General features: G+C 68.3%; 51 protein-coding genes, 1 tRNA gene and 1 riboswitch (1 of these 53 cut by a window edge). Of the genes, 23 read left to right on the forward strand and 29 right to left on the reverse strand.

Annotation, left to right across the window (positions count from 1 at the left end; all coding sequences use genetic code 11):
• Positions 1–164, reverse strand: the 5' portion of a protein-coding gene (locus tag JMT67_RS10445; protein WP_201463421.1) for a hypothetical protein. Its footprint begins 202 nt before the window's first position; only the first 164 of its 366 coding nucleotides appear in the window; the start codon lies at positions 162–164; the stop codon falls past the left edge of the window.
• A gap of 135 nt (positions 165–299) precedes the next feature.
• On the opposite strand from JMT67_RS10445, the gene JMT67_RS10450 reads away from it, so the two are divergent.
• The gene (locus tag JMT67_RS10450; RefSeq protein ID WP_183216521.1) at positions 300–1,238 is read left to right on the forward strand and encodes a DMT family transporter; all 939 of its coding nucleotides are present in this window, start codon (positions 300–302) and stop codon (positions 1,236–1,238) included.
• A 210-nt stretch (positions 1,239–1,448) separates the two neighbouring features.
• Positions 1,449–2,492, forward strand: a complete 1,044-nt coding sequence (locus tag JMT67_RS10455) for an aspartate-semialdehyde dehydrogenase (protein WP_201463422.1) — start codon at positions 1,449–1,451, stop codon at positions 2,490–2,492.
• A gap of 17 nt (positions 2,493–2,509) precedes the next feature.
• On the opposite strand, the gene truA is transcribed toward JMT67_RS10455, so the two are convergent.
• From truA to JMT67_RS10500, 10 genes are all read right to left on the reverse strand, one after another.
• Entirely contained in the window at positions 2,510–3,253 is a 744-nt protein-coding gene (gene truA / locus JMT67_RS10460; RefSeq protein WP_183216517.1) for a tRNA pseudouridine(38-40) synthase TruA, read from the reverse strand.
• The gene (fmt, locus tag JMT67_RS10465) at positions 3,253–4,176 is read right to left on the reverse strand and encodes a methionyl-tRNA formyltransferase (protein ID WP_201463423.1); all 924 of its coding nucleotides are present in this window, start codon (positions 4,174–4,176) and stop codon (positions 3,253–3,255) included. The genes truA and fmt overlap by 1 nt, the downstream gene beginning before the upstream one ends.
• Positions 4,177–4,194: 18 nt before the next feature.
• The gene (locus JMT67_RS10470; RefSeq protein WP_054764322.1) at positions 4,195–4,437 is read right to left on the reverse strand and encodes a hypothetical protein; all 243 of its coding nucleotides are present in this window, start codon (positions 4,435–4,437) and stop codon (positions 4,195–4,197) included.
• Positions 4,437–5,015 (reverse strand): peptide deformylase, encoded by a 579-nt coding sequence (gene def / locus JMT67_RS10475; RefSeq protein ID WP_152949192.1) that lies wholly within the window; start codon positions 5,013–5,015, stop codon positions 4,437–4,439. Before def ends, JMT67_RS10470 begins: the two co-directional genes overlap by 1 nt.
• A gap of 44 nt (positions 5,016–5,059) precedes the next feature.
• Positions 5,060–5,404 carry an acyl-CoA thioesterase gene (locus tag JMT67_RS10480; RefSeq protein ID WP_201463424.1) on the reverse strand — a complete coding sequence of 115 codons (345 nt, stop codon included), beginning with the start codon at positions 5,402–5,404 and terminating at the stop codon, positions 5,060–5,062.
• Between the two features lie 203 nt (positions 5,405–5,607).
• Positions 5,608–6,240, reverse strand: coding sequence for a hypothetical protein (locus JMT67_RS10485; protein ID WP_183216507.1), 633 nt, complete (start codon positions 6,238–6,240; stop codon positions 5,608–5,610).
• Positions 6,241–6,245: 5 nt separating this feature from the next.
• Positions 6,246–7,418, reverse strand: a complete 1,173-nt coding sequence (locus JMT67_RS10490; protein ID WP_201463425.1) for a polysaccharide biosynthesis/export family protein — start codon at positions 7,416–7,418, stop codon at positions 6,246–6,248.
• Between the two features lie 31 nt (positions 7,419–7,449).
• Positions 7,450–8,382, reverse strand: a complete 933-nt coding sequence (locus JMT67_RS10495; protein ID WP_233455860.1) for a glycosyltransferase family 4 protein — start codon at positions 8,380–8,382, stop codon at positions 7,450–7,452.
• Positions 8,383–8,407: 25 nt separating this feature from the next.
• A complete protein-coding gene (locus tag JMT67_RS16270; RefSeq protein ID WP_233455861.1) occupies positions 8,408–8,737 on the reverse strand; it encodes a hypothetical protein in 330 nt (109 codons plus the stop codon).
• 7 nt (positions 8,738–8,744) lie between these two features.
• Positions 8,745–9,737: a KpsF/GutQ family sugar-phosphate isomerase gene (locus JMT67_RS10500; RefSeq protein WP_201463426.1), complete on the reverse strand. Its 993-nt coding sequence runs from the start codon at positions 9,735–9,737 to the stop codon at positions 8,745–8,747.
• A gap of 168 nt (positions 9,738–9,905) precedes the next feature.
• On the opposite strand from JMT67_RS10500, the gene otsB reads away from it, so the two are divergent.
• The 3 genes from otsB to JMT67_RS10515 are packed head-to-tail and all read left to right on the forward strand — an operon-like array spanning position 9,906 to position 13,908.
• Positions 9,906–10,664, forward strand: a complete 759-nt coding sequence (otsB, locus tag JMT67_RS10505; protein ID WP_233455862.1) for a trehalose-phosphatase — start codon at positions 9,906–9,908, stop codon at positions 10,662–10,664.
• A 4-nt stretch (positions 10,665–10,668) separates the two neighbouring features.
• A complete protein-coding gene (locus JMT67_RS10510; RefSeq protein WP_201463427.1) occupies positions 10,669–12,453 on the forward strand; it encodes a glycoside hydrolase family 15 protein in 1,785 nt (594 codons plus the stop codon).
• Between the two features lie 42 nt (positions 12,454–12,495).
• A complete protein-coding gene (locus JMT67_RS10515) occupies positions 12,496–13,908 on the forward strand; it encodes an alpha,alpha-trehalose-phosphate synthase (UDP-forming) (RefSeq protein ID WP_054764328.1) in 1,413 nt (470 codons plus the stop codon).
• A 13-nt stretch (positions 13,909–13,921) separates the two neighbouring features.
• Here the strand turns inward: JMT67_RS10515 and JMT67_RS10520 are convergent, their stop codons facing one another.
• The 6 genes from JMT67_RS10520 to JMT67_RS10545 all read right to left on the reverse strand — a co-directional run bounded on the left by JMT67_RS10520 (position 13,922) and on the right by JMT67_RS10545 (position 19,951).
• Positions 13,922–14,902 (reverse strand): esterase-like activity of phytase family protein, encoded by a 981-nt coding sequence (locus tag JMT67_RS10520; protein WP_201463428.1) that lies wholly within the window; start codon positions 14,900–14,902, stop codon positions 13,922–13,924.
• Positions 14,899–16,782 (reverse strand): cobaltochelatase subunit CobT, encoded by a 1,884-nt coding sequence (gene cobT / locus JMT67_RS10525; protein ID WP_201463429.1) that lies wholly within the window; start codon positions 16,780–16,782, stop codon positions 14,899–14,901. The genes JMT67_RS10520 and cobT overlap by 4 nt, the downstream gene beginning before the upstream one ends.
• 41 nt (positions 16,783–16,823) lie before the next feature.
• Positions 16,824–18,065: a DUF418 domain-containing protein gene (locus tag JMT67_RS10530; RefSeq protein WP_182713745.1), complete on the reverse strand. Its 1,242-nt coding sequence runs from the start codon at positions 18,063–18,065 to the stop codon at positions 16,824–16,826.
• A 50-nt stretch (positions 18,066–18,115) separates the two neighbouring features.
• Positions 18,116–18,661 (reverse strand): phthalate transporter, encoded by a 546-nt coding sequence (locus JMT67_RS10535; protein ID WP_182713746.1) that lies wholly within the window; start codon positions 18,659–18,661, stop codon positions 18,116–18,118.
• Positions 18,658–19,539, reverse strand: a complete 882-nt coding sequence (locus JMT67_RS10540) for a 3-hydroxybutyryl-CoA dehydrogenase (protein WP_182713747.1) — start codon at positions 19,537–19,539, stop codon at positions 18,658–18,660. The genes JMT67_RS10535 and JMT67_RS10540 overlap by 4 nt, the downstream gene beginning before the upstream one ends.
• Positions 19,540–19,645: 106 nt before the next feature.
• Positions 19,646–19,951, reverse strand: a complete 306-nt coding sequence (locus JMT67_RS10545; protein ID WP_201463430.1) for a YggT family protein — start codon at positions 19,949–19,951, stop codon at positions 19,646–19,648.
• Positions 19,952–20,115: 164 nt separating this feature from the next.
• Here JMT67_RS10545 and JMT67_RS10550 point away from each other — a divergent pair.
• Positions 20,116–20,191 (forward strand) — tRNA-Ala (locus JMT67_RS10550).
• Positions 20,192–20,205: 14 nt separating this feature from the next.
• Here the strand turns inward: JMT67_RS10550 and JMT67_RS10555 are convergent.
• Entirely contained in the window at positions 20,206–20,583 is a 378-nt protein-coding gene (locus JMT67_RS10555; protein ID WP_054766780.1) for a hypothetical protein, read from the reverse strand.
• A gap of 280 nt (positions 20,584–20,863) precedes the next feature.
• Here JMT67_RS10555 and JMT67_RS10560 point away from each other — a divergent pair, with 280 nt between their 5' ends.
• The gene (locus JMT67_RS10560) at positions 20,864–23,467 is read left to right on the forward strand and encodes a TonB-dependent receptor (RefSeq protein ID WP_201463431.1); all 2,604 of its coding nucleotides are present in this window, start codon (positions 20,864–20,866) and stop codon (positions 23,465–23,467) included.
• Between the two features lie 66 nt (positions 23,468–23,533).
• Entirely contained in the window at positions 23,534–24,367 is an 834-nt protein-coding gene (locus JMT67_RS10565) for a hypothetical protein (protein ID WP_325100330.1), read from the forward strand.
• A 4-nt stretch (positions 24,368–24,371) separates the two neighbouring features.
• Here the strand turns inward: JMT67_RS10565 and JMT67_RS10570 are convergent, their stop codons facing one another.
• From JMT67_RS10570 to fsa, 3 genes are all read right to left on the reverse strand, one after another.
• Positions 24,372–25,295: a tyrosine recombinase XerC gene (locus tag JMT67_RS10570; protein WP_191558412.1), complete on the reverse strand. Its 924-nt coding sequence runs from the start codon at positions 25,293–25,295 to the stop codon at positions 24,372–24,374.
• A gap of 157 nt (positions 25,296–25,452) precedes the next feature.
• Entirely contained in the window at positions 25,453–26,166 is a 714-nt protein-coding gene (locus JMT67_RS10575) for a DUF484 family protein (RefSeq protein ID WP_201464039.1), read from the reverse strand.
• Between the two features lie 36 nt (positions 26,167–26,202).
• The gene (gene fsa / locus JMT67_RS10580; RefSeq protein WP_054766781.1) at positions 26,203–26,856 is read right to left on the reverse strand and encodes a fructose-6-phosphate aldolase; all 654 of its coding nucleotides are present in this window, start codon (positions 26,854–26,856) and stop codon (positions 26,203–26,205) included.
• A gap of 30 nt (positions 26,857–26,886) precedes the next feature.
• Here fsa and JMT67_RS10585 point away from each other — a divergent pair, with 30 nt between their 5' ends.
• Positions 26,887–29,049, forward strand: coding sequence for a primosomal protein N' (locus JMT67_RS10585; protein ID WP_201463432.1), 2,163 nt, complete (start codon positions 26,887–26,889; stop codon positions 29,047–29,049).
• A 52-nt stretch (positions 29,050–29,101) separates the two neighbouring features.
• Here the strand turns inward: JMT67_RS10585 and JMT67_RS10590 are convergent, their stop codons facing one another.
• The gene (locus JMT67_RS10590; RefSeq protein WP_201463433.1) at positions 29,102–29,515 is read right to left on the reverse strand and encodes a Tat pathway signal protein; all 414 of its coding nucleotides are present in this window, start codon (positions 29,513–29,515) and stop codon (positions 29,102–29,104) included.
• Between the two features lie 135 nt (positions 29,516–29,650).
• Here JMT67_RS10590 and ahcY point away from each other — a divergent pair, with 135 nt between their 5' ends.
• From ahcY to JMT67_RS10605, 3 genes are all read left to right on the forward strand, one after another.
• Complete coding sequence (gene ahcY / locus JMT67_RS10595; protein WP_182713753.1) at positions 29,651–31,042, forward strand: adenosylhomocysteinase; 1,392 nt, start codon at positions 29,651–29,653, stop codon at positions 31,040–31,042.
• Positions 31,043–31,066: 24 nt separating this feature from the next.
• On the forward strand, positions 31,067–32,272 hold the full coding sequence (locus tag JMT67_RS10600; RefSeq protein WP_201463434.1) for a BaiN/RdsA family NAD(P)/FAD-dependent oxidoreductase: 1,206 nt from the start codon (positions 31,067–31,069) through the stop codon (positions 32,270–32,272).
• 303 nt (positions 32,273–32,575) lie between these two features.
• A complete protein-coding gene (locus JMT67_RS10605; RefSeq protein WP_201463435.1) occupies positions 32,576–32,875 on the forward strand; it encodes a TFIIB-type zinc ribbon-containing protein in 300 nt (99 codons plus the stop codon).
• 3 nt (positions 32,876–32,878) lie between these two features.
• On the opposite strand, the gene JMT67_RS10610 is transcribed toward JMT67_RS10605, so the two are convergent.
• Positions 32,879–34,597: a hypothetical protein gene (locus JMT67_RS10610; RefSeq protein WP_201463436.1), complete on the reverse strand. Its 1,719-nt coding sequence runs from the start codon at positions 34,595–34,597 to the stop codon at positions 32,879–32,881.
• A 197-nt stretch (positions 34,598–34,794) separates the two neighbouring features.
• Here JMT67_RS10610 and JMT67_RS10615 point away from each other — a divergent pair, with 197 nt between their 5' ends.
• From JMT67_RS10615 to JMT67_RS10635, 5 genes are all read left to right on the forward strand, one after another.
• Entirely contained in the window at positions 34,795–35,499 is a 705-nt protein-coding gene (locus JMT67_RS10615) for a response regulator transcription factor (protein WP_054764344.1), read from the forward strand.
• Positions 35,468–37,093 (forward strand): stimulus-sensing domain-containing protein, encoded by a 1,626-nt coding sequence (locus JMT67_RS10620; protein WP_201463437.1) that lies wholly within the window; start codon positions 35,468–35,470, stop codon positions 37,091–37,093. Before JMT67_RS10615 ends, JMT67_RS10620 begins: the two co-directional genes overlap by 32 nt.
• Positions 37,090–37,524: an HPr kinase/phosphorylase gene (locus JMT67_RS10625; RefSeq protein WP_201463438.1), complete on the forward strand. Its 435-nt coding sequence runs from the start codon at positions 37,090–37,092 to the stop codon at positions 37,522–37,524. Before JMT67_RS10620 ends, JMT67_RS10625 begins: the two co-directional genes overlap by 4 nt.
• Before the next feature lie 117 nt (positions 37,525–37,641).
• Complete coding sequence (locus JMT67_RS10630) at positions 37,642–38,046, forward strand: PTS sugar transporter subunit IIA (protein ID WP_054764347.1); 405 nt, start codon at positions 37,642–37,644, stop codon at positions 38,044–38,046.
• Positions 38,043–38,315: an HPr family phosphocarrier protein gene (locus tag JMT67_RS10635; RefSeq protein ID WP_054764348.1), complete on the forward strand. Its 273-nt coding sequence runs from the start codon at positions 38,043–38,045 to the stop codon at positions 38,313–38,315. Before JMT67_RS10630 ends, JMT67_RS10635 begins: the two co-directional genes overlap by 4 nt.
• A gap of 12 nt (positions 38,316–38,327) precedes the next feature.
• Here JMT67_RS10635 and JMT67_RS10640 read toward each other — a convergent pair whose 3' ends face one another.
• Positions 38,328–39,431 carry a phytase gene (locus JMT67_RS10640; RefSeq protein WP_201463439.1) on the reverse strand — a complete coding sequence of 368 codons (1,104 nt, stop codon included), beginning with the start codon at positions 39,429–39,431 and terminating at the stop codon, positions 38,328–38,330.
• 238 nt (positions 39,432–39,669) lie between these two features.
• Here JMT67_RS10640 and JMT67_RS10645 point away from each other — a divergent pair, with 238 nt between their 5' ends.
• The 3 genes from JMT67_RS10645 (at position 39,670) to lpdA (ending at position 46,122) form a co-directional block, all read left to right on the forward strand.
• Positions 39,670–42,519: a TonB-dependent receptor gene (locus JMT67_RS10645; RefSeq protein ID WP_201463440.1), complete on the forward strand. Its 2,850-nt coding sequence runs from the start codon at positions 39,670–39,672 to the stop codon at positions 42,517–42,519.
• A 203-nt stretch (positions 42,520–42,722) separates the two neighbouring features.
• Complete coding sequence (locus JMT67_RS10650; protein ID WP_201463441.1) at positions 42,723–44,603, forward strand: PAS domain-containing sensor histidine kinase; 1,881 nt, start codon at positions 42,723–42,725, stop codon at positions 44,601–44,603.
• 112 nt (positions 44,604–44,715) lie between these two features.
• Entirely contained in the window at positions 44,716–46,122 is a 1,407-nt protein-coding gene (lpdA, locus tag JMT67_RS10655; protein ID WP_201463442.1) for a dihydrolipoyl dehydrogenase, read from the forward strand.
• Positions 46,123–46,210: 88 nt separating this feature from the next.
• On the opposite strand, the gene JMT67_RS10660 is transcribed toward lpdA, so the two are convergent.
• Positions 46,211–48,037 (reverse strand): methyl-accepting chemotaxis protein, encoded by a 1,827-nt coding sequence (locus JMT67_RS10660; protein WP_201463443.1) that lies wholly within the window; start codon positions 48,035–48,037, stop codon positions 46,211–46,213.
• 86 nt (positions 48,038–48,123) lie between these two features.
• Complete coding sequence (mutS, locus tag JMT67_RS10665; protein ID WP_201463444.1) at positions 48,124–50,808, reverse strand: DNA mismatch repair protein MutS; 2,685 nt, start codon at positions 50,806–50,808, stop codon at positions 48,124–48,126.
• Between the two features lie 98 nt (positions 50,809–50,906).
• A riboswitch (cobalamin riboswitch) is annotated at positions 50,907–51,046 on the forward strand.
• A gap of 165 nt (positions 51,047–51,211) precedes the next feature.
• On the opposite strand from mutS, the gene JMT67_RS10670 reads away from it, so the two are divergent.
• Positions 51,212–53,035 (forward strand): TonB-dependent receptor plug domain-containing protein, encoded by a 1,824-nt coding sequence (locus JMT67_RS10670; protein ID WP_201463445.1) that lies wholly within the window; start codon positions 51,212–51,214, stop codon positions 53,033–53,035.
• Here JMT67_RS10670 and JMT67_RS10675 read toward each other — a convergent pair.
• From JMT67_RS10675 to JMT67_RS10685, 3 genes are all read right to left on the reverse strand, one after another.
• Positions 53,019–53,939 carry an aldo/keto reductase gene (locus tag JMT67_RS10675; protein WP_054764355.1) on the reverse strand — a complete coding sequence of 307 codons (921 nt, stop codon included), beginning with the start codon at positions 53,937–53,939 and terminating at the stop codon, positions 53,019–53,021. The two genes, JMT67_RS10670 and JMT67_RS10675, sit on opposite strands and share 17 nt — an antisense overlap.
• A 90-nt stretch (positions 53,940–54,029) precedes the next feature.
• Positions 54,030–54,665 (reverse strand): maleylacetoacetate isomerase, encoded by a 636-nt coding sequence (gene maiA, locus JMT67_RS10680; protein WP_054764356.1) that lies wholly within the window; start codon positions 54,663–54,665, stop codon positions 54,030–54,032.
• Positions 54,665–55,318 carry a fumarylacetoacetate hydrolase family protein gene (locus JMT67_RS10685; RefSeq protein ID WP_152949214.1) on the reverse strand — a complete coding sequence of 218 codons (654 nt, stop codon included), beginning with the start codon at positions 55,316–55,318 and terminating at the stop codon, positions 54,665–54,667. The genes maiA and JMT67_RS10685 overlap by 1 nt, the downstream gene beginning before the upstream one ends.
• 137 nt (positions 55,319–55,455) lie before the next feature.
• Here JMT67_RS10685 and JMT67_RS10690 point away from each other — a divergent pair, with 137 nt between their 5' ends.
• The gene (locus JMT67_RS10690; RefSeq protein WP_054764358.1) at positions 55,456–55,800 is read left to right on the forward strand and encodes a DUF883 family protein; all 345 of its coding nucleotides are present in this window, start codon (positions 55,456–55,458) and stop codon (positions 55,798–55,800) included.
• Entirely contained in the window at positions 55,800–56,210 is a 411-nt protein-coding gene (locus JMT67_RS10695) for a hypothetical protein (protein WP_201463446.1), read from the forward strand. Before JMT67_RS10690 ends, JMT67_RS10695 begins: the two co-directional genes overlap by 1 nt.
• The last annotated feature ends 19 nt before the right edge of the window (positions 56,211–56,229 follow it).

The raw sequence follows: 56,229 nt of genomic DNA on the forward strand, positions 1-56,229 counted from the left end.
GCCCCCAAGGCCGTCGATCCCAAGGATCGCCAATCGACCATCATCAAAGCGGCGATCACGGCGATGATCAGACCCATGACCTGATTGACGCCGTCGAAACCGGCGCTGGCCAGGCCCAAGAGGCCGTTCAGAAATTGACCGATCTGATCCAGCAGATTTTCCATAGAGCGCCTCCGAACCCTGTCGATGTTGCAGCGAAGCTTGCCGATCCGGAGGCTTAACGCGGCCGGATGGAAATCGCTCCGCCGGGGTGGGCGGCGGCGACGCGAAGGCCTATGGGTTCGTGCGACAGGAGCGGCATGAGCAAGACGACCGGAAGCGAAGACATTGCGAGGGGCATCGCCCTTCGGATCGCCGCGGCGGGCGCCTTTTCCATCATGGCGGCGGTTCTGAAACTGGCCTCCCTGGACGGGGTCACCGCGCCGGAGATGCTGTTCTACCGCGCCTTCTTCGGCCTGCCGGTGGTGTTGATCTGGGTGCTGACCCAGCCGGGCGGACTGGCGGGCCTGGCCACGCGCCGCCCCATGGCGCATCTGGGCCGCAGCGCCCTGGGCGTCGCCTCCATTCTGTGCGTCTTCCAGACCCTGACGCTTCTGCCGCTGGCGGAGGCCACGACCATCAGCTTCACCGCCCCGATCTTCGCCACCATCCTGTCCTTCCTAGTTCTGAAGGAGGCGGTCGGCCCCCGGCGCTGGGCGGCGGTGGCGGTCGGCTTCATCGGCGTGCTGATCGTCACCCGCCCCCTGTCTCTGGTTTCCGGAGCGGGCTCAACCCCCTTGCCTTTGGCCGGCGTCGGCTTCGGCCTGGCCGCCGCCCTCCTGACGGCGGCGGTCACGATCACCCTGCGGCAGCTGCGCGACACCGAACATGTGGCGGCGATCGTCTTCTGGTTCTTCGTCTGCTCGTCCATCGTCGGCGCCCTGCTTCTGCCCTTCGTCGGCCGGATGCACGCCCTGACGACCTTCGCCCTCCTGGCCGGGTCGGGCGTGGCGGGCGGCGTCGCCCAGCTGTTGATGACCGCCTCCCTGCAAAAGGCGCCCGTCGCCGTCGTAGCCCCGTTCGACTATCTGCAGATCCTCGGCGCGGTCGCCTTCGGCGCTTGGCTGATGAAGACCACCCCGACCGCCGACACCTTGGCCGGCGCCGCCCTGATCGCCGCCAGCGGCCTCTATACGGCTTGGCGTGAACGGGTCCGCCGCCGCCAGGCCCTGTTGCAGACGACCGCCCCGCCCGTCTGAGGTTTACACATCGCAGTTTCGGCCCTAGAGAGCTTGGCCGTGACCGTCTCCATGACCAAAGTGATTACCTCGAAAACCACCGGCTTCGGCGGGGCGGTTTCGGGTGTGCGCGAGGTCTGAAGCGCCGAACCCCGATCCCAAGCCCCGCCGATGCGCGGGGCGGTCGATCCGGCTGAACCCCGCGCCTCCATCCTCCCAGGAGACGCCTGAATGTCCTTTTCCCTGTCCAACCCTCCCCACGTCGGCATCGTCGGCGCAACCGGCCTCGTCGGCGAGATGATGCGCGGCCTGCTGGCCGAGCGGAACTTCCCCCTGGCCTCACTACGCCTGTTCGCCTCGGCCCGGTCGGCGGGCAAGACCATCCGCTTCGGCGAGACCGACGTTGTGGTCGAGGATGCGGCGACGGCGGACTACGCCGGCTTGGACATCGTCTTCTTCTCGGCCGGCGGGGATACCTCCAAGGCTCTGGCGCCCAAGGTGGCGGCCGTTGGGGCGGTGGTGATCGACAACTCGTCCGCCTGGCGCAGCGACCCCGAGGTGCCGCTGGTGGTGGCCGAGGTGAACCCCCACGCCCTGGCTGACCTGCCCAAGGGGATCATCGCCAACCCCAACTGCACCACCATGGCCGCCATGCCGGTGCTGAAGCCTCTGCACGACGCGGCGGGGCTGAAGCGTCTGACGGTCTCGACCTATCAGGCCGTCTCGGGCGGCGGGATCGAGGGCATCCGCGTGCTGGAGGACCAGTCGCGGGCGGCCGTGGGACAGGGCGCGGCCCTGGCCCGCGACGGCGGGGCCGTGGACTTCGGCGCGCCGGAAAAGTGGGTCGTGCCGATCGCCGCGAACGTGGTGGCTCTGAACTACAAGCTGGGCGAGGACGGCTATACCGACGAGGAGCTGAAGCTGCGCGACGAGAGCCGCAAGATCCTGGAGATCCCCGGCCTGCCGGTCTCGGGCACCTGCGTCCGGGTGCCGGTCTTCACCGGCCACTCCCTGTCGATCAACGCCGAGTTCGAGCGCGCGATGTCGGTCGAGACGGCGCTGGACTTGCTGGCCCAGGCGCCGGGCGTGGTGGTCACGGCCGTGCCGAACCCGCTGGAGGCCGCAGGCCAGGACCCAGTCTTCGTCGGTCGGGTGCGTCCCGACCCGACGGTCGAGCACGGCCTGGCTCTGTTCGTCTCGAACGACAATCTGAGGAAGGGCGCGGCCTTGAACGCGGTGCAGATCGCCGAGGTCCTGGTCCAGCAGCGCGGCTGACCGGTCCCAGGCGGGGTTCAGTCGTAGCGCACGCCGCTGAGATAGAGCCCCGCCGAGGGGGCGACAGGGCCGCACCGGGCGCGGTCCCTCGCCTCCAGCGCCGCCTTGACGTCACGGGCGGTCCAGCGGCCCAGCCCCACCTCCACCAGGGTTCCGGCCATGGACCGGACTTGGCGGTGCAGGAAGCTGCGGGCCTGGAAGACCAGATGCACCTCCTCGCCGAACCGGCTGACGCGGGCCACGTCCAGGGTCTTGACCGGCGACTTGGACTGGCAGCCCACGTCGCGGAAGGTGGTGAAGTCGTGCAGGCCGACCAGGACCTGGGCCGCATGGTGCATGGCCTCGGCGTCCAGGCTCTTCTTGACGTGCCAGACGCGGTCGCGCTCCAAAACAGGTTGAGGCCGGCGGTTCAGGATCCGGTACAGATAGCCCCGGCCGGTCGCGGAGAACCGCGCGTGCCAGTCGGGATCGGGCGCGTATTCGGCCGACAGGACGCAGACATCCTGTTTGATCAGATGGGCGTTGACGGCGTTCAGCACCGTATCGACCGGCCAGTCCCGCTCCAGATCGGCATGGATGACCTGGGCCGTGGCGTGAACGCCGGTGTCGGTGCGGCCGGCGGCGGCGATCCGCACCCGCTCGCCGGAGAAGGCCAGTATGGCGGCCTCGACCGCGCCCTGGACCGTCGGCTGGTCCTCCTGGGCCTGGAAGCCGTTGTAGGCCGTGCCGTCGTATTCGAGGGTCAGCTTGTAGCGCGGCATCAGCCGAGCACGGTCCCGGCCGGCAGGGGGAAGCCGCGCAGCATCTCATCGGTCGATTGCGCCGCCTTGCCCTCGCGTTGAACCCGGATCAGGCGCACGGCGCCTGTCCCGCAGGCCACGGTCAGGGCGTCGTCCAGCACGGTTCCGGGCGCGCCCGATCCGTCCGCCAGGGCCGACAGCAGGGCCTTGATCCGAACCGGGCCGGCTTCCGAGGGGGCCTCGAACCAGGCGCCGGGGAAGGGCGACAGGCCGCGGATATGGGCGTCCACCTCGGCCGCCGGGCGGGTCCAGTCGATGCGGGCCTCGGCGGGGGTGATCTTCCGGGCGTAGGTGGGTTCGCCGACCTGTTCGGTTGGCGCGACGCCGCCGCGCTCGATGGCGGCCAGGGCGCGGGGCCACAGGGCGGCGCCGACATGGGCCATGCGCTCGGACAGGCTGGCGGCCGTGTCGTCGGGCCGGATGTCCATGATTTCGCTGAGCAGGATCGGCCCTTCGTCCAGGCCCAGGCTCATCTGCATGATCTGGACACCGGTCTCAGCGTCGCCGGCCATGATGGCCCTCTGGATCGGCGCGGCCCCGCGCCAGCGGGGCAGCAGCGAGCCGTGCAGGTTCAGGCAGCCCAGTCGGGGCGCGGCCAGCACCTGGGCGTTCAGGATCTGGCCGTAGGCGACGACGCAGGCGGCGTCGAGGTCCAGGCTCTGGAAGTCGGCGACGGCCTCGGGCGACTTCATGCTCTCGGGCGTGAAGACCGGCAGGCCCATGGTTTCGGCGAAGGCGTGAACCGGCGACGGCGTCAGCTTCTGGCCCCGGCCCTTCGGGCGCGGCGGCTGCGAATAGACGGCGACGATCTCGTGGCCCGAGGCGAGAAGCTCGGCCAGGGACGGCACGGCGAAATCTGGAGTTCCCATGAAGGCAAGGCGCATGGGCTCGCCTTTAGAGGTTTACTGCCAGCGGGTGAAGACGCCGCCGCCCTCATCCCACTCGCCGCCGGCGTCCAGGGCGTCGTCGAAATCGAGCAGCCGGTCCAGCAGCAGGCCCGCCACCACGCCCAGCAGGGCCACGCCCGCCAGGGTCGCAACCCCGGCGACGCCGATCTTCTGGCTGCGCGTCAAGCGACGGCGCCCTTGGGTGTCGATGACCAGGGACTGGCCGCGCCGGATGGGGCGAGGGTTGCGCTTCGTCATCAGGCGGCGATCCTGTCCTTGGCGGCCTTCTTGACCTTGGTCACGGCGCGTTCCCGCTTCAGCCGCGACAGGTGGTCGATGAAGAGCACGCCGTTAAGATGGTCCATCTCGTGCTGGATGCAGACGGCGTAGAGGCCCGAAGCCTCTTCCTCCACCGACTGACCCTCACGGTTCAGATAGCGAATGCGAACGCGGGCCGGCCGTTCCACCTTGTCGAAATACTCGGGAATGGACAGGCAGCCCTCTTCGTAGGTGTAGAGCTCGTCCGAGGCCCACAGGATTTCCGGATTGGCGAAGAAGCGCGGGTTGCGGCGCGCCTCGGCGGCCTCCGGCGTGTCTTCCTCTTCCGTTTCGCAGACGGTTCCGTCGCGATCGCCCAGGTCCATGACGATGACCCGGTCCAGGGCGCCGACCTGAACGGCGGCCAGGCCGATGCCCGGCGCCGCGTACATGGTCTCCAGCATGTCGTCCATCAGGGCGCGCACGGCGTCGTCGACGCCCGCGACGGGCTTGGAGACCTGTTTCAGGATCGCCAGGTCGGCGGCGTTGTCGATGGTGAGGATACGTCGGATGGCCATGGTCGGGACGTAGGCGCGCCCCGGCGCGAGGTCAAGATTTCCGCCTATTCCTTGCCCGGCAGGGGGCGCGGCTTGCGGTACTGGTCGATGGCCACATAGGTGAAGACGCCTTGGGTCACGCGCACGGACGTGGCCAGCGGCTGACCGCGCGACCGCTTCCAGGCCTCGACATGGATGCGGATCGAGGTGCGGCCCGTGCCGACGACCTTGGCGTAGATGCTGACCTCGTCGCCGACGGAGACGGGCTGGTGAAACACCATGCCGTCCAGGGCCACGGTGGCGCAGCGTCCCTGGGCCAGTTCAAAGGCAGGAGTCGCGCCGGCCACGTCCATCTGGGCCAGCAACCAGCCGCCGAAGATGTCGCCTTCGGGGTTGGTGTCGGCCGGCATGGCGATGATGCGGCCTACGGCGGGGTGTCGGGCGGGGACTCGGGGGCGTCGGACATGGGGAAACTCTGACGTTCGGGGAGGGCCCGTTCTTAGATCAACTTTGCGTCAAACAAAACCAACCGGGCAATTTCCCACCCATCCCCGTCTGGGCGGCGAACGAGCATTCAGCGCCGCGTGGGCCAGACTCTTCGTCCCAAGCCATGTTAAGCAGTGTTGGACGGCTTGGCGCGGCGGGCGCGCGGAGTCTTGGCCGAAGACTTGCCTGAAGTCTTTCCTGCAGGCTGGCGCGCCTTGGCCGCAGGGGCGGCCGGAACCTCGGCTTGAGTGGCGGCCCGTCTGGCGTCTCGCAGCGCCCGCCAGGCCCCGCCGAGCTCCATGGCGACCAGCAGATGATCTTCAGTCAGAACACCCCTCCGTGCGAGGCGCAGATCGGCGATCTCGTTCAGCAACCGGGACGCCGCGCGCAGGTCGGGACGATCGGATCGCGCGCCCAGGTCCTGAAGCCGGGCGAAGCGCCAACCCGTCTCCGGCGGATGCTCCAAGGCCAGGGCGAACCGCGCCTCGGGCGTCAGATCCGCAGAGAGAAAGTCCCAAACCGTCTGGTTCGGCGCCCGACGATAATGGCCGGGGCGGGTCGGGAGGCCGGCGCGGGCATAGACCTCCAGGGCGCCCGCCTCGATCTCGTCCAGCGCCTGATCCAGAGGCGAGGGAGCCTCCGAGGGGATTTCCGCAGGACGGACGAAGGGGTCTGCGGCGCCGGCCGGATCGACAATATCAGTCGCGACTGCGGCGGCGCGCCCCGTCAGCCGGGACAGAAGGGCGAGCCACGCCTGCACGGGCGTCAGTCGACGTTGATCGCGCTGGTCACCGACACGTCATAGACGACGCGGGTCACGCTCTGAACGAACTCGAAGAACTTGCGCGCCTCTGCGGCGCCGGCCAGGGGCACATAGATCACGTCCTCGGGCATGATCTCCAGATTGGTGGCGGCGAAGACATTGGCGGCGTTGTTGAAGTCCAGCTGATAGACCACCGGCACCCCCTTGGGCGTGGCCGGCTGGTTGATTCCCAGAGCCCGGGCCACCTCCGGTCGCTCGAAGCGGAAGACCAGAACGCGCCGGGCGTTGGCGGTGGCGGTGTTCAGCCCTCCGACCTTGGACATGGCGCCCGTCAGGGTCATGGGTCCGGCGGGCATGTCGACCTGCGTCACGGCGTTCAGTGCGCCGAAGGTGGAGAACCGACGCGGCTTGTACTGGACGTTGATCACGTCGCCCTTTTGCAGGCGCACGTTCTCGCTGAACTCGGTCGTCACGGCCGACAGGGGGGCGGTGTAGGTCTGCCCGCCGCGCTGGATGCTGATCGTCAGATCGTCAGTCGGGCGGGCCGATCCGCCGGCGGCGGCGATGACGTCCAGAATCCGGTCGCTGTTGACGCCCAGCGGCGCACGCCCCGGCTGGCGAACGTCGCCCAGGACGTTGACGGTGTTGGAGGCGTTGCCGGAGATCCCCACCAGAACCTGGGGATTGGCGACCTTGCCGACCAGGGCGCGGCGGATCGCGGCCGCCGCCTGGGTCGAGGTCAGGCCGACGACGCGGACCGGACCGGCGAAGGGCACGGAGACCGAGCCGCTGCGATCGACCGTGACGCCCGGAAGGGCCTGGGAACCGCCGGACAGGTTGGGAACCGTGCGCGCCGAAGCCGATGTCCCACCCAGGCTGCCGCCGAACAGGGCGCCTGAAGGATCATAGATCGAGATCGCCAGCGTATCGCCCTCGCCGATCACATCGACCGGCTGGTCGCTGGAGGCGGCGGCCAGGGTGCCGAAAAACTTAGGCGGCACGGCCTTCATCCGCTCCGTGACCTCATAGGTCAGCGGCACCAGGGCGTAGCTGCCCAGGGCCTGGGCTGTAGAGGCCCCAGCGTCGATGGAGGCGCCCGAGGGTCCGTCGCGCGGCAGGGTGGAGCACCCGCTCAGTATGGCGACGATGGCAAGCGGCAGGATGGTGCGAGTCATGGAAACGGATCGGCCCTTGTTCGCGCGTTGATTACCCGCCTTTCGCAGCGCCCGCCAGAGGCGAGGCCGCCCCCAGGCCGACAGCCTGAGCGACGATGTCGAAATGGGCCTCCCACGACGGCGCAGCCTGAGCCTCCGGGGCGGCGGGCGGAGGCGTCATGGTCGCCCGCTCGATCGCCGCCAGCCAGCCCAGCCCGTCGAGGGGATCGATCAGCTCGGCCTGGGGCGTCAGCTCTCTGTGCGGCGGAATATCAGAGGCGATCAGAGGACGGCCCATGGCCACCGCCTCGACCGCAGGCAGGTCGAACCCCTCGACCGACGAGGGCGCCAGCACCGCCCGCGCGCCCCGCATCAGCCGCGCCAGCACCTCGTCGGACAGGTTGGCCGCCTGGTGAACGATCCCCCGCAGATTGGGCGAGCGCTGCAGATGATCCAGCACCGCCTCATTCTCCCAGCCGTAGCGCCCGACCAGGACCAGAGAGGGGGTGCGTTCGCCCAGCCGCTCCTCCAGCCGCCGCCACAGGGTCAGCAACAGGGCCAGGTTCTTGCGCGCCTCTATGGTGCCCACATGGACGAAATAGGGACGGCTGGTCGCCACCGCCTCGCCGGCCACGAAGGCCGGCTCCAGGCCCAGATGCGCCACGTGGACCGGCGGCTGGGGCAGGCCCTCCCGAGCCGCAAACGCGTGCAACTCGTCGCGGGTATAGGCCGAGTTGACGATCAGCCGGCTGGCGTAACGCAGGGCGTGGGTCACGCGCGCGTGGTGTTTGGCGCCGTCGCCCGGCCGACAGAACTCCGGGTGCGTGATGGGGATCAGATCATGGATCAGAACGACCCGGTCCACAGCCGACGCCTCCAGGTCCCGCAGGGCGTCGGCCTCATGCAGAGTCGTATGACCCACGTTCAGATAGAGGTCGGCGGCCGGCAGGGGCGCGACATGACGGGACTTGAAGAACTGTTTCAACACCCGTCCCTTGTCCGCCGGCTTCTCACGCTCCGGCGGGGGGGGGACTGATGACAGACTTTGCGGGTCGGGCGGGGGCCGCCAGGGCCTCCAGCAACAGGGCTTCATGCGCCACGTCGGCGGGGGCGACGCCCGCCCCGCTCCAACGCGCGCGCAGATCGACCACGAAGTCCCGGAACCACTCGGGCTGGACCGCGACCAGGCGGTTCTTGCGCCCGCGAACCGGCAGGGTGACGACGTCGGGCCGCGACAGCAGCCATTCGGCATAGGCCAGACAGACGCGATCGACGCCCGTGGGGGCGGAACGTTCGGCCCGGCTCATCAGCCGGCTGGCGTCATAGAGGATACGCATCACCAGCGGCTCAGGCGACGTAGCCGGCCTGCATCAGTTCCGCGATATGGACGATGGCGGTCGGCCGCCCCTCCTCCACCACGAACAGATTGGAAATCTTGTTCGCGGTCAGCAGATCGACGACGTCGCTCATCCGCGCGTTCGGATCGACCGTGATCGGATTGGCCCCCATGATGTCGGCGGCGGTTAGGCCGGTGATGTCGCGCTGGAAGGCGCGACGCAGGTCGCCGTCGGTGACGATCCCCGCCAAGGCGCCGTCCGCCTTCAATACGGCGACCGCCCCCTTTCGGCCTTCCGTAATGGCCGAGACCACTTCGCTGAAGCTGGCGTTCAGCGGCACGCTGGCCGGGGCCGCGGCGTTGTCCCCCATCCATTCCCGCACGCTTTGCAGGCTCATGCCCAAGGCGCCGCCGGGGTGGTGCAGGCCGAAGTCCAGGGCGCTGAACCCGCGCCGGTCCATCAGCACCATGGCCAGGGCGTCGCCCAGGGCCAGGGTCATCAGGGTCGAGGTGGTCGGCGCCAGGCCGTTCGGACAGGCCTCAGCCACCTTGGGCATGGTCAGGCAGACCGCGGCGTTGCGTCCCAGGAAACTGGTCGGACGCTGGGTGATGGCGATGACCGGAATGCCGTTGCGCTGGCAGAAGATCAGAGGATCGCGCAGTTCGCGGCTCTCGCCCGAGTTGGAGATGGCCAGGACCGTCACATCCGGTCGCAGCATGCCCAGGTCGCCGTGGCTCATCTCCGCCGGATGGACGAAGAAGGCGTTGGTACCGGTGGACGCCAGGGTGGCGGCGATCTTGCCGCCGATGTGGCCGGACTTGCCGATGCCGGTGACGACCACATAGCCGGGGCGGCTCATGATCACATCCACCGCCCGCGCGATCGAGACGTCGATCATCCGCTCCAGCGCTTCCAGCGCCTCGATGTTCAACCGCATGACCTCGCGGGCGCGCCCCGTCATGGCGGCGATGTCTTCGGGCGAGGAATGGGCGATCTCGGTCATGTTTGGTCAGGCCCGCGGCCGGGCTCTCCTTGTTTCAACGCACGGCCGCAGACAGTCCCCTCGGCGGCGCGCACCGCCTCTTTCAGACGACTTTGTCGCTTTCGGGTCAACCTTTGCCGCTTTGGCGCGTTATGGGGGCCTGGGGAAGCCGTAAAGAGTCAGATACCTATGCCGTCTCACGCCGGAGCCGCCGATCTGTTGTTGCCCCGACCGCCGGTCGTCGCCCAGGGAATCGCCCTGTTTCTCGACCTGGACGGCGTCCTGGCGCCCATGGCGCCGACTCCCGACGAGGTCGGTCCCGTGGCGCGCCGCACGGCCGTGCTGAAGGCGGTGCAGCATCGCCTCGACGGCCGGGTGGCCGTGGTCAGCGGCCGCACCATAAGAGAGATCGACCGGATCACCGACCGGGCCCTAGAGTCCGCCTCGGGCGTTCATGGACTGGAGCGTCGCCTGAAAGGCGGTCCGGTCCAGAGGACGACGGCCGACGCCGCCGTCGCCAGGGCTTTGGACGCCTTTCACGCCTTCGCCGCTGACCGGCAGGGGGTGATCGTCGAGGACAAGGGAGTCTCTGCGGGTCTGCATTATCGACTGGCGCCTGACCAGGGCGCGGCGGCGCAGCGACTGGCCCGGCAGCTGCAGGCCGAGACGGGCCTGACGCTGCAGCCTGGCCATATGGTGCTGGAATTGAAGACGCCGGGCGCCGACAAGGGCACAGCCGTCGCCGCCTTCATGCAGGAGGGGCCGTTCAAGGGGGCGACCCCCGTCATGCTCGGCGACGACCTGACCGACGAACATGGTTTCGAAGCCGCCGCCACCCTGGGCGGCTATGGCGTGCTCGTGGGGCCTGAGCGCGAAACCGCGGCCCGCTATCGCCTCGACGATGTGAACGACGTCCTGACCTGGCTGGAAGCGGTGGCGGGGGCCTGAATCGATGACGCCCAATCTCGATCTCTTCCCCATCGGCAATTGCGCGATCAGCGCCCTGATCGACCGTCAGGGCCGGTTCGTCTGGGCCTGCGCCCCGCGCGTCGACGGCGACCCCGTCTTTTCGGCCCTGATGAACGGAGAAGCGCCCGAGCACGGCTATTGGTCCGTCGAGCTGGAGGGGCTGAAACACGTCAGCCAAGCCTATGTCCGCAATACGCCGGTGCTCAAGACTGTGCTGACGGCCGAAGACGGGGCGGCGGTGGAGATCATCGACTTCGCCCCGCGCCATCCCAAACATTCGCGAACCTATCGCCCCCTCGCCTTCGGGCGGATCATTCGACCGCTGCACGGCACGCCGCGTATCCGCGTCCGGCTGCGCCCCTCGTCCGACTGGGGCGCGCGGCCGGCGCCCCACACCTCGGGCTCCAACCACATCCGGTTCCTATGCCCGGACGTCACCTTCCGTCTGACGACCGACTGTCCCGTCTCCCACGTCCTGGAGGAGCGGATCTTTCGGCTGGAACGCCCGCACGCCTTCTTCTTCGGACCGGACGAGGGCTATGATCAGGATGTGGGGCCGGGGGTTCAGGCCGCGCTGGACCGCACGGTCGCCTATTGGCAGGACTGGGTCCGCAAACTCTATCTGCCGCTGGACTATCAGGAGGCCGTCATCCGTGCGGCCATCACCCTGAAGCTCTGCGCCTATGAAGAGACCGGCGCCATCGTCGCGGCCATGACCACCTCCGTTCCCGAATTCAAAGAGAGCGGGCGCAACTGGGACTATCGCTACTGCTGGATCCGCGACGCCTATTATACGGTGCGGGCGCTGAACCGGCTGGGGGCGGTCGACATTCTCGAGAACTACTTGGGCTATCTGCGCAATCTGGTTGACGCCTCGGCCGGCGGCCATGTCCAGCCGGTCTATGGGGTGGGGCTGGAGCCGGGCATCGGCGAGAGCATCGTCGATACGGTCGAGGGCTATCGCGGCATGAAGCCGGTGCGGATCGGCAATCAGGCCCATGAGCACCTGCAGCACGACGTCTATGGCCAGATCGTCCTGCCCCTGGTCCAGGCCTTCTATGACCAACGCCTGCTGCGTCCCGGAACGATCGAGGATTTCCACGCTCTGGAGAAGGTCGGCGAGCGGGCCTTCGCCATGCACGACCAGACCGACGCAGGGCTTTGGGAGTTCCGCACCATCGCGCGGGTTCACACCTATTCCTCCGTCATGTGCTGGGCGGCCTGCGACCGTCTGGCCAAGGCGGCGGATCATCTGGGCCTGCAGGCTCGCGCCGACGTCTGGCGTCAGCGGGCGGCGGCCATCCGAGAGCGGATCGAGGCGGAAACCTTCCTGACGGACGAGGGGCGTTTCGCCGCCAGTTTCGGCGGACGCGAACTGGACGCCTCCCTGCTGCAACTGACGGATCTGGGCTTTCTGGACGCGCATGATCCGCGCCAGGTGGCCACCTTCGATGCAATCGAGCGGGATCTGAAAAAAGGACCCTTCCTGTTCCGCTATGTCGAGCCGGACGATTTCGGCGAGCCCGAAACGGCCTTCAACTTCTGCACCTTCTGGTTCATCGAAGCCCTGCATCAGAACGGCCGGGTGGAGGAGGCGCGCGCCATATTCGAAGAGATGCTGGCCCGTCGCACCCAGGCCGGCCTGTTGAGCGAAGACATTTCCGTCGAGGACGGGGAGCTGTGGGGCAACTACCCCCAGACCTACTCCCTGGTCGGGATCATCAATTGCGCCGTGATGTTGAGCCGATCCTGGACCGACGTGCGTTGATCTTTCTGGTCCCGGGGCTGGGATCGCTGCCGAAGTGAAGTCATGAGCCGTCTCATCGTCGTATCCAACCGGGTTTCGGCCCCGACCGATCCCGCTGCGGGCTCCGCCGGCGGCCTGGCCATGGCCCTGTCTGCGGCCCTGCGAAAATACGACGGCCTCTGGTTCGGCTGGTCTGGAGAGACGATCGACAGCTTCACCGGCGAGATGAAGGTGGAGGACCGCGCCGGCGTGACCGTCGGACTGGTCGATCTGGAGCCCCAGGACGTCGAGGAATATTACAACGGCTACGCCAACAAGACCCTGTGGCCGCTGTTCCACCACCGGATCGACCTGGCCCAGTACGAACGCTCCTACGGCGAGGGTTATGAGCGGGTGAACCGCCGCTTCGCCGAGGTTCTGGCGCCGGTGATCAAGCCGGACGACGTCATCTGGATCCACGACTACCATATGATCCCCATGGCGCGGGACTTGCGTCGTCTGGGCGTCCGCAACCGGATCGGCTTCTTCCTGCACACCCCCTGGCCGACGCGCCAGCTGCTGGTGACCCTGCCGCATCACCGGCGGCTGGTGGAGTCCATGTTCGACTTCGATCTGATCGGCTTCCATACGCGCGAATGGTGCGACCTCTTCACCGACTATGTGGTCAGCGAGGCCCAGGGCGAGCTGTTCGGTCATGGCGGGCTGGAGTGTTTCGGCCGCCGGGTTCAGACCGGCGTCTTCCCCATCGGCATCGATGTGGACGGCTTCCTGGCGGCGAAGAACTCGACCCTCGGGGCCCGGACCTATGATCGGATGGCGGCCTCGGCGGCCTTTCGCGCCATGATCGTCGGCGTGGACCGGCTCGACTATTCCAAGGGGCTGGAGGAGCGGCTGCTGGGCTATGAGCAGTTCCTGCAGGACAATCCGTCGATGCGCGGCGAGGTCTTCCTGCTCCAGGTCACGCCGATCTCGCGGGACGATGTGGATTCCTATCAGGACATGCGGGCGCGGCTGGACGCCCTGGCCGGGCGGGTCAACGGGGCCTTCGCCGACATGGATTGGCAGCCGATCCGCTATCTGAACCGCACCTACCGCCGCGACCAGCTGGCGGGGATTTATCGCGCCGCCAGGGTTGGGCTGGTGACGCCGCTGCGCGACGGGATGAACCTGGTCGCCAAGGAATATGTCGCCGCCCAGAACCCCGACGATCCCGGCGTCCTGATCCTGTCCCGGTTCGCGGGGGCGGCGGAACAGATGCGTGAGGCGCTTCTGGTCAATCCCTACAGCCGCGAGGAGCTGTCGGACGCCATCCAGAAGGCCCTGACAATGCCCCTGGCCGAGCGGGTGCGGCGATGGGAGGCCCTGATGCAGGTGGTTCGCGACACCGACGTGGGCATCTGGCGCGACGCCTTCGTCAAGGCCCTGCTGGCGGTCGAGACCGAGCCGGAAAAATCCCAATGGGCGGGCGCGGCCTGATCCAGGGCCCGGTCTAGCGAATGTCGAAGGCCAGCAGCAGGGTGCGCTGGGCCGGATTGGCATTGTCGTCCGACAGCAGATAGAGCCGGGTCGCCTGGCCGCGCCGCTCGGCCGCGACGCCTTCGAAATTGTCCATTGTGCCGGGCAGCTTCAGTTCGATCAAGGCAGGTCCCAAAGACCCATCTGCCGCCATGCGCCGCACCCGGCCCCGCATGTCGATCGGCGGCGTATAGCGGCGCTCCACCACGAACCAGCCTTCGCCGGACGGATCGCGATCCAGACCGGTGAAGCGATAGTCGGAATCGCGGGGCGCCTCGGCCGGCGGCGAGACGACGGTGCGACAGCCGTTCATCGTGCAGTCCCAGACGCCGCCGCCTTCGCCGACCGCGCGCCAGCCGTCTGTCTGAGCGTGCGAAGCGGCTAGGCCCTCCATGCCTTCATTGTCCGCAAAGGCGACGGCGGGCGACGGAACCGGTCGGGGGGCGCGCACGGCCGACAGCGGGCCGTAATTCCAAATTCGATGGCGACGTTCGAAGCTGACGAGCAGGTCGCCTGATTGCGTCAGGGCCAGACCCTCGGCGTCTCCGTCGCGCTTGTCGCTGATCGGCGTCCCGTCCTCCAGGGCCAGCCGGTGAGACGCCAGACCATCGACGCCGACGAGCCGCCCCTGGGCGTTGAGCCGTAGACGGCCGCGAACCAGGTCCCCCGCGTCGGATACGGCGACAAAGCCGCCGCCTCCGCTCAGTTTAAGATCGGAAAGCCCATGCAGCGGCGATCCCAGGCCAGCGACGATCTCGATCCCGCCCGCGAAACGCACGCCGGGCGCCAGGACGGCCCCGGGCAGGCCCAGACCGACCGGCTTCAACTCGGCGGCGGCGAAGGACCAGCCGTCTTCGTCTGAAAGGGACGGTTGTGGCGGGCCCAGAGTCGCGGCGCAGGCCGTCAGCGCCAGGGCCGCCCAGGCCGCCGCGAGACGCGGTAGACGACGTCTCATGCGGCGATCTTCTGACGCGGCCGGCGAGCGAGCGTCGCCGCGGCGTCCGCCTCGAACAGTTCGGCCAGTTTTTCGGTCATGGCGCCGGCCAGCTGCTCCACGTCGACGATGGTCAGGGCCTTGCGGTACCAGCGGGTCACGTCATGGCCGATACCGATGGCCAACAGTTCGACCGGCGAGCGATCCTCGATCTCGGCGATGACCTGGCGCAGGTGCTTGTCCAGGTAAAGGGCGGCGTTGGCCGACTGGGTCGAATCATCGACAGGCGAGCCGTCGGAAATGACCATCAGGATGCGGCGCTGCTCGGTGCGGGCCAGCAGGCGATTGTGCGCCCATTGCAGGGCCTCGCCGTCGATGTTCTCCTTCAGCAGGCCCTCGCGCATCATCAGGCCCAGATTCTTCTTGGCCCGGCGCCAGGGCGCGTCGGCGGCCTTGTAGATGATGTGGCGCAGGTCGTTCAGCCGGCCGGGATTGGCGGGCTTGCCCGCGCTGATCCAGGCCTCGCGGCTCTGTCCGCCCTTCCAGGCGCGGGTGGTGAAGCCCAGGATCTCGACCTTGACGCCGCAACGCTCCAGCGTGCGGGCCAGAATATCGGCGCAGACCGCCGCCACCATGATCGGCCGCCCGCGCATCGAACCCGAATTGTCGAGCAGCAGGGTCACGACCGTATCGCGGAACGGGCTCTCGCTCTCGGCCTTGAAGGACAGGGGGGCGGTCGGGTCGGTGACGATCCGGGTCAAGCGGGCCGTGTCCAGCATCCCCTCTTCCAGATCGAAGGTCCAGGCGCGGTTCTGCTGGGCCAGCAGCCGCCGTTGCAGCTTATTGGCCAGGCGCGAGACGACGCTGGCCAGCAGGGTGAGCTGTTGATCCAGCAGATTGCGCAGCCGCTCCAGCTCCATCGGATCGCACAGGTCGGCGGCGTCCACCACCTCGTCATAGGCGGTGGTGAAGACGCGGTAGAAGTCGACCGCCCGGCCGTCGTCGGCGGTCTGCTGGCGATTGGGCTGCTGGCCCTCGTTCAGTTCCGGCCCGTCCTCTGCGCCTTCGCCTTCAGGGTCGGCGGGGGCGCCTTCGGGGCGGCTCTCGCGCTCCTGCTCCGACGACTGATCGTCGGCGTCGCCCTCCATGGACTGGGAGCCCTCGCCGCCCTCCTCTTCCTCGTCCTCTTCCGGCTGATCGTCGGCGTCGGGCTCCTGGGGATCCGGCTCCTGATCGCCCGGGTCGTCCGAGGCGTCCTCGCCCTGGCCGTCGCCGGGATCCAGGTTCAGGGCGCGCAGCACTTCGCGCATCTTTTCGGCGAACAGAGCCTGGTCGCCGGCGGTCGCGGTCAGGGCGTCCAGCTGATCGCCCGCCTTGGCCTCTATGCCGGCTCGAACCAGATCCAGCAGGGATTTGGTTCCGTCGGGCGAAGGCCGGCCCGTCAGCCGTTCACGCACCAGGAGAGCCACGGCCTCCGAAACCGGCGCCCGTTCGGGCTCGAGGATGCGAAGCGCCCCGGTCTTCTCCAGCCGCGTCACCAGGGCGGCGTCCAGATTGTCCCTGACCCCCGCCAGGAATTCGGAGCCCACGGCCTCGACCCGCGCCTGTTCAACCGCGTCGAAAACCTCGGCCGCCTGGGTGTCGGCGGGGCGCATACGGGCGTCGATCCCCGCGTCATGATTGGCCAAACGCAGGGCCAGGCGGTCGGCCTGGCCTCGCAGGGACGCGCTCTCGTTACCGGAGGGGTCGCGTGGGGGATGCGGCAGAGTCAGAATCCCGCCAGCCAGCTTGGGTCCGTCCGACCCGAACACCACCTCCAGCTCAGGCTGCTCGGCCAAGGCGCGAGCGGCGTGGCTGAGCGCGCGTTTGAAGGTTTCGGCGGGAGTGTCCGGGGCGGCCATGCCCCTCAGTTAATCTTTTCACGCCGCTGATAAAAGCGCGATCAGGCGGCTTTTCGGATCGGCACGCGCCGCCCATAGGTCAGGCAGCGCCACACCCATTCCAGCGGCCCCATTCTGAACCGCGCCAGCCAAAGCGGAGACCAGATCAGCTGGACCGCCCAAACGGCCGCCACCAAGCCCCACATGCCGACATAGTCCACCTGACCGAACAGACGCGGCCCCCAGGGCATGTAAAAGAGGGTGGTCATGATCAGCGTCTGGCTCAGATAGTTGGTGAGGGCCATCTGCCCCACCGGCCGAAGCGGGGCGACCAGCCAGGCCGGTCCGCGCGTGGTCACGAGCACGATCAGGCTGACATAGGCCAGGGTCACCAGGATCGGGAAGGCCGCGACCGCCTCCGCCAGCCCTCGCGTCGGATGGGCGTCGGGCGCGGCCATGATTTCGGTCCAATGGGTCGTCGCCACAAGGGCCAGGACCGCGCTCCCGACCGCCAGGACGAAGAGATAGAGCCAGGTCGGCGCCCGGCCGCTGAGGAAACCCGCCTTGAACAGACCCATGCCGGTCATCATCAGGGCGACGGTCGAAAAGACGAACATGGCCAGGCTGGCGCCCTGGAGGAAGAACCAGGCGGTCAGGTTCTGGCCCATGGCCCCGGCCCAGCCGCTGCGATAGGCGGCGATGGCGGCGGCGACGGCCTCCTGGCTGTTCTGCGGCTGGCCCTGTTTCATCGCCTCGACCACTTCTGCGGGGCCGGCGACCATCAGCCAGCTCAACCCCGCCTGCATCGCCCCCAGCGCCAGGGTGACGCCCAGCCCGACCCCGATCAGAACGGGGGCGGAGAAGGACCGCATCAGCATGACGAACAGGCCGGACCAGGCGTAGAGCAGAAGGACGTCGCCGTACCAGAAGGCCAGGCCGTGGATCAGGGCGATCACAGCCAGCCAGAACAGGCGCCGGCGCAGCAACCGCCCCCGCGCCGCATCGCTTCGTTCACCGCCCACCAGAAAGATCGAAGCGCCGAACAACATGGCGAAGAGGGTGATGAACTTCTGGTGGAAGAAGACGTCCATCGCCCAACGGGCCACGGCGTTGGCGCCCGTAACCGGAAAGGGGCTGAGGTCCGCATCGCCATAGACCATGAAGGGCAGGCCGAAGGAGACGACGTTCACCGCCAATATGCCCAGGACCGCCAGCCCCCGCATCACATCCAGAGAAGCGATACGGGCGGGCGCCTCGACCGGCGCCAGTCCGGTCGGTTCCGTCGTCTGGTTCACCGTCGACATTCACAGCCTCCCCCGAAGCGATTCAGCGCCTGAGCGGCGCTCGGATAAGCTTAGCGACGCCGCCCGACCTCGATCGTCGGCCGCGCCTCAAAGGCGATGAAGGCCACGCAAAGACCCGCCCACAGGGCGTAGCTGACGCCGACGATCATGGCGATGGGCAGGCCGCCCACGCCGAAGATCAGGAGGGTCGTCTCGGTCGCACCGAGACCCTGCATCAGGTCGCCCGCCTCCAGCCAGCCCAGGACCACCATCACCAGGCTGACAACCACCTGGACCAGGGCCGCAGTCAGGCCGCCGAACAGCATGAAACGCCAGACCACGCCCAGGCGCGACCCGGGCCGACCCTCGCGACGGCGTTCCTGATTGATCCGCCACAGGCCCGCAGGAACGGCCGCCAGACCGATCAGCAGCACCAGAATCCGCCAGTCGATGTCACGCCCCATCCCGATCGCGTTGGGCGGCCAGAAGGGCAGGGTCAGAATCAGCGGGGGCCAGGCGGCGCCGGCCAGAGAGGCCAGGATCGGATAGAGCGGCGCCGGCCGCGACTGGATGGTCGCCTGGCCCGGCAGGTCGGCATAGGTCTCGAACCGGCTCATCGCGTCGGCGCCGGCGTCTCGCCGGAATAGTCATAGAAGCCGCGCCCGCTCTTGCGGCCCAGCCAGCCGGCCTCGACATATTTCACCAGCAGCGGACAGGGGCGGTATTTGCTGTCGGCGAGCCCGTCGTACAGGACGTTCATGATGGCCAGGACCACGTCCAGTCCCATGAAGTCCGCCAGCTCCAGCGGCCCCATCGGATGGTTGGCGCCCAGGCGCAGCGCCTTGTCGATGGAGGCGACGTTGCCGACCCCTTCATACAGGGCGAAGATCGCCTCATTCATCATCGGCACCAGGATCCGGTTGACGATGAAGGCCGGGAAGTCCTCGGCGTCGGTGGTGGTCTTGCCCAGGCTCTCGGCGAAATCGACGGCCGCCGCGTGGGTCTCGGCCGAGGTGGCGATGCCGCGCACGATCTCGACCAGTCGCATGATCGGCGCCGGCTTCATGAAGTGCAGGCCGATGAACCGGTCGGGCCGGTCCGAAGCTGAGGCCAGTCGAGTGATCGAAATGGAGGAGGTGTTGGAGGCCAAAAGGGTCTGCGGGCCCAGATGGGGGGCGACCTCGGCGTAGAGGGCCTTCTTGACCGCCTCGTCCTCGAGCGCCGCCTCGATGACCAAGTCCGCGTCAGACACGGCCTCGGCCATGACCGTCGTGACGGCGATCCGGGCCAGGGCGGCGTCGGCCTCGGCCTGGGTCACCAGATTGCGGCCGACGTGGCGCGACAGGCTGGCGGCGATCTCGCCCTGGGCCAGCGGCAGCCGCGCGGGCGCCACGTCGTAGAGTCGGACCGAATAGCCGCCCAGGGCCACCGCATGGGCGATGCCTGCGCCCATCTGTCCGGCGCCCAGGACGGCGACTGTGGTGATCGTGCTCATGAACCGTGGTCAATAATGGTCGGGGCCGGCACCTTTAGGAAGCTGGCGGCGGGGCGCAAGGGCGGAATCGCCGTCTCGCGTCGGAATCTCCCGCCGCCGTGGCGCCTCAGCCCAACATGCCGATCAGGACCGGGGCCGCCGAGGCGTTGAACAGGATGCGGACGAACTGAAGCAGCAGCAGGACGACGATGGGCGAAATGTCGATCCCGCCCAGCGGCGGAATGATCCGACGGAAGGGTTCCAGAATGGGGGCGGTGATCCGGTCCAGGAAGTCGGCGATCTGGCTGACGAACCGGTTGCGATGGTTGATCACGTCGAAGGCGAACAGCCAGCTCAAGATCGCCTGGATGATGATGAACCAGACCATCAGGCCGATGACGGTGTTCACAAGCCAGACCAGGGCGGTGCCCATATGTATTCTCCTGCAAGGCGCGAACCTCGGCTTCTAGCCGTCCCCCGCCCATCCGACAATCTTCTGCGGTCGCCTGCGCGGATTGCGCGCACAAGCCCGTTGACACCACGCCCGCCCGCCTTCTATGTCCCGCGCTCGCCTGGAGGCCTGCTCCTGACTGGAACGGGGCCGTAGCTCAGTTGGTAGAGCGCGTCGTTCGCAATGACGAGGTCAGGGGTTCGACTCCCCTCGGCTCCACCAGGCGTCCTTAGAGCCTATTTCAACACCACATAGCCGCGCTCGACCATGCGGCGCAGGGCTTCGTAGACTTCGGCGAGTTCGTCGAAGGCGGTGCGGGCGGCGGTCAGGCGGGCGACCTGGTCGGGGGTGACGGGCGAGCCCGAATGGGCCAGGCGCAGGGCCTCGGCCCCCCATTTGGCGCGGGCGCCGGCGGTCAGGACCGCCAGTTTCTGAAGAGAGGCGGCGTCCAGACCGGTCAGGGTGTGGCCGATCAGCTCCTTATTGGCGACATAGGCGGCGTAGTCGATCTGCTCCAACTGGCCGCGCAGGCGGCGCTGCTCGTGCGGATCGGTGTCCTGTGGTTCGAAATGGTCGCTGTGGCGACGCACGCTCGAAGTCATCTTGGTCGACATGGGCCGGCCCTCCACGGCCACCAGACGTTTCCGGCGGCCACATTGACAAGAGGGTGCGCCGCTTCGGTTAACGTCCCGTTTGCGCCGAGGCGGCTCAGGTTTTGACAATCGACCGACTGTCGCAATCTCCGCACAGCCTCGGGTCGCAAAGGGCGCGTAGCGGCGAAATCGCCATCGAATCTCCACCCACTGTTGTCGGGCGCGACACAGAACAGACGCCTGCACGTCGCCTCCGCCCCCTATGCGAGCCCCGTCGAAATTCGACGTTGGGGGATAGAACATGTGTTTTTCGTCACAGAGCCGGCAACGGTTTCTGCTCGCCACCACCGCCCTGATCAGCGCCGGACTTGCGGCCAGCGCCCAGGCCCAGGTTCAGGACAACCCGACCGCCGAGGTCGATGAGATCGTCGTGACCGGCCAGCGCGAGGCGCAGCGCGCCGCCATCGCCGTGAAACGCGCTGAGTTCGAGGTGATGGACGCCGTCTCCGCCGACGACATCGGCAAGCTGCCGGACCACAATACCGCCGCCGCCCTGCGCCGCATTCCCGGCGTCTCGGTGATGGAGGATCAGGGCGAGCCGCGCTGGCCGATCCTTCGGGGCCTGGCCTCCACCTACAACCGCACGACCATCGACGGCGCCTTCGTGGGTTCGGTAGATGAAAGCGCCCGCACCGTGCCGATGGACATCGTGCCCTCCGTGATGGCCGGCCGGGTCGAGGTGATCAAGACGGTCACGCCCGAGAACGACGGCAACGCCATCGGCGGCGTGATCAATGTCGCCACCCGCAGCGCGTTCGACGCCGCCAAACCCTTCTTCAACGGCATGGCCTCCTACGGCGTCTATGAACAGCACGGCGACGTCCGCAACGACGATCCGTCCTATCGCCTGGCCTTCGCCGCCGGTCGCCGCTTCGGCGCGGCCGACGAATGGGGCGTGGTGATCGGCGCCTCCCACGAGCAGCTCGACTACGACATTCCCCAGGCGGAATCGGCCGCGCCCTCGATCCGCGAATACGATGCGGCCGGCAAGCCGGTGAACTCGGGCGCTCCGACCGGCAACGGAATCCAGGTGCCGACCCAGCTGCGCCTGTTCTGGTACAACAACACCAAACAGCGTTCGGGCGCGAACGGAAAGCTGGAATGGCGGCCGAGCGTCGATTTCCGCTGGGAGGCCTCGGCCCTGTACGCCCGAATGGAGGACGATGAGGAGCGGACCGAGTTCCGCACCGAGCCGGTCGGCAATGTGACCAACCAGACCCGCACCTCGGGAACCTTCGCCACGGGCCGCAACATCATCGGTCTGAACCAGCCCATCACCCGTCGCGAGATCGGCCTGGGCCGCACCGCCTTCCGGTGGGACGCCGCCCCGCAATGGCGGCTGGACGGCGATCTGGTCTATTCACAGGCGGGCTCAGAGACCCCCAACACCTCTATGGAGTTCCGCACGGCGTCGAACGCCAACTTCGGCTTCCGCTACGACACCTCGAACTTTTTCCCGGTGTTCACGCCGACCAATCCGACGGTCTTCCGCGATCCGACCCTGTTCAATCTCCAGCAACGGCGCGTGTCCTTGCTGCGGACCGATGAAGACACCACCCAGGCGCGGTTCAACCTGGCCTTCGACGACGGCGGCGAGACGCGGAACCTGAAGGCGAAGGTCGGCGCCGTGTGGCGCTCCAGCGATCGCAGCTATCGGTCCAGCCGCACCGACTACACCCCCAAGACCGGCTTTATCTATACGCTGGACAAGGTCGATCGTCCCGGTCCGGACAAGCTGATCGAAGGCCAGTATCGTCTGACGCCGCGCATCGACGTCGCCACGGCGGAGGCCTTCTATGCGGCCAACGCGGCCAGCTTCGACGCCAAGACCGCTGCCCCGACCGGCGACTATGACGTCACCGAGGACGTCTTCGCCGGCTACGCCCAGGCCAGCTACAAGATCGGCGACCTGACCCTGCTGGGCGGACTGCGCTATGAGAAGACCGAAGTCAGTTCAGACGCCGCCCGCCTGTCCGGCGGCGTCCTGACGCCGGTGTCGAACAGCGGCGACTACGACAACTGGCTGCCCAGCCTGCACCTGCGCTGGAACCTGCGTCAAAACGTGGTCGTCCGCGCCGCCTGGACCAACACCATCGGCCGACCGGACTTCGGTTCGCTCGCCGCCAGCGAGAGCATCAGCTTCGACGGCTCGCAGCCGACCCTGTCACGCGGCAACCCCGGCCTGAAGGCGCGTGAGAGCGAGGGTCTGGACCTGTCGTTCGAATACTATCCGACCGACGGGCTGATGTCGGTGGCCCTGTTCACCAAGGACATCGCCAACGAGATCTTCACCCTCAGCTCGGTCCAGAACCTGGACGTGGGCCGGGGCGTGGAGGCGGTGATCGTCTCGACGCCGACGAACGCCGAAACGGCCAAGATTCGCGGCGTCGAAGTCGCCTTCCAGCAGGCCCTGACCATGCTGCCGGCGCCGTTCGACGGCCTGGGCGTCAGCGCCAACGCCACCTTCCTGGACACGGAGTTCACCTTCCTGACCACGGCGGGCAAGCGTCACACGGGCCTGTTCCAGCAGCCTGCGACCACCACCAATGAATCGATCTGGTATCAGCGCGGCCCGATCGAGGCCCGCGTCTCGCACAACTATATCGGCGGCTTCCTGGAAACGATCAACGACACCATCCCGAACGCCGACCAGTATTGGAAGGGGCGCCACGTCTATGACGCCTCGGTCAGCTGGCGCTTCGGCAACGGCCTCACCGTCTTTGTGGAAGGCCAGAACCTGTCCAACTCGGGCCGTCGCGAAGTGACCGGCCCGGGTCGAACCTATCTTCAGGAATCGGCGAACTACGGCCGGACCTACTGGGTCGGCCTCTCCGCCAGCTTCTGATCCCCGCCACGCAAGGGGCCGCCTCCCCCAGGAGGCGGCCCCTGTCCTTTTGAAGGAACCTCCGTCATGCTCGCTTCAATGCTCTTGTCTCTGCTTGTCTCCGCCGCCCAGGCCGCGCCGACGGGCGGAGGCGACGCGGTCGCGCCGATCGTTCTCGCGGGCGAGGCTCAGACCCTGCGTCGCTATGAGGCCGAGGCGCGTCAGGGCGCGGCGGTGGGACCCGATGACGTCTACGCCGTCTCCAACTGGTCGATTGTGCGCTATGACAAGAAGACGGGCGCCAAACAGGCCGAATGGACCGGCGACCGCGCCCGATTTCCGCACATCAACTCCTGCGCCGTGATCGACGGCGAACTGGTCTGCGCCAGCTCCAACTTTCCCGCCGTTCCTCAGATCAGCACGGTGGAGGTCTTCGACGCCGTCGACCTGCATCACAAGCGCAGCGTCGCCCTGGGCATGGGGACGGGTTCGATCACCTGGGTCGATCGACATGACGGCGCCTGGTGGGCCATGTTCGCCAACTATGACGGTCGCGGGGGCGAGGCGCCGCGCGACCACCGCCACACCACCCTGGTGCGGTTCGACGACCAGTGGCGACGGCTGGAGGCCTGGGGGCTGCCGGCCTCCATTCTGGAGCGGATTGCGCCGATGAGCATTTCCGGCGGCGGCTGGGGACCGGACGGACGTCTCTATCTGACCGGCCACGACCGGCCCGAACTCTATGTCGTCGCCCTGCCCGAAGGCGGAGGGGTGCTGGATCATCTGGAGACCCTCGGCATAGAGGCCGAGGGTCAGGCGATCGACTGGGACGAGAGCGAGCCCGGCGTCCTCTACGGCATCACCCGGCGGACACGGGAAATCCTGGCGATGCGCACGCCCGTCGCGACGACGGCGCCCTGATCCGTCAGGCGCCGCTCGCGCGCGGATGGGCGGCGGAATAGGCGCTCAACAGGCGCTCCGCATCGACGCCGGTGTATTTCTGAGTGGTGGACAGGCTGGCGTGGCCCAGCAGTTCCTGGATCGAGCGCAGATCGGCGCCGGCCCCCAGCAGATGGGTCGCGAAACTGTGGCGCAGGGCGTGGGGGGTGGTGCGTTCGGGCAGGCCCAGCCGCCCGCGCAGTCGCTGGACCGAGGCCTGGACGTGGCGCGGGCTGAGCGGGCCGCCGCGCCGAGCCCGGAACAGGGCGTCCGACGGCTGGAGCGGGAAGGGCAGCAGCGCCAGATAGGCGTCCACCGCCGCGCGGACGGCCGGCAGAACGGGCGCGACCCGGGTCTTGGCGCCCTTGCCGACGATGCGCAGGGTCTCGCCCAGGGGCGCATCGGCGCGGACGAGAGACAGGCCTTCGGAAATCCGCAGGCCGCAGCCGTACAGCAGGGTCAGGACGGCCCGGTCGCGCGCGGCTTCCCAGGGTTCGGCGTCCGGATCGGCGTCGGGTTCGGCCAGCAGGCCGCGCGCCTGGTCCTCGCTGACGGGGCGGGGCAGGGACGGCTTGATCCGGGGACCGCGCACCAGAGCCAGCTGGGGGGCGGGCGTGTCCAGCCGCCGGTCCAGAAAGGCGTGAAAGCCCCGAACGGCCGACAGGGTCTGGCTCAGGGATCGGGCCGCCAAGGGGTGATCGCCGCTGCGGCGGTCGGCTAAATGGGCGCGCACCTCGGCGGCGGTGATGGTTCCCAGGCCTTTCAGCGTCAGGGTCTCGCCGCGATGGCGTTCGAGAAAGGCGACATAGAGCCGGCCGATATGGCCGTAGGCCTCAAGGGTGCGGGGCGACAGCCGTCGCTCGTGCGCCAGATGCTCCAGCCAGGCGTGGAGGGCCTCGGCGGCGGTCATTCGCCCGTTTCCTGTCCGTCATCCTCGGGCTTGACCCGAGGATCGGGCGTTGAACGAGGCGAATGGCGGGGATCGTGCGCCAACCCGTACGCATTTGCGACGGAGCGTCCGACCCTCGGGTCAAGCCCGAGGGTGACGGTGAGCGAAGTACGGAAAGTCAGTTCAACACCGGCCATCGCTCGGCCATCCGCTCCACCACCCGCGCCAGAAAGGCCGCCAGTTCGCAGCCCATATTGGGGGTGAAACCCTCGGGCTCAGGCGAGCCGAAGGCGCACAGGCAGGGTCGGGGCGGTTCGCCGGGGGTCAGATGCGGCGCCATGCGGACCAGGGCCACCGACTTCACCTGATCGCCGGCCGCGCCGAACAGGTCGAGCCCGTCGAACATCGGCCCCAGCCAGCTCAGGCCGTGGTCGCCCAGCAGGCGGTCCACCTCGCCGGCGTCCAGTCCGCGCCAGCCGAACGGCACCCCGCCGGGTCTTTCGAGGGCGATGGCGGCGCCGGCCAGGCCGAACCGGCCCTGGGCCGCGGCGTCGAGGCGACGCGCCAGATCGGAATGATTGCGCGCCTCCATCAGATCCAGGGCGGCGACGTGGGTCTGGGTCTGGGCGGCGAAATTGGCGCGGGCGATCATCTCGACCTCGCGCCGGGCGCCGGCCTCGCGCTCGACCACCGCCTCAAGCCGCGTCAGGGCGGCGGCGCCGAACTCGATCACATTGCGTCCGTGCGGACGCAGGCCGATCTCTTCCAACAAGGAACGATCGTCCAGCAGGGTCTGGGAATGGGTCTGGAGCCAGCCGCGCACCTCGGGCCAGGTCAGGCCGTCGCCCAGATGGGGAACCGGCTGCGCTTCAGCGGTTTCGAAAAGGTCCAATGAGCCGCTCAACAGACCTTCTCCGTGACGCGTGAGTTACAGGATGGACTGACCGGTCTTGGCCCAGTCCGCCACGAAGGCATCAAGACCCTTGTCGGTTAACGGGTGCTTTACCAGGGCTTTGAAAGTGTCGGCGCCGAAGGTGGCGGCGTCCGATCCGGCCACGGCGGCGGCGGCCACATGGGCGACGTTGCGCAGCGAGGCGGCCAGGATCTGGGTCTCGAAACCATGGACGTCGTACATCACCCGGATTTCTTCCAACAGGGCGATCCCGTCGGCGCCGTTGTCCTCCAGCCGCCCGACGAAGGGCGAGACGAAGGTGGCGCCCGCCTTGGCCGCCAGCAGGGCCTGGGCGGCGGAGAAGCACAGGGTGACGTTGGTCTTGATCCCCTTGTCGGTGAAGACGCGGCAGGCGCGCAGACCGTCCCAGGTCAGGGGCAGTTTCACGACGACGTTCGGAGCGATGGCCGCCAGCTTGTCGCCTTCCTTGACCATGGTCTCGAAATCGAGCGAGACGGCCTCGGCGGAAATCGGGCCCTCGACCAGGGCGCAGATTTCGGCGATGACCTCGGCGATGTTCCGACCCGACTTGGCGATCAGCGACGGATTGGTGGTGACGCCGTCCACCATGCCGGTGGGAACCATGTCCTTGATGACGGCGACGTCGGCGGTATCGAGAAAGAGTTTCATGGACGGCTTCATAGCCGAGGGCGCAGTTCGGTGAAAGTCGCCTCGGTCCTCATTCCCCTGCCGGTGCCGGAAGCCTTCGACTACGAGGTTCCCGAGGCGCTGAGCCTGGCGCGCGGCGATCAGGTCGCCGTTCCCTTGGGCCCGCGCCTGATCCGGGGCGTGGTGGCCGAGGTGTTCGAGACCACCGGCTCAAACCGGCGGCTGAAGGCGGTGGACTCCAAGCTGGACGACCCCGCCCTGCCGGCAGGGGTGATGGACTTCGTCGAATGGGCCGGGCGCTGGACCCTGTCCCCGCCCGGCGAGATGGCGGCCACCGCGCTGAAGGGTCTGCGCGCGCCGCGTCCCCGGCCGGAACGGAGGGTGCGGCGGGTCGGCGATCGACAGCCCTTGCGCCCCACCGCCGCCCGAACGGCCGTGCTGGAGGCTGTCGGCGCCCGGTCGATGACGGCCGCCGACCTGGCGCGGGACGCCGGCGTGTCGGCGGGCGTGGTGAAGGGACTGATCGACGAGGGGGTTCTGGAGATCGTCGAGATCGCCGCCGAAGCCGCCTTCGCCCGGCCCGATCCCGACCATGCGCCGGCGACCCTGAACGGCGACCAGGCGGCGGCGGCTTCAGCCCTGGCGGCCGGAGCGACCCAGGGCGGGTTTCGACCCTTTCTGCTGGACGGGGTCACGGGGTCCGGCAAGACCGAAGCCTATCTGGAGGCGATCGCGCGGGTGCTGCGCGCCGATCCGGCGGCGCAGATCCTGATCCTCTTGCCTGAAATCGCCCTGACCCAGGCCCTGATCGAACGGATTGCAGCCCGCTTCGGCGCGGCCCCGGCAGAGTGGCATTCGGGCGTCGCCCCGCCCCGCCGCCGCCAGGTGTGGGAGGCGACCATCGCGGGCCGTTGCAACATCGTGGTCGGCGCCCGGTCCGCCTTGTTCCTGCCCTTCGTCAATCTGCGCCTGATCATCGTCGACGAAGAGCACGACGGGTCGTTCAAACAGGAAGAGGGGCTGGTCTATCACGGGCGGGATCTGGCGGTGGCGCGGGCGCGGATCGAGGGGGCGGCCGTGGTCCTGGCCTCGGCGACCCCGTCGCTGGAGACGCTGTGGAACGCGCAGAACGGCCGCTACGACTGGTTGAAGCTGGGCGCGCGGCATGGGACCGCCGTCCTGCCGGACATCGACCTGATCGACCTGCGCACCGCCCCGCCCGATCCGCAGACCTGGCTGTCGCAGAGCCTGAGGGAGGCGATCGGCGAAACCCTGGTGCGCGGCGAACAGACCCTGCTGTTCCTGAACCGGCGCGGCTATGCCCCCGTGGTCCTGTGCCGCGCCTGCGGGCACAGGCTGACGGCGCCGGACACCGACAGCTGGCTGGTCGAACATCGCTACACCGGCCGACTGGTCTGTCACCTGACCGGCTTCTCCATGGCCCGGCCGAAACTCTGCCCGTCGTGCGGGGCCGAAGACAGTCTGGTCTCGGTCGGTCCCGGCGTCGAACGGGTCGAGGAGGAGGTGCGCCGGCTGTTTCCCGAGGCGCGGACGGCGGTGTTCAGCTCGGACACCGCGCCCGACGCCAAAGCGGCCCGGGCCCTGATCCAGCGGATGACGCACGGGGAGATCGACATACTGGTCGCCACCCAGGCCGCCGCCAAGGGCCACAACTTCCCCCGCCTGACCCTGGTCGGGGTGGTGGATGCGGACCTGGGCCTGAGGGGCGGCGATCTGCGGGCGGCCGAGCGCACCTATCAGCTCTTGGCCCAGGCGACGGGACGGGCGGGCCGGGCGGATCGGCCGGGACGGGCCCTGTTGCAGACCTGGACCCCCGAACATCCGGTGCTTCAGGCCCTGGCGGCCGGCGACCGGGACGCCTTCGTCGAGGCGGAGATGGCCGAGCGGGAGGCGGCGTCCCTGCCCCCCTTCGGCCGGCTGGCGGCGATCGTCCTGTCCAGCGAGAATGCGCAGGCTGTGGAGAAGACCGCCGCCGACCTGGCCCAGGCCATTCCCAACGCCGAACGGCTGGAGGTCTATGGCCCCGCCGACGCGCCCCTGGCCCTGGTGCGGGGCCGTCGGCGCAAGCGGCTCTTGGTGCGCGCGGATCGCGACGTCGATCTGCAAGCCTTTCTGCGCGCCTGGCTGCAGCGGGTGAAGGTTCCGGCCTCGGTCCGGCTGGCCGTGGACGTCGATCCCTATTCTTTCCTCTGAGGGGGCCTCTGAGGTGGCCTCTGAGGTGGACGCGGCCGTCCGAGAGGGCGGATCAGATCGCCATGACCGTGCCCAGCAGCAACCGGGCGCCGGGGCGGCCCAGGGTGGCGTTGGTCGCCGCCTGCAAGGCGTTGGCCAGGCGGTCGATGTCGGGCGCCGCGCCGGGCCGCAGGCCTGCGGCGAACTGCTGAGCGGCGGTGTTATAGGCGGCGCGGAGGCGGGGCGTGGACTGCTGGGCGCGAAGACGCAGGGCCGCGTCAGGCACGTCCAGACCGGTTTCGATCGACAGAACCCCTCGACGCCCGGTCAGCCCGGTGATGGAGGCGGTCACGACCGGCAGTCGGAAATAGGTTTCGGCGGAGGCGCCGCCGCCCTCCTTGCTCGAAGAGGCTGCGGCGGGCTCCGGCGAGGCCGAGGCGGCGGCCGTTGCGACAAGGGCGAGACCGAGAAGGGCGCGGCGTTCCATGGCCTGACCCTAACGCGCGGCGCTTAATAAACGGCTACGCCCCGCATATAAGGACATCCTTATGTGTTTATTGCTCCTTCAGACCTGCCGGGCTATGAGGCGCGCAATACCCCCTTACGGCCAGGAGCCCCTGCCATGACCGACTACATCATCCGCGACATCTCTCTGGCCGACTGGGGCCAGAAGGAAATCGCCATCGCCGAGACGGAAATGCCGGGCCTGATGGCGCTGCGCGCCGAGTTCGGCAAGGACCAGCCGCTGAAGGGCGCCCGGATCGCCGGCAGCCTGCACATGACCATCCAGACGGCGGTTCTGATCCAGACGCTGGAAGCCCTGGGCGCCGAGGTGCGCTGGGCCTCGTGCAACATCTTCTCGACCCAGGATCACGCCGCCGCCGCCATCGCCGCAGCCGGCACCCCGGTCTTCGCCGTCAAGGGCGAGACCCTGGAGGAATACTGGGACTACGCCCACAAGATTTTCGAATGGGCTGACGGCGGCTATCCGAACCTGATCCTGGACGACGGCGGCGACGCCACCCTGTTGTGCGTGCTCGGTCCGAAGGCCGAGAAGGACCCCTCGGTCCTCGACAACCCGACCAATGAGGAAGAAGAAGCCCTCTACAAGGTCATGAAGCGGTATCTGAAGGAGAAGCCCGGCTTCTATTCGGCCATCCGCGACGCCATCGGCGGCGTGTCGGAAGAGACCACCACCGGCGTCCACCGCCTGTACCAGATGTCGGAGCGCGGCGAACTGCCCTTCCCGGCCATCAACGTCAACGACAGCGTGACCAAGTCCAAGTTCGACAATCTGTACGGCTGCCGTGAATCCCTGGTCGACGCCATCCGTCGCGGCACCGACGTCATGCTGTCGGGCAAGGTGGCCGTGGTCTGCGGCTACGGCGACGTGGGCAAGGGCTCGGCGGCCTCGCTGCGTCAGGGCGGCGCCCGCGTGATCGTGACCGAGATCGACCCGATCTGCGCCCTGCAGGCGGCCATGGAAGGCTATGAGGTCCAGACCCTGGACGACGTCGCAGACAAGGCCGACATCTTCGTCACCGCCACCGGCAACAAGGATGTGATCACCGTCGATCACATGCGCCGGATGCGCAACAACGCCATCGTCTGCAACATCGGCCACTTCGACTCCGAGATTCAGGTCGCGGGCCTGAAGAATTTCAAGTGGGACGAGATCAAGCCCCAGGTCCACCACGTGGAGTTCCCGAACGGCAACAAGATCATCCTGCTGTCGGAAGGCCGTCTGGTGAACCTTGGCAACGCCACGGGCCACCCCTCCTTCGTGATGTCGGCCTCCTTCACCAACCAGACCCTGGCCCAGATCGAACTCTGGACCAACAAGTCGGCCTATGAGACCAAGGTCTACACCCTGCCCAAGCACCTGGACGAAAAGGTCGCGGCCCTGCACCTGGGCAAGCTGGGCGCCAAGCTGACCGTGCTGAACAAGGAACAGGCCGATTACATCTCCGTGCCGGTCGAAGGGCCGTTCAAGCCCGAACACTACCGCTACTAAGAACCGCCTTCCGGAGCCGGTCTCGTGAGCCGGGCGTCGTTCGACGTCCTGGTGGTCGGGGCCGGCGCCGCCGGCATGATGTGCGCCGCCGAGGCCGGGCGGCGCGGCCGTCGGGTTCTGGTCGTCGATCACGCGGCCAATCCCGGCGAGAAGATCCGCATCTCCGGCGGCGGACGGTGCAACTTCACCAATCTGGGCTGCGGGCCGGCGAACTTTCTGGGTGAAAACCCCCGGTTCGCCACCTCGGCCCTGCGCCGGTTCACGCCCCAGGACTTTATAAAGCGGGTCGATCAGGCGGGCATCGCCTGGCATGAGAAGACCCTGGGCCAGCTGTTCTGCGACGGCAGCGCCAAACAGATCGTGCGACTGCTGACCGACGCCCTGGCGGAGGCCGGGGTCGAGCTGCGGATGAGGACCGGCGTCGATCGGATCGCCCGAAAGGGCGAGGGCTGGTCGATCGGCCTGTCTGACGGGTCCGAGATCGCGACGGCCTCGCTGGTGGTCGCCACAGGCGGAAAGTCCATTCCCAAGATGGGGGCGACCGGCTGGGCCTATGAGGTCGCGCGGCAGTTCGACATCCGCGTGACCGAGACCCGTCCCGCTCTTGTGCCGCTGACGTTCGAGGCGGGCCTGCTGGAGACCCTGGCGCCGCTCGCCGGGGTTGCGGTGGAGGCTCGCGTGGCCTCGGCCCCGGCCGAGAAGACGCGCAGGGCCCGGTTCGACGAAGCCATGCTGTTCACCCACCGCGGCCTGAGCGGTCCGGCCATACTTCAGATCAGCTCATACTGGCGCGAGGGCGAGCCCATAGTCGCCGCCATGGCCCCGGATCACGACGTGTTCGAGGCGCTGAAGGCCGCCAAGGCGGCGAACGGACGCCAGGCGGTCCACACCGCCCTGTCCCAGATCGTGCCGCGTCGGCTGGCCGAGAACCTGTGCGCGCGCGAAGGCGTGGCGGGCAATCTGGCCGATCTGTCGGACAAGGCCCTGCGGCGACTGGACCAGGCGGTCAACGCCTGGACGGTGAAACCGGTGGGGTCCGAAGGCTACCGCACGGCCGAGGTCACCCTGGGCGGGATCGACACCGCCGCCCTGGACCAGCAGACTCTGGCCGTGAAGTCCGTCCCCGGCCTCTATTTCATCGGCGAGGCGGTGGACGTCACCGGCTGGCTGGGCGGCTATAATTTCCAGTGGGCCTGGTCTTCAGGCTGGGCCGCCGGTCAGGTCTGCTAAAGCCTGATCCGTTGAGGAGGAACCGCTTCGCGGTTCCGCTGAAACGGTGAATCAGGCTCCAGATTAAAGCGAGAGCAGGATCAAGCCGCGCCCTGTGGCGCCACGACGCATGGCGGCGCAGACGCCGACCCCCTAGCTTGGGTTTGCGGAACGGGCCCCTCTGGCGTCGTCGCGGCCGGGTTTCCCCTCCCCTGGGCGTGCGATGCGATGTCGGACCGCACGGGTGCATCGACGCGACGGGTCTCGGACCCCCTGCCTTCCCGTCGCGTCGCACCCGATCGTCAACCGACCCGGAGGCCTGCCATGCCCCTTCTGATGTGCCCCAACGACGACAGCCCGATGCAGAGCCTGGATCGGAACGGCGTCCAGTTCGACATGTGCCCGACCTGCCGCGGCGTCTGGCTGGATCGCGGCGAGTTGGAAACCCTGATGGCCTCGGCCGTCGATGAAGGACGCGCCGCCCCCCCCTCGCCGCAGACCCGCCCCTGGAACGCGCCGTCCGACTATGGAGAAGTCAAGGGCTACAGGGACGATCGCCGCCGCGACGACGGCTATCACTACAAGAAGAAGAAGCGCGACAGCATCTTCGACATTTTCGACTGACGCCTAAAGCCGAATCCCGGCGGCCGGCATCAGGGCGTTCAGCGCGGCGGACGCCTCCGGCTCAAGGCTCAGGGCCTCCTTGACCTCGGACGCGCGCAGCATGCGCAGCGCTTCCGCCCGGGCGCGATCGGCGGCCGGTCCCAGAGGCGCCGTCTCGCCGGCCGCCATTCTCAGCAGGACGCCCAGCTTCTGCGTCACGGCGGCCGAGGCGCGGGCGATCTGGCTGATCAGGCCGGCGTCCGCCTCCAGGGTTCCGCCCAAGGTCCCGATCGAGGCGGCGATCTCACGCTCGTCGATCTCTCCCAACTGCACCGCGCGCACCGAGCGCTGCAGCCGCGCCAGAGTGAGCAGTTTCTGCGAGGCGTTCGGACCGCCCGGCGTCGATTGCCGGAGCTCGGCCTCAAGCCTCACCGATTTGACGCAGCCGCTCAGCCATCGCGCCGCCGCCCGCTTGTTGGCGGCGCCGGTCACATTCTCGCAAAGCCGCGTCAGATGTTCGGCCTCGGCCAATACGGTCGCGCATGACTGAACATAGGAGGCGACGAAATCGGGCGTGACCAGGCTCCTGGACCGATCGACGAAGGCGTTCTGCACCTCCTCCAGGGTCAAAAGCCGACCCGAGGCGGACGTCAGGGCCATAGCCAGGGTCCGAAGAATATCGATCTCGCCCGCCGGATCAGAGGGGCGCAGGCGGCGGGAACTGGACAGTTCGCGCGTTATGAATCGGGCCAAGGCGGCCGACAGACGCGGAAAGTCGCCGGCGGCGATCCGGCTGCCGAGCCGGGCTGCGGGGCCATCCACGGTCGGGGTCAGAAGCCCCATCCGGGGATCCACGGCGATCAACCGCTCCACCTCCTTGGGCGCCACCATCCGCACGAGGGCCGCCAGACTGGCGCCGAGATCCAAGGACGGCCCCAGGATGTCAGCCAGATTTGACCGGATCGCCAGCATCTCCGTCGCAATCTGCTCGACGACGCTCACCACCAGGGCGCGCGGCGGCCCTTCCGTCGGCGCGCCATCCATCAGATCCATCAGCCGGTCCAGCCGCGCCCGTGCGCCCTGACGATCGGCCAGGGCCTGGGCCGCCACGCCGCCCATGATGAAGGCTCGGTCGGCCGATCCCGACAGGCGATGGGCCACATCGGCGATCGAAAGATCGTCCAGTGACGGAAACTGGCCGCTTCGGCCCGCCTTCATCAGCTGGGAGATCGTGGCGTCGGCCAGCCGCTGGTAGTGGCGCACCATCCCATGCAGATCCTGGCCGCCGGCCTGGCTTTCGGGCACGGCCACCTTCTGAACGGCATGTTGAAGTTCGACGCCCGAGGCGTCCAGCCGTTCCGCCAGATCCGGCCGGTGCAGAAGCTCGAAGGCGGTCACCCCGTGCCGCTTCAGCCAGTCCTCGAGGACGCGGCCGATCAGGGCCCGAGCATGGGGCGCATAGAGTTCCTTGGGCGAGCCGCAGGCGGGACGGGCCGCCGCTTCCGGCTTCTTCTTCGACTTTTCTTCCGGCAGCCCGAGATTCAGAATCGTCAGGCTGTTGAACTCCATCGTCTCTGGGTCCAGCGTCTCCTTGGTGACCCGCACCGCGACCGCCTGTTTGGCCTGAAACTGCTCTTCGGCGGTTTCCAGCGCGGCTTTTCGGTCTTCGGTCGCGATCAGCAGGGTCCAGGCCGCCGGGGCGGTCCTTCGGACATAGACTTCATAATGGATTGGGCCAGCCATGCGACCACCCTAAGCGCCAAGGCTTTAAGGCGGGGTTGCCCGGTAAATTGTCAGTTTCTGAAGGATCCGCCTATCGCCGTCGTTGAAACCTGCGGCTTGGCGGCCCATCTGTCTTGGCCCTAATGTAACCGCGATCGAACGGTTACGCTTGCCGTGCGTTCTCGGTTTCGGGAACGGGAAGTTCAGGAGAAGACCCCTTGGCCAACATCACCCTGGTCGATGACGACGAGAACATCGTGACGTCCGTCTCGCTGGCGCTGGAAAGCCATGGCCATAAGATCACCGCCTATCACGACGGTGCATCGGGTCTGGCGGCCTTGGAGAGCACGCCGCCCGATCTGGCCATTCTTGACGTGAAGATGCCGCGCATGGACGGGATGGAGGTGTTGCGCCGGCTGCGCCAGACCTCGCAGCTCCCGGTCATCATGCTGACCTCCAAGGACGAAGAGATCGACGAGATTCTCGGCTTCAACCTCGGCGCCGACGACTATATCCACAAGCCGTTCAGCCAGAGGCTGCTGATCGAGCGGGTCAAGGCCCTGCTGCGCCGCACCGGAGCCGACGGGGTCGAGCCCGAGCCCTCGGCCGAGGTCTCCGGCAAGGCGATAAAGCGCGGCAAGCTGAGCATGGACCCGGCCCGCCACGAATCGACCTGGGACGGCAAGCCGGTGAAGCTGACCGTCACGGAATTTCTGCTGCTTCAGGCCCTGGCCCAGCGCCCCGGCTTCGTGAAGAGCCGCGACAATCTGATGGACGCGGCCTATGACGACCAAGTCTATGTCGATGACCGCACCATCGACAGCCATGTGAAGCGGATGCGCAAGAAGTTCCGCGCCGTGGACCCCGAGTTCGACGCGATCGAGACCCTGTATGGCGTCGGCTACCGATACCGCGAAAGCTGATCTTCCCGGCCGCGAGACCGAGGAAGAGCCTCATCGACGGCCGCTGTTCCGCTTCGGCGGCTCGCGGCTCGGCGGCTTCATCCTCGCCCTCAACCTGCTGAGCCTGCTGATCCTGTTCGGCGGCGCCCTCCTGCTCAATGAATGGAGCAAGGGGTTGATTCAGGCGCGCCAGGAATCGCTGAAGGTCCAGGCCGAACTGCTCGGCAACGTGCTGGGGCAGCTCAGCATCACGCGAGGCGAGCCCACGCCGGAGCTGGACGTCGGCGAGGCGGCCCGCTGGCTGCGCGACAACTTCGTGCCCGAGGGCCAGCGGGTGCGCCTGTACGACATCAACGGCCTGCAGGTCATCGACAGCTATCAGGTCACCGAAAACATCCCCGGCCAGGCCTTGCCGCCCGCCCGGCCGGCGGGTTCCAAGGCGCCCAGCGATCTGGCGCGCGTCAATGCGCGTCGGGCCGAACAGAAGGACGCGGCGGAGCGCGAGGTGACGGCCGAGGTGGAGCTGGCCCTGGCCGGCGCGCCCCAGACCACACTCCGGCGCAATGAGTCGGGCGATCGCGTCGTCTCCGTCTCCATCCCCATCCGCCATGTGCGTCAGGTCCTGGGGGTGTTGACCCTTGAGGCCGGCAATGTCGATGAGATTCTCGGCGCCCAGAGGCGCGCCCTGGTGCCCTTCGCCCTGGTGGCCCTGGGGGTGAATCTCCTGGCGTCCCTGCTGCTGCATCTGTTCGTGGCGCGACCGATCATGCGGCTTTCGGCGGCGGCGGACGGGGTCAAGCTGCAACGGGCCCGATCCATCTCTCTTCCCGATCTGGAAGACCGCAAGGATGAGATCGGCGACCTGGCCCGGTCGCTGGAATCGATGACCGACACCCTGTCCACTCGGATGGACGCGATCGAACGGTTCGCCGCTGACGTGTCGCACGAGATCAAGAACCCCCTGACCTCGATCCGCTCGGCCCTGGAGACCCTGCCCCTGGTGAAGACGGACGCTCAGCGCGAAAAACTGACCGCCCTGCTGCAGCAGGACGTGCGGCGCCTGGATCGGCTGATCACCGACATATCCAACGCCTCGCGGCTGGATGCGGAACTGTCGCGCGATCGGCCCCGCCCCATCGCCCTGAACAGCCTGCTCAGCGACATCGTCAACGTCTATGAGACGACGGCCAAGCCCGGCGACATTCCGGTCCTGTATGATCCGCCGGCTCAGGCGCTGCGGGTGGTGGGGCGCGACGGGCCTCTGGGCCAGGTCTTCCGCAATCTGATCGACAACGCCCGCTCCTTCAGTCCGGCCGACGGATCGGTGCGCGTGATCCTGGAAGAAACGGAGGGCGAGCTGCCGATCCGGATCCGCATTGAGGATCAGGGGCCGGGGGTGCCGCCCGAAAATCTCGAGACGGTATTCGAACGCTTCTACACCTCGCGACCCAAGGGCGCGGCCTTCGGATCGAACTCAGGTCTGGGCCTGTCCATCGTCCGCCAGATCGTCGAGGCGCACGGGGGACGCGCCTGGGCGGAGAATATGACGGAGGGCGGCCGCATCCTGGGCGCCCGCTTCGTGGTGGCCCTGCCGGCGAACGGCCGCCGTCCGTGACCGAGGCCGCCCCTATCCACGCAACCACGGTGGCCCGGCGCGGACCGGACGAGGCGGCGTGGCGGGCGGTGATGATCCTGGGGCCCTCAGGCGCCGGAAAAAGCGATCTGGCGCTGCGGCTGATCGGACGCGGTTGGCGACTGGTCAGCGACGACTACACCCGAGTCTGGGCCTCAGGCGGCTCGCTTTACGCTACGGCGCCCCAGTCGATCGCCGGCCGGATCGAGGCGCGCGGGGTCGGAATCGTGTCCGCCAGAACACGTTGGATCGCCCGTGTCGTCATGGCCGTCGCCTGCGCGCCCGAGGCGGTCGAACGCCTGCCTGAGCCGCAGACCCGCCGGTTCGCGGGGGTGGATCTGCCGCTCCTGGCGCTGGATCCCCGCCCCCCGTCCGCCGTCGAGATGGTCGCAGTCGCGCTCGGAACGCTTTGAACCGGCGCGCAACGAGTCTATGACACGGCCCTTGCGGTCCCGAGGTGGGCGCGTCCGGCCTCCCTGTCGGACAGGGAGGGGTCCGGGGATGGTTCGGGGGATGCGAGTGACGTTCTCATGATTGGCCTTGTTATCGTCACCCACGGAGGGCTGGCTTCGGAGTTTCTTTCGGCGATGGAGCATGTGGTCGGCCCGCAGCGCGGGGTGGCGGCCATCTGCATCGGGCCCGAAGACGACATGGAGCGCCGGCGGCGCGACATCGTCGACGCCGCCGCCGCCGTGGACGACGGCGACGGCGTCATCCTGCTGACCGACATGTTCGGGGGCACGCCCTCCAATCTGGCGATTTCGGTGATGGAACAGACCCATGCCGAGGTGATCGCCGGGCTGAACCTGCCCATGCTGATCAAACTGGCCAGCGTGCGCGGGCGCGAGACGCTGGAGGCCTGTGTGGCCCATGCCCAGGACGCCGGTCGCAAATACATCTCCGTCGCGTCCTGGGTGCTTGCAGGCGAGAAATGAGCGTCACCGCCACACTGGACATCTGCAATGCGCGGGGGCTGCACGCCCGCGCCTCGGCCAAGTTCGTCAAGCTGGCGTCCAGCTTCGACAGCGAGATCCATGTCTCGCGCGACGGCGTCACCGTGGACGCCCGGTCGATCATGGGCCTGCTGATGCTGGGCGCCGGGATCGGCTGCCAGATCGAGGTCTCAGCCGAAGGCTCCGACGCCCAGGAGGCGATCGAGGCCCTGACGGACCTCGTCGCCCGCAAGTTCGACGAGGATCAGTAGAACCGGCGGGTCCTAGAGCCCCAGGGCGCGGCGGATGTCGCGCCAGTCCACATATTTGAAATTCTGGGTCCCGACGTCGTTCACATCGTCCTGGATCACCACCACGCCTTCGGGGAAGGGGCCGACTGCGCCGCCGGCGGCGGCCAGGCCGTCGGTGCCGGTGATCCCGTCCACCGCCCCGTCCACGACCTTGAACCGGCCCTTGTATTCGGGCGCCGCGCCGTCGATGCGCCAGACGGGGAAGGTCGAATCGCCCTGGCTGGAGGCGATCAGATAGCGTTTGTGGCCATCGGCCAGGGTCGTCAGCCCTTCGGCGTCGGCGACAAGAAGGTCCCTGGCGATCGGCTGAACCAGGGTGCGGGCGGCGCCTGTCGCCGGATTGAGGCCATAGCGCCACAGGCCGACGTTCTCCTCGTTGATATAGAGGGCGTCGGTCGCCTCGTCGGCGGCGCAGCCTTCGGAGATCGAACCGATTTCGGCCCGGCGCACCTCGCGCGACACCGGATGTCCGGCGGCGTCCGCGCTCAGGATGAACTGACGCAGCTCGCCTTCATGCCCTATCAGGATCGCATGGACCTCATCGCCCCGACGGGCAAAACAGAAGCCATAGGGTTCGACCACATCGCTCGCGATCGCGCCCCAGGGACGAACGCCGTTGTCGCCGGTCCCGGCCGGATCGAACAGATAGAGGGACACGCCGGTCTTGCCCGGCGTCCGGTCGCTGGCGCCCAGGACGATCTGCGGACGGCCGTCGATGGTCAGACCTTCGACCAGATCGACGTTGTTCAGCAGACCCTCCGGCAGGAACTGCAGGATCCGCCCGTCGAGACCGTAGATATAAAGACCCGACTTCTTGTCCGTGCCGGCGACGAAACCGAGCGTGGTCTGGCCCATGACCGTCACAGGGGTTGACGACGCCCAGACGGCCGGGTCGTCGGCGGCGTCCTGGCCCGCCGTGCCGACCGAGGGGGTCTCCGACACGGCCTGAACCTCCGCTCCCGGCCCCACGAAGCCTTCGCCCTCGCCCTGGAAATCCACCTCATGGGTCGCGCAGGCCGCGAGCAGGAGTGCGGAGATCGAGATCCCTGACCAAACGGCGCCCAGCTTGACCTTCATGATATTCCCCCTACGAATGAGAAGCGCCCTGATCCGCAAGACGACGCAGGGCGTCAACGGCGAATGAGTGACGTTTTCACGACGACAGAACGTTGATTCGCCAGCTTACTGACGATTTGTCACACCAACGACGCCGAACCGATCCGCAAGCGTCGCTGAACCGTCGCGATCCTTTCGCCGCTCGGCGCTAAGCGCGGCTGTATTCGTCGGGATTGAACCCGGCATTGGGGACATCGTCATGAAATTCCATCTCCTCGCGGGCGCCTCGCTCGCGTCGCTCGCCGCTGTGACCGCCGCCCTGCCGGCCCACGCCTATGAGGGCTCCGCCCTGGCCGCCTCGGTCGCCGTCGCCGGCGAAGTGGTTCACGGTCGGGTCACCAACGCCGCCGGCGACGCCCTCCCGGGTGCGGAGGTGGTCGTTCGCGCCACCGGCCAACGCGCCGTGACCAACACCCAGGGCGAGTTCGATCTGGTTCTGCCGACCGGTACGGCGGTGTTGGACGTGCGCTACATCGGCCAGCCCTCGGCCAGCCAGACCGTTAATGTGGTTCAAGGTGGAACCGAAGTCGCCATCGCCCTTGGCGCGGCCGAGGCCGCCACGGTCAGCGACGTGATCGTCACCGGCGTCATCACCGACGGCGTGGCCCGTTCGCTGAACCAGCAGAAGAACGCCGACGGCACCATCAACGTCCTGTCGGCCGACGCCATCGGCCGCTACCCCGACCCCAACGTCGCCGAGTCCCTGCAGCGCGTCCAAGGGATCGCCATCCAGCGCGACCAGGGCGAAGGCCGCTACATCAACGTCCGCGGCGCGCCGTCCAGCTTCACCGCCATCTCGGTGGATGGGGTGGCCGTCCCCGCCGTGTCGCCGTCGACCCGCGCGGTCGATCTCGACACCCTGCCGTCGGACATCGTCTCGACCGTCGAGGTCTCCAAGACCCTGCGCCCCAGCCAGGACGCGGATTCCATCGCCGGCGCCGTGGACATCAAGACGCGCTCGCCCTTCGACAAGCGCCGCCTGGCGCTCAGCGGTTACGCGGGCGGCAGCTACAATGATTACGGCGGCGAGGACTATCGCGGCGGCCTGACGGCTTCCAACGTCTTCGGCCCGAACCAAACCTTCGGCGCCCTGGTGTCGTTGAGCTATTCCGAAACCAACCGCCGTCCCGACAACGTCGAGAACGGATGGGTGCTGATCAACCGCAACCCCGCGCAGGGCGGCGGCCAGATCTGGGGTCTCGAGAACACCCTGTTCAAGGACTACGAGACCGAGCGCACCCGCAAGGCGGTGACGGGCGCCCTGGAATGGCGTCCCAGCGAGGCGACCCGCGTCTGGCTGAAGGGCTCCTACGCCCAGTTCCGCGACGACGAGTTCCGCAACACGCTGAACTTCACCTACAGCGACGGCACGCTGCAACCGGGATCGACCGACACCAGCGCCACCTTCAACAACGCCCGCATCTACAAGCAACTGCGTCACCGCACGCAAGAGAACGACATCTCCACCGTGCAGTTGGGCGGCCAGCGGACGTTCGGCAACGGGGCGGTCTGGGACGCCGTCCTGTCGTTCGCCGACAGCGAGCAGACCTATCCGCACCGTGACGAACTGGTCTATCGCTCGGACCCGGTGCCGACGATGTTTTACAACACGGCCGACCACTATCAGCCGACCTATTCGGTCTTCACCGACCCGACCGGCTTCTACCTGAACTCCAACAACTATAAATTCCGCGAAAACACCTTCCGGTCCAACTCGACCGAACAGGACGACGTCGCCTTCAAGACCGACCTCGAACTGCCCACGGTCATCGGCGGGCGCGAAGTCGAGCTCAAGTTCGGCGCCAAGTACAGCGCACGCGAAGTGACGGCCGATGAGGAGCGTTTCCGCGACCGCACCGCCGCCGCAAATCCTGGCGCCTTGGCTACGCTGCTCAGCGATCGTCCGTCGCAAAACTACGACTACAACCTCGGCTTCAAGTTCGACGCCGGTCTGGTCTCCGACTATTTCGATCGCATCCGCACCACCTCGACCAATCCCGATCCGGCCGCTGGAGTGCGTCGCGTTCCTCAGTCGATCACGGCCGACTACACCGCCGACGAAGACATCCTGGCGGGCTACGCTCAGGCCAAGTTCGACCTTGGTGCAACCAATGTCCTCGTGGGTCTGCGCGTCGAGAAGACGGACTTCGAAGGGTCGGCGACCAGCGTCGCCCTGTCGGGCGCCCAGACCCCGGTCACGGTCGATCGCGACCAGACCGACTTCTTCCCCAATCTGACGCTGCGCCACAGCTTCAGCGATCAGCTGATCGGACGGTTCGCCCTGACCCGCGCCATCTCGCGCCCGGACTATACGGACATCGTGCCGCGCGTTCTGGAAACGACCGACAGCGGCCGCACGACCGTGACACGGGGCAATCCCGATCTGAAGCCGACCCTTTCGAACAACGTCGATCTGGGCCTGGAATACTATCTGCGTCCGTTGGGCGTGGTCTCGGCCAACGCCTTCTACAAGGACCTGTCCAACTACCGCTTCACCCTGGTGACGGACAATGTGCCCTACGTCACCCCGACCAGCACGGTCGCCCAGGTGACCGAGGCCCGCAATGCGCGCGACGGCCACATCGCCGGCGTCGAGTTCAACTGGCAGCAGACGTTCGACTTCCTGCCGGGCTGGGCGTCCGGCTTCGGCGTCTTCGCCAACTACACCCTGACGGATGCGGAAATCAAAACCAGCCGCGCCTTCGCCGGTCGCGACACCTTCGCCCTGCCGGGTCAGTCGGACGAAACCTACAACGCCGCTCTCTTCTATGAGCGGTACGGGTTCAGCGCGCGGATCTCCTACACCCACCGCGGAGATTTCCTGGAGGCGATCGACGCGACCAATCCGGGCAAGGATCTCTATGTCGAAGGTCGCGGTCAGCTGGACTTCACCACCAGCTACGACTTCGGCAACGGCGTCGAAGTGTTCGGCGAGGCCAAGAACCTGACCGACTCGGCGGGCGTCCGCTACTACGGGGTCAAGGAACGGACCTATGAGTACGAGAAGTTCGGCTACAACGTCTTCTTCGGCGTTCGCTTCAAACTGTAAGGCTCAGCCGAGCCGCGAATAGAGGTGGCCGGGCGGCGACGTCCGGCCCCTTTTTCGTTGGGGCTGAGAGGGTTGGAACGGCTTGACGACGCCCGTCGCGATGTCGTGTGGTTAACCCGCTAAGTCTCCGCTTCACCGGTTCGCCTTTTGCACGGGGACGCCGATGCGGGGGATGTGAGCCCCAAATTGAGACGGATCGACTGATGTTCCTCGAAGGCGAGGTCAACTGGACCCTGGTGCTTGGACTCCTGGCGGGCTTCGGCAATGTCGCGGCGGTCATCGCCATCTGGTTCGCCATCGCCAACCGGGTGCGCCACGCCAGCGCGACGGATCAGCTGGACATCGTTCAGAAGGTGGCGGAGTCCTCGGATCGCCGCCTGTTCGAAACCCTGAACGCCGTTCCCGTCGCCATGGTCGAGACGGACCAGACGGGCAAGTTCGTCTTCGCCAACCGCGCCGCGCATCAGTTGCTGGGCCGTCGCGACGCCGAACTCCTGGGGCTGCGGTTCCACTCCGCCACCTGGGGCATCACCTTTCCGGACGGCAAGACCGTGCCGCCCGACCTCCTTCCCAGCGCACGGGCTCTGCGGGGCCAGACGGTGCGCGGCTTTCAGCACCTGATGGTCAATGCGGCGACCCGCAAGAAGATGCTGGTTTCGGTGACGGCCATGCCGATCGAGAACGAGCACGGCCAGATCACGGGCTCGATCGCCGCCATTGTCGAGACGGACGTCCTGACCACCCCGGCGATCGAACCGATGACGCCTCCGCCGGCGCCCCCGGCCGCGCCCTCCGCGCGCCCGGCGGGACCGAGCCTGTCCGACCGCGTCTTCGACGCCGCCTCCAGCGCCCTGGTGGTGGTCGGGCCCGACGGCGCGATCCGCCAGGCCAACCGCGCCGCCCTGGTCATGCTGGGCCGCAGCGAGGGCGTGGCGGGGGCCGATTTCGCCGACCTGTTCCTGCCGCCCGACCGCCGGGTCGAGGCTCGCCAGACCCTCAGAGCCGTTCTGACCGCTCCGAGCGAGGACACCCCTCCGATAGAGACGATCGACGCCGACGGCGCGGCGATCCGCTGGACCCTCCTGCCTCTGACCGACGAGGCGGAGGCTGCGGATGCGATCCTTCTGGCCGGCTCGTCCGTATCCGAGGCCCAGGATACGGCCCCGGCTGCGCCCGCCCTCGCCGAGGCGGACGACGATGCGGCCGCCTCCGACGCGGTCGCCGCCGCCCTTACCGCCGCCCAGGCCGAATTCTCCCGCCGTCAGGAGGCCCAGGCGCTCGCCCATGAAAAGGCGCTGGCCCAGGCGGAAAAGGCGGAGCGCGATCTGCGTGAGGCCTTGGAGGCCGAACGCCGCATGGCCAATGTCGGGCGTCTGGCGGGCGGGGTGACGCAGGATTTCGCCGCCCTGCTGAACGTCATGACCTCCGCCCTGGACATGCTGTTGCGCCACTCCGACGATCCTGACCGCGTCCGCCGGCTGGGCCAGGCGGCCCTGACGGCGGGGCGACGCGGCGAACAGATGACCCGCCGGCTGAGCGCCTTCTCTCAGGACGAGGACCGCACCCTGCTGCGGCGCCTGGATCTGGGCGTGCTGTTGGCGGGGCTGGAGGGCCGGCTGCGCCAGATCGCCGGACCGGGCGTCGATCTGATGATCGAGACCCCGAACCAGCCGGCGCCGGCGCGGGTCGATCCCGTCGCATTCGAGGCGGCGGTCATCGCCTTGACCCGAAATGCGGTCGAGGCCTCGAACGGCGCCGGATCGGTCGCCGTTCGTCTGGCGATCGCCTCGGACGGCGACCTGCGGCTGAGCGTGCGCGACTCCGGGCCCGGCATGGATTCGGACACCCTGCGTCGCGCGCCCGAGCCCTTTTTCACCACCCGAAGCGACGCGGCGGGGCTGGGTCTGTCCCAGGCCTTCGCCTTCGCCCGACAGGCGTCCGGCGCCCTGACCGTGGAGAGCGCCCCGGGCGAGGGAGCGGAGGCGGCCATCACCCTGCCGCTGGATTTGACGCCTGAAGGCGCCGCCGGCGACCCGCCCGAGCCGTCGCCGCTGGCGCAGACCAGGGCCGAGCCGGTCGTCTGACCCCCTGCAAAGGTCGATTCCGCGCCCCATATGATGCGCGGCGGTTGACCCGTGCGGGGTCGGCGCTAGTGTCCGCGCGCTTTTCCCGCGCGCCAGAAGACCAGAGGATATCATGGCCGAAGCCCCCGCTCCCTACGACGTCGTCATCATCGGCGGGGGGCCCGGCGGCTATAACGCCGCCATCCGCGCCGGCCAGCTGGGCCTGAGGGTCGCCTGCGTCGAGATGCGCGCCACCCTGGGGGGCACCTGCCTGAACGTCGGCTGCATGCCGTCCAAGGCCCTGCTGCACGCCTCGGAAATGTGGGACGCCGCCAACAGCGAGTTCGCCAAGATCGGCATTGAGGTCCAGCCCAAGCTGAACCTGAGCCAGATGCACAAGTCCAAGGACGACAGCGTCACCGCCCTGACCAAGGGGATCGAGTTCCTGTTCAAGAAGAACAAGGCCGACTGGATCAAGGGCAAGGGCAAGATCGTCGGAAAGGGCAAGGTCGAGGTGACCGCCGCCGACGGCTCGGTCCAGACGCTGGAGGCCAAGAACATCGTGATCGCCACCGGCTCGGAGCCCACTCCGCTGCCGGGCGTCGCCTTTGAAGCGGGCAAGGTGATCGATTCCACCGGCGCCCTGTCCCTGCCGGCCGTGCCCAAGAAGCTGATTGTGGTCGGCGCCGGCATCATCGGCCTGGAGCTGGGTTCGGTCTGGCGCCGCCTGGGCGCCGAGGTGACGGTGGTCGAGTTCCTGGACCGCATCACCCCCGGCATGGACACCGAGGTCGCCACCGCCTTCCAGCGCACCCTGACCAAACAGGGCATGGCGTTCAAACTGGGCGCCAAGGTCACGGCCGCCAAGTCGGGCAAGGACGGGGTCGAGCTGACGGTCGAGCCCTCGGCCGGCGGCGCCGCCGAAACCCTGAAGGGCGACGTCGTCCTGGTCGCCATCGGCCGCCGGCCCTATACGGACGGCCTGGGTCTGGAGACCATCGGCGTCACGCCGGACAAGCGCGGCTTCATCGACCATGATCACTTCAAGGTCGCCGACGGCGTCTGGGTGATCGGCGACGTGACCCATGGCCCGATGCTGGCGCACAAGGCCGAGGAAGACGCCGTCGCCGTGATCGACACCATCGCCGGCAAATACGGCCACGTCGACTACGCCCTGGTGCCCAGCGTGGTCTACACCTTCCCCGAAGTCGCCTGGGTCGGTCAGACCGAGGATCAGCTGAAGGCCGCAGGCGTCGCCTACAAGAAGGGCAAATTCCCCTTCACCGCCAACAGCCGCGCCAAGATCAACCACGAGACCGACGGCTTCGTTAAGGTTCTGGCCGACGCCGCCACCGACAAGGTTCTGGGCGTCCACATCATGGGCCCCCAGGCCGGCGAAATGATCCACGAAGCCGCCGTCACCATGAGCTTCGGCGGCGCCTCGGAAGACATCGCCCGCACCTGCCACGCCCACCCCACCCGTTCGGAAGCCGTCCGTCAGGCGGCCATGGACGTCGAAGGCTGGATGATGCAGGCCTGATCCGGCTCCGATCGACCTCTCAGTCGATGCGACGAGGCCCGCCCGGAGGCTCCGGGCGGGCCTTTCATTTGCGCCTGTTCGATCCCGCTCAGGCGGCCCAGACCGTCCGTTCGTCCTGAGCGTCGCCGTATGGCGCCCCGTCGCCCAGACGGAAGCGCGACACCAGTTCGGCCAGCCGTTCCGCATCCTGGCTGAGCGCCTGGTTGGCGGCGGTGGTCTGTTGGACCATGGCGGCGTTCTGCTGGGTGGTTTGGTCCATCTGGTTGACGGCCGTATTGACCTCGGCCAGCCCCTCGGCCTGCGCCTTGGCCGAGGCGGCGATCTCGCCGGCCAGCTGGTTGATTTCGGCCACCTGGCCGATCAGGGCGGTCAGGGCCGCACCGGTCTGGGACACCAGTCGGGCGCCTTCGCCGACGCTGGCGCTGGAGGCGGCGATCAGGCCCTTGATCTCGCGCGCGGCCTCGGCCGACCTCTGGGCCAGGGCGCGAACCTCTGAAGCCACCACCGCGAAACCGCGACCGGCCTCGCCCGCCCGCGCCGCCTCGACCCCGGCGTTAAGCGCCAGAAGGTTGGTCTGGAAGGCGATCTCGTCGATCACGCCGATGATTTCCCCGATCCGGCCCGAGGTCGCCTCGATCTCGCCCATGGCGGCTGTGGTCTCGGCGATGATCTGTTCGCGCGTCGCGGCGCCGCTTCGGGCCTCGGCGGTGATGTCGGCGGCGGACCGGGCGCCTTGCGCAGTCTTGCGCACCGTGACCGTGATCTGGTCCAGAGCGGCGGCGGTCTGTTCCAGGGCGGCGGCCTGTCTTTCGGTGCGGCGCGACAGGTCGTCGGTCGCGGTCGTCACCTCCGATGTTGCAGCCCGCATCGCCTCAACCAGGTCTACGATGTCGGCCATGGTCGCCGCCAGCGTGTCCACGGCGGCGTTATAGTCGTCCTTCAGCTTGCGGCTGCGCTCGGCGAAGTCTGCGGTGATCCGATGGCTCAGATCTCCGCGCGCCAGGGCCGCCAGACCTTGTCCGAGCGCCTCCGCCACCAGGGCGTTTTCCTCGGCCAGACGGTCCCGTTCCGCTTCTCCCGCCTCTTGCGTCACACGGGCGGCCTCACGCATGGCCTCGGTCTCGGCTTCCGCAGCCTTCTGGCGCACCGCAGCGTCGCGGAAGGCGGCGACGGCGCGGGCCATCTGGCCGATGTCGTCTTCACGCATGGCCCAGGGCGTGTCGAAGTCGGTTCGGCCCTGGCGCAGGGCCTCCATCCGCTCGCACAGGGCCTTGAGAGGCGAAAACATCCGGCGGGAAACGATCAGACACAGCCCTACCCCCAGCAGGGCGGCGGCCAAGCCGCACACGAACAGGGCGATCATCACCTGGTTCACCGAGGCCATGAAGTCCGCCTTGGGAATGCCGACATACAGCACGCCGATGGTCTGGCCGGCCCTGGTCTTGATCGGGTCGTAGGCGACGAAATAAGGCTTGCCCAGAATGTCGGCCTGGCCTCGATAGGGTCGGCCCGCCTTCAGCACCGCATCATAGACGGGACCGGGCTTCAACCGAGTGCCGACGGCGCGCGAGCCGTCGTCCTTGACCACATTGGTGGTCACGCGCAGATCGTTCAGAAAGACGGTGGCCGTACCCCCGACCAGGGTCTTGATCCGGTCCACCGGCTCGACGAAGTCGTTCATCGGCGTCGATCCGACATACAGCCTGCCGTCGCGCGCCGTGAAGCCGTCGCCGTAATCGGCCAGCACGTCCCAGGCGACCCGCATATTGGCCTCCTGACGCTCGGCGGCCTGGGCCTCAGCGTCGCGGGTCAGCAGGACCGCAGCGACGGCCGTCAGCACCAGGGTCAGGACGCCGAGGGCCGTAATGACCATCAAGGCCGTCTTGCCGGAAAGGGAAAGCGCGCTGGGCTTCATGGCCGATCCTCAGCGATTCGGTCTGGCGGACCACGACTGTTACCGAACAGGGTCTGGATTTCTATCCCTGGCAAGGGCCGACCTTCTCAATCAGCCAGGCTCTTCAACCTGTAGAGCGTCTCCAGAGCCTCGCGCGGCGTCAGGGCGTCGGGGTCCACCGCCTGCAAGGCCGCCTCCAGCTTGGAAGGCGCGCGCGGCGGCTCCGGTTCGGCCACGGCGAACAGCGGCAGATCGTCCAGGCGGGCCGCTGCCGCCTTCTCCCCTTCCAGCCGCTCCAGCACCGCCTTGGCCCGCGCGACCACCGCGGCCGGCGCCCCGGCCAGCTTGGCCACCTGAACGCCGTAGGACCGGTCCGCCGCGCCCGGCGCCGCCTCGTGCAGAAAGACCAGGTCGCCGTTCCATTCCTTGGCCGTCATGGACAGGTTGCAGACGTGGTCCAGCCGCGTCTCCAGCTGGGCCAGCTCGTGATAGTGGGTGGCGAACAGGGTGCGGGCGCGGTTGACGTCGTGCAGGGCCTCGGCCGTGGCCCAGGCGATCGCCAGGCCGTCATAGGTCGCCGTGCCCCGGCCGATCTCGTCCAGAACCACGAAGCTGCGCGGCGTGGCCTGGGTCAGGATGGCGGCGGTCTCGACCATCTCCATCATGAAGGTGGAGCGGCCGCGCGCCAGGTCGTCGCCGGCGCCGACGCGGCTGAACAGCCGGTCCACCACGCCCAGACGCATCGCCCGCGCCGGCACGAAGGCCCCGGCCTGGGCCAGGATCACCAAAAGCGCGTTCTGGCGCAGGAAGGTCGACTTACCGGCCATGTTCGGCCCGGTGACGATAGCCAGCCGGGCGCAGTCCGATCCAGACCCGTCCAGCCGGGCGTTGTTGGGCGTATAGGGATCGCCGGCCGCCTTGACCGCCGCCTCGACCACCGGATGCCGCCCGGCCTCGACCGAGAAGACCAGACTGTCGTCCACCACCGGCCGAGTCGCCCCGGCCTCCTGGGCCCATTCCGCCAGGGCCGCATGGGCGTCCAGCTCGGCCAGAGCCTCCGCGACCGCCTGCAGCGGCTGGGCCAGGCGGGCGACCTCGCGCCGCCAGCCCTCGAAGGTCTCGGCCTCGATGGCCAGGGCGCGGTGACCGGCCTGGCTGATCCGGGCGTCCAGCTCCGACAGTTCGACCGTGGTGAACCGTACCTGGCTGGCCAGGGTCTGACGGTGGATGAAGGGACTGTCCGGCCCGGCCCGCAACAGACCCTCCGCCGCCTTGGCCGAGGTTTCCAGGAAATAGCCCAGGACGGCGTTGTGCTTGACCTTGAAGGGCACGCCGGACTCGGCGACCGCCCGCGCCTCCAGATCGGCCACCACCCGGCGGCTGTCGTCGCGCAGGGTGCGGGCGGCGTCCAGTTCAGGCCGATAGTCGGGGCGCACGAAACCGCCGTCGCGGGCCAGATGGGACGGTTCGTCCACCAGGCCGTCGATCAGATCGGCCTTCAGCCGCGACACCTCGGGCGACAGGTTCAGTCGGTCCAGGGCCAGGGCGATGCGGCGCGGCCGGCCGGTGAGCGGGTCCACCTGGCCGATGAACAGGCCCGCGATCCCCTCGGCGACGGACAGGCCGACGCGCACGGCGGCCAGATCGCGCGGACCGCCGCGCCCCAGGGCCAGCCGTCCGACCGCCCGCGCCACATCGGCCGAGGCCTTCAGACCGTCGCGAAGGGCGCGCCGCAGATCGCGCCGCTCCAGCAGCCATTCGACCGCATCGAGCTGTTCATTGATCGCCAGGGGGTCGCGCAGCGGCCGGGCGATCCGTTCCGCCAGGGCCCGGGCCCCGCCCGAGGTGACGGTGCGGTCGATACAGGCCAAGAGCGAGCCTTCGCGTTCGCCCCTCTGCGTCCGGTCGATCTCCAGACTGGCCCGGGTCGCCGGGTCGATGGCCAGAAACCCGCTCTCGCCCAGACGGCGGGGCGGGGCCAGGGCCGGAACCTTGCCGGCCTGGGTCGTCTCCAGATAGGCGGCGATCAGGCCGAGCGCCGAGACCTCGGCCTCCTCGAAGGCGCCGAACCCGTCCAGGGCCGCAACCCCGTACAGCCGCTCGACCCGCGTCCGCGCCGCCTGGGGCTCGGCGATGGCCGAGGCCAGGGCCTGAACCACGCCGCCGGACCCGTCCAGGGCGTCCCGCGTCGTCGGGTCGGAATAGATGCGGTCAGTGACCAGGACCTCGGACGGGCGGAAGGCGGCCAGGGTCGCCCCGAGATCCTCCAGCGCACAGGCGACGCTGTCCACCGCGCCGGAAGACAGTTCGACCACCGCCACGGCCGCGCGACCCTTGCGCATCGCTGCGGCGGCCAGCCGGTTGGCGCCGCGCGCATCCAGCAGACTGTCCTCGGTCAGGGTGCCGGGCGTCACCACCCGCACCACGCCGCGCTGGACCACGGCCTTGCCGCCGCGCTTCTTGGCCTCGGCCGGGTCTTCCAGCTGTTCGCAGATGGCCACCTTGTGGCCCAGGCGGATCAGCCGGGCCAGATAGCCCTCCATGGCGTGGACCGGCACCCCGGCCATGGGGATGTCCTCGCCCTGGTGCTTGCCCCGCTTGGTCAGGGTGATGCCCAGAGCCGCCGCCGCCACCTCGGCGTCCTTGAAGAACAGCTCGTAGAAGTCGCCCATGCGGAAGAACAGGATGGCGTCCGGCTGACCGGCCTTGGCCGTCAGATACTGGGCCATGAAGGGCGTGGCGCCCTCCAGAGCGGCGGCGATGTCAGGCGGGTGAGAGACAGGGGCGTTCATGTTGCGACAGGGTGACGGATCGCGTCCTGGCGCTCAAGCCCGTTGACCGGCTCTTGCACAGGCTTGTCGCCCCTGCGATAGGCCGGATCAGGCGGTTAAGGGAACACGGTGAGACACCGTGGCTGTGCCCGCAACTGTAGGCGGCGAGAGCGTCGTCCGTCCGGGGTCTCGACCTCGGCGCCACTGGGTGACTGGGAAGGCGAGGACGGCGGTTTATGACCCGCAAGCCAGGAGACCTGGCCGCCGACGTCGCTCGCTCCTGTCCGGGACCAGACAGAGGCGCGGTTTCTCCGTGGAAGCGACCCGATCTTGCGTCGTCCCGGCCTCGCGGCCGGGCGGATCGGCTCGCTGGTCACGACCCTGCGCGCGCATTCGCCGGGCCGATACGGGGACATCGCTCACAATGAAGCGCTCCATTCTTTCATCGACGGCGGCCATAGCCGCCGTCATCGCCGCACCCGCTTTCGCCGATGAGGCGACCCAGCTGGACGAGGTCGTGGTCACCGCCACCCGCCTTCCCGCCATCGTCGCCGAGACGCCCGGCGCCCGGGTCATCGATTCCAGGATCATTGAGCAACGCGGCGCCGTCTTCGCCGCCGACATCCTGTCCGACGTGCCTGGCCTGTCGGTGACGCGAACAGGGGCCTTCGGCGGGATCGCCCAGGTCCGCATGCGCGGCGCGACGCCGGGCAAGACCCTGGTGCTGGTGGACGGCGCGCCGGTCAATGATGCGGCCGAACCGAACGGCGCCTATGACTTCTCCAGCTTCGAACTGGCCGACATCGACCGGATCGAGGTGCTCAGCGGTCCGCAGTCGTCCCTGTGGGGATCGGACGCTATCGGCGGGGGGGTTTCCTTCCCCACGCGCGAAATCGACGGCGTTCGCGCCGAGGCCGAGGCGGGCAGCTTCGACACGGCGCGCGGTCGTCTGTCGGCCGGCGTCGCCAATGAGACCTACGCCTTCAGCGCCTATGTCTCGCGCTTCCAGACCGACGGGATTTCGGCGGCGGACAAGGCGGACGGCAATCCCGAGACCGACGGCTTTCGCAGCACGACCCTGGGCGCCAAGGGCCGCTATGTCCTGTCCGACGCCGTCAAGGTCGAAGGCGCGGCGCGCTGGAACGACAGCCACGCCGACATCGACGGCTTCCCCGCGCCTGACTATGTGCTGGCCGACACCGACGACGCCCAGGACAGCGAACAGTGGTCGGGCTTCGGTCGGGTGACGGCCCAGGCTTTCGGTCTTGATCATCAGTTCAGCATCTCGGCGTCCGATCTGGAGCGCACCTCCTACAGCGACGGCTTCGGCTCGACCTTCAGCGGCGACCGTCAGGCCTACCGCTGGCAGGCGGACGGTCAGGCGCAAGGCGTGGACTACGCCTTCGGCGTCGAACGCAACGAGGCCTCGGCGGCCCTGTCGTCAGGTCTGTCGCGCGACCTGTCGATAACCTCGGTGTTCGGCGTGGCCCGGTATGACGCCGGCCCGCTGAACCTGAGCGGCGGATTGCGGTACGACGACACGGACGATTTCGGCTCAAAGACCACGGGGCGGATTTCGGCGGCCTATGATCTGGCCGGCGGCTTCATCCTGTCGGGCGCCTATGGCACAGGCTTCAAGGCCCCGACCGTCAGCCAGGCGGTGTGCGACTATTGTTTCGCGCCCCAGCCGTGGCCCGCGCTGAAGCCGGAGACGGCCGACAGCGTCGAGATCGCCCTGGGCTGGGCCTCCGCCGGCGGTCGGTTCGAGGGACGCGCGACCCTGTATCGGCTGAACGTCGAGGACCAAATCACCTATTCCGCCGGCCGCTACGTCAACGTCGCCAAGACGCGGTCGGACGGGCTCGAGCTGGAAGGCCGCGCGCGCCTCGGCGCCGGTTTCGACCTGACCTTGGCCTACGCCTGGACCGACGCTGCGGACCGCACCACGGGCGCCCGACTGCTCCGCGTGCCCGAACACGCCGGTTCGGCGACCCTGGGCTGGACGGGGGATCGACTGTCGGGCGCCCTGACCGTGCGGGCGGAAGGCGATCAGGACGATTCCGGCGGCTTCTCGACCGTGGTCCGCAAGGGTTTCGTCACCGCCAATCTGAACGCGGCCTACGCCTTGACGGACAAGGTCGCCCTGACGGCGCGGATCGAGAACCTGGGCGACGAACACTATCAGCAGGTGTTCGGCTATGGAGAGCCCGGCCGGTCGGCCTATGTCGGGATCAGGCTGCGCTACTGATCAGGTTGCGGGCGTCGGCGGCGAAGGCCGCCGGCGCCTCCAGCGCCAGCTCCGACCAGTCCAGGTCGGGGCCCGGCGCATGGGCGGCCGCCAATATGGCGCGCAGCTCGGCGGCGGAGGCCACGCTGGCCACCACCCGGTCCACCGCCTCCAGAGAAAAGGCGTAGGCCAGGGCGGCCTGCATCGGATCGCAGCGGCGTTCCGCCAGGCGCCGTCGGATGCGCGACAGGGCCTGATCATATCCGGTCAAATGGGCCGGAAGATCGTCGCCGGGGGCGAACAACAGGCCGCCGGCGAAGACCGAAGACAGGTGGACCTGGGCCCCCAAGGCCTTGATCTCATCCAGAATTCCCTCGGCCGCCGCGCGCTGATCCAGAAGATTGCAGGCCACCTGAACCACATCGGCCTCCAGGCGTCGCGCCAGCAGGACCGGCCCATCCTCGACCGTGGCGCAAAAGCCGATGCTGCGAAACAGGCCGCGGGCCTTCAAGGCCTGCAGCCGGTCCCAAAGGGCCCGCCCCTCGGCGCCGGCCAGGTCGGCGGGATTGTTGACCAGCAGGGCCTCGCCCCGCGGCAGGCCCAGACGTTCCAAGGAGCGGCGCGCCCGCGCCTCAACCCGATCCAGTCCTTCGCCCAGGCCGACGGTGCGAACCGTGACGCGGAAGGGGGAGGGGAAGGGCCAGGCCTGGCCCAACAGCCGTTCGCCGTCGCCCGTCGGCTTGGTCGCGATCACCTTGACCCCCGCGTCCGCTCCCGTCTGCAACAGGAAACGCATCGCGTCCTCGCGGGCGCCCGACGGGGCGGCCATGAGGGGCTTGGCGGCGCGCTCGGGCTCGGTCACCACGGCCAAGGCCAGGCGATCGACCGGCGACGGCGCCGAGGGAGAGGGTGGGGACTGCGTCACCCCCCGATCATGCCCCCCAAAGCTTAAGGGAGGTTGATCAAGACCTTACGCGAGTCTTACTCATCGACCGCCGATATGGGTCGGGCGCGCTCAGCCGTCGGCGTCGGGCTGCCGGTCCGGGTGGGCCGCCTGAAAGGCCGGATGGGCCTGGGCGGCGGCCTCGACCGCCAGAAGGCGCGGCCAGGGCGTCAGGGCCAGATTGAACCGCCGCGCCGAATAGAGCTGTGGAATCAGATAGCAGTCCGCCAGTCCGGGACGATCGCCGAAACTCCAACCCGCACCGTGGCGCGCGACCAGGACCTCCAGGGCGTCGAAGCCCGGCGTAATCCAGCGCCCCGCCCAGGCGTCGACCGTCGCCTGATCGGCGCCGAACTCCTGACGCAGGGCGGTCAGGACGCGAAGATTGTTCAGCGGATGGATGTCGCAGCCGATCAGGGCCGCCATGGCCCGGACCTGGGCGCGGTCCTGGGCGTCCTTCGGCAACAGGGGCGGCTCGGGATGGGTCTCCTCCAGCCATTCCAGGATCGCCGGGCTTTGGGTCAGGACCGTCTCCCCCTGCTGCAAGGCGGGGGTCATGCCCTGGGGATTGATCGCCAGAAAGGCGGGGGCCTTCTGTTCGCCCTTGCGCAGATCAAGGGCCGCAGTCTGATAAGCCAGTCCCTTCAGCCCCAGGCCGATGCGGACCCGATAGCTGGCGCCGGACCGCCAATAGCCGTGCAGGATCATCAGACGATCTCGAAGCTCAGGGGCGCCAGACCCTCGATGGCGACCGCCACCTTGTCGCCGCGCACGATCGGCCCGACGCCGGACGGGGTTCCGGTGAAGATCAGGTCGCCCGGCTGAAGCGTCCAGAGCCCGCCCGCCGCCGCGACGATCTGGTCCGGGTTCAGGATCATGTCGCTGAGGACGCTGGATTGGCGGGTTTCGCCATTGACGGTCAGGACGATGGACCCGTCCGGGTTCGGCAGGGCGCCAAGGGTTATGGCGCCGCAGGGCGCCGACTGATCAAACCCCTTGGCGGCGTCCCAGGGGCGACCGGCCGCCTTGGCCTGGGCCTGCAGATCGCGTCGGGTCAGATCGCACCCGGCGGCCCAGCCGACGATCCGCCCGCCTTCGCCGATGGCCGCCACCAGCTCGGCCTCATAGTGCAGCTGGGCCGTCGCGGACGGGTAGGCCGGATCGGCGCTGTCGGTCACCACGGCGTCGGCCGGCTTCGAAAAGAAGAAGGGCGTCTGCTTCTCCGGATCCGACCCCATTTCTCGCGCATGGGCGGCGTAGTTCTGGCCCACGCACAGAATCCGCCGCACGGGAAACCGTCGCGCATCGCCGATGATCGGCAGGCTGGGCTGGGGTCGGGGCTCGAACAGAAAGGCGGTCATGGCGCCAATCTAGGGCGCCGGGACGGAGGTGACGAGGCCTTCACCGACATTGGCGACGACGGAACCTCGACAGGGGTGTGGCGTTGGCAGACGGGGTTCCCTATTCTAATGCCAAGCTTGAAACTGGAGCGCGCATCATGGCCACCACCAAGGCTCGAGAAGACATCAAGGCCGATCTGAAGACCCTGAAGGAGGATCTGAAGGCCGGCGCTCGCGAAGAAACCCAGCGCCTGCGCGAAAAGGCCGAGGAGGCCGAGGCCCGCCTGCGCGCCAAGAGCGAGGAAGTGCGCGAACAGGCCCGCACCTATTACGACGCCGCCCGCGTTCGGGGCCGCGAATATTACGACGACGCCGCCGAGCGCCTGGACGAAGCCCAGCGCTATGTCGTCGAACGGGTGCAGGAGCGTCCACTCCAGTCCACGGCCATCGCCCTGGGCGTCGGTCTGGTGCTGGGCATGCTGCTGGCCGGTCGCCGCCGCTGATGTTCAAGGGCATCCTCAAGCGCGCCGTGGCGACCGCCGTGGTCGCCGCCAGCGTCTTCCTGGCCGTCATCTTCCTGGGCGTCGCTGTGTTCTACGCCCTCCAATTGATGACCACGCCCTTGGGCGCGGCCGCCATCACCTTCGGCCTGTTCGCCTTGACGGCCCTGATCGTCGCCCTCGTCTTCCTGAAGCGCGCCGACGGGGGCGATGAGGACGAGGAGGACGAGCCGGAGGGTCTGGCCGGCAAGATCCTGCATATGGTGCGCGAGCGCCCCGTCATCGGGGTGGTCGGCGGACTGGGGGCCGCCTTCCTGCTGCTGCGCAATCCCGCCCTGGCCGCGATCGTGGCCGGCATGGTGGCGGACCGCAAGATGGAGCATCGCGGCTACGGCCGACGCCGCCGGCGATAGTCTTTCCTTTCTCTGTCGC

The organism is Brevundimonas aurantiaca (assembly GCF_904830995.1).
Taxonomy (GTDB): domain Bacteria; phylum Pseudomonadota; class Alphaproteobacteria; order Caulobacterales; family Caulobacteraceae; genus Brevundimonas; species Brevundimonas aurantiaca.

What these genes read in the sequence shown, in the direction of transcription:
- JMT67_RS10510 (WP_201463427.1), top strand. Translation starts at nt 10,669, where the DNA reads ATGACGCCCAATCTCGATCTCTTCCCCATCGGCAATTGCGCGATCAGC.
- otsB (WP_233455862.1), top strand. Translation starts at nt 9,906, where the DNA reads ATGCCGTCTCACGCCGGAGCCGCCGATCTGTTGTTGCCCCGACCGCCG.
- JMT67_RS10645 (WP_201463440.1), top strand. Translation starts at nt 39,670, where the DNA reads ATGAAATTCCATCTCCTCGCGGGCGCCTCGCTCGCGTCGCTCGCCGCT.
- JMT67_RS10670 (WP_201463445.1), top strand. Translation starts at nt 51,212, where the DNA reads ATGAAGCGCTCCATTCTTTCATCGACGGCGGCCATAGCCGCCGTCATC.
- mutS (WP_201463444.1), bottom strand. Translation starts at nt 50,808, where the DNA reads ATGAACGCCCCTGTCTCTCACCCGCCTGACATCGCCGCCGCTCTGGAG.
- JMT67_RS10630 (WP_054764347.1), top strand. Translation starts at nt 37,642, where the DNA reads ATGATTGGCCTTGTTATCGTCACCCACGGAGGGCTGGCTTCGGAGTTT.
- JMT67_RS10490 (WP_201463425.1), bottom strand. Translation starts at nt 7,418, where the DNA reads ATGACTCGCACCATCCTGCCGCTTGCCATCGTCGCCATACTGAGCGGG.
- lpdA (WP_201463442.1), top strand. Translation starts at nt 44,716, where the DNA reads ATGGCCGAAGCCCCCGCTCCCTACGACGTCGTCATCATCGGCGGGGGG.
- JMT67_RS10450 (WP_183216521.1), top strand. Translation starts at nt 300, where the DNA reads ATGAGCAAGACGACCGGAAGCGAAGACATTGCGAGGGGCATCGCCCTT.
- JMT67_RS10570 (WP_191558412.1), bottom strand. Translation starts at nt 25,295, where the DNA reads ATGACCGCCGCCGAGGCCCTCCACGCCTGGCTGGAGCATCTGGCGCAC.
- JMT67_RS10685 (WP_152949214.1), bottom strand. Translation starts at nt 55,318, where the DNA reads ATGACCGCCTTTCTGTTCGAGCCCCGACCCCAGCCCAGCCTGCCGATC.
- JMT67_RS10695 (WP_201463446.1), top strand. Translation starts at nt 55,800, where the DNA reads ATGTTCAAGGGCATCCTCAAGCGCGCCGTGGCGACCGCCGTGGTCGCC.
- fmt (WP_201463423.1), bottom strand. Translation starts at nt 4,176, where the DNA reads ATGCGCCTTGCCTTCATGGGAACTCCAGATTTCGCCGTGCCGTCCCTG.
- JMT67_RS10520 (WP_201463428.1), bottom strand. Translation starts at nt 14,902, where the DNA reads ATGAGACGTCGTCTACCGCGTCTCGCGGCGGCCTGGGCGGCCCTGGCG.
- fsa (WP_054766781.1), bottom strand. Translation starts at nt 26,856, where the DNA reads ATGAAACTCTTTCTCGATACCGCCGACGTCGCCGTCATCAAGGACATG.
- JMT67_RS10605 (WP_201463435.1), top strand. Translation starts at nt 32,576, where the DNA reads ATGCCCCTTCTGATGTGCCCCAACGACGACAGCCCGATGCAGAGCCTG.
- JMT67_RS10650 (WP_201463441.1), top strand. Translation starts at nt 42,723, where the DNA reads ATGTTCCTCGAAGGCGAGGTCAACTGGACCCTGGTGCTTGGACTCCTG.
- maiA (WP_054764356.1), bottom strand. Translation starts at nt 54,665, where the DNA reads ATGATCCTGCACGGCTATTGGCGGTCCGGCGCCAGCTATCGGGTCCGC.
- JMT67_RS10480 (WP_201463424.1), bottom strand. Translation starts at nt 5,404, where the DNA reads ATGCCGGCCGACACCAACCCCGAAGGCGACATCTTCGGCGGCTGGTTG.
- JMT67_RS10690 (WP_054764358.1), top strand. Translation starts at nt 55,456, where the DNA reads ATGGCCACCACCAAGGCTCGAGAAGACATCAAGGCCGATCTGAAGACC.
- JMT67_RS10560 (WP_201463431.1), top strand. Translation starts at nt 20,864, where the DNA reads ATGTGTTTTTCGTCACAGAGCCGGCAACGGTTTCTGCTCGCCACCACC.
- def (WP_152949192.1), bottom strand. Translation starts at nt 5,015, where the DNA reads ATGGCCATCCGACGTATCCTCACCATCGACAACGCCGCCGACCTGGCG.
- JMT67_RS10555 (WP_054766780.1), bottom strand. Translation starts at nt 20,583, where the DNA reads ATGTCGACCAAGATGACTTCGAGCGTGCGTCGCCACAGCGACCATTTC.
- JMT67_RS10500 (WP_201463426.1), bottom strand. Translation starts at nt 9,737, where the DNA reads ATGACCGAGATCGCCCATTCCTCGCCCGAAGACATCGCCGCCATGACG.
- JMT67_RS10660 (WP_201463443.1), bottom strand. Translation starts at nt 48,037, where the DNA reads ATGAAGCCCAGCGCGCTTTCCCTTTCCGGCAAGACGGCCTTGATGGTC.
- JMT67_RS10565 (WP_325100330.1), top strand. Translation starts at nt 23,534, where the DNA reads ATGCTCGCTTCAATGCTCTTGTCTCTGCTTGTCTCCGCCGCCCAGGCC.
- JMT67_RS10640 (WP_201463439.1), bottom strand. Translation starts at nt 39,431, where the DNA reads ATGAAGGTCAAGCTGGGCGCCGTTTGGTCAGGGATCTCGATCTCCGCA.
- ahcY (WP_182713753.1), top strand. Translation starts at nt 29,651, where the DNA reads ATGACCGACTACATCATCCGCGACATCTCTCTGGCCGACTGGGGCCAG.
- JMT67_RS10530 (WP_182713745.1), bottom strand. Translation starts at nt 18,065, where the DNA reads ATGTCGACGGTGAACCAGACGACGGAACCGACCGGACTGGCGCCGGTC.
- cobT (WP_201463429.1), bottom strand. Translation starts at nt 16,782, where the DNA reads ATGGCCGCCCCGGACACTCCCGCCGAAACCTTCAAACGCGCGCTCAGC.
- JMT67_RS10515 (WP_054764328.1), top strand. Translation starts at nt 12,496, where the DNA reads ATGAGCCGTCTCATCGTCGTATCCAACCGGGTTTCGGCCCCGACCGAT.
- JMT67_RS10455 (WP_201463422.1), top strand. Translation starts at nt 1,449, where the DNA reads ATGTCCTTTTCCCTGTCCAACCCTCCCCACGTCGGCATCGTCGGCGCA.
- JMT67_RS10470 (WP_054764322.1), bottom strand. Translation starts at nt 4,437, where the DNA reads ATGACGAAGCGCAACCCTCGCCCCATCCGGCGCGGCCAGTCCCTGGTC.
- truA (WP_183216517.1), bottom strand. Translation starts at nt 3,253, where the DNA reads ATGCCGCGCTACAAGCTGACCCTCGAATACGACGGCACGGCCTACAAC.
- JMT67_RS10535 (WP_182713746.1), bottom strand. Translation starts at nt 18,661, where the DNA reads ATGAGCCGGTTCGAGACCTATGCCGACCTGCCGGGCCAGGCGACCATC.
- JMT67_RS10545 (WP_201463430.1), bottom strand. Translation starts at nt 19,951, where the DNA reads ATGGGCACCGCCCTGGTCTGGCTTGTGAACACCGTCATCGGCCTGATG.
- JMT67_RS10610 (WP_201463436.1), bottom strand. Translation starts at nt 34,597, where the DNA reads ATGGCTGGCCCAATCCATTATGAAGTCTATGTCCGAAGGACCGCCCCG.
- JMT67_RS10590 (WP_201463433.1), bottom strand. Translation starts at nt 29,515, where the DNA reads ATGGAACGCCGCGCCCTTCTCGGTCTCGCCCTTGTCGCAACGGCCGCC.
- JMT67_RS10620 (WP_201463437.1), top strand. Translation starts at nt 35,468, where the DNA reads ATGGCGTCGGCTACCGATACCGCGAAAGCTGATCTTCCCGGCCGCGAG.
- JMT67_RS10635 (WP_054764348.1), top strand. Translation starts at nt 38,043, where the DNA reads ATGAGCGTCACCGCCACACTGGACATCTGCAATGCGCGGGGGCTGCAC.
- JMT67_RS10540 (WP_182713747.1), bottom strand. Translation starts at nt 19,539, where the DNA reads ATGAGCACGATCACCACAGTCGCCGTCCTGGGCGCCGGACAGATGGGC.